This window comes from Halorubrum sp. GN11_10-6_MGM (assembly GCF_005435165.1).
In the GTDB taxonomy this organism is placed as follows: domain Archaea; phylum Halobacteriota; class Halobacteria; order Halobacteriales; family Haloferacaceae; genus Halorubrum.
On record NZ_SGUC01000002.1, the window covers coordinates 54,935 to 109,518 of the forward strand.

Consider the following 54,584-nt stretch of genomic DNA (forward strand, 5'->3'; position numbering starts at 1 on the left):
GGGCTCGAACGAGACCTGATCGACGCCGAGAGCGGCGAGGTGACCCGCTATCGCGGCAGCGACGAGGCCGGCGAGTCCGACCTGCTGGAGGACGCCGCCCGCGTCGTCGGGGCGTACGTCCGCGCGGCCGGCGTGCGCGGCGAGGGCGCCGAGGTCGCCCGCGCGGTCGCGGACCGCGCGATAGACCGCCTCCACGTCGACGGCTCGTTCGTCGACGGGCCGCGCTCGGGGCCCGGGCTGCTCGACCGGTCGTTCCGCCCGCTCGACGCCAACGTCGAGATGGCGTCCTCGCTGCTCGATCTGGCGGCGCTCACCGGGAACGACCGCTACCGCGAGGTCGCGCGCGAGACGGCCGAGGCGTTCGCCGGCGCCACCGAGCGGCTGAGCGTTCAGGTCGCCGCCTACGGGAGCCTCGCCGCCCGAATTCGGCGCGACACGACCGTCATCGCGGTCGGGACCGAGCCCGGGAGCGACCTCCACCGCGCGGCGTGGCGGGTCGCCGACCACGAGAAGGTGGTCGCCCCGAACGCCCACGAGACCGACGCGCCCGCGCCGCGGACGGTTCCGGCGGGGACGGCGGTCGTCCTCGCCGGCGACGAGAGCTCCGAGCCGGCGGAAACGCCGGACGAGTTGATGGACCGCGTCGGCGACGTCTTGGCGTAAGCCTCGCCGACAGGTCGGATGGAACACGCCGTGTTGCCCCGGCGTCGTCGAGCACGCCCGATCGAGCGGTCCGAATTGTAAACGGACGACGCGTTTATACGGGTGCCGCGGCATCCTCGGGTATGGCATCTCTCCGCGATCTGGGCCTCTCCGAGTACGAGGCCCGGGCGTACCGCGCGCTCCTCCGGACCGGCCCGACGACGGCGAAGGACCTCTCGCGGGCCAGCGAGGTCCCGATGGGGCGGATCTACGACGTGCTCAACAGCTTGGAGCAGCACAGCCTCGTCCGCAGTCAGGCCGCCAGCCGCCCGAAGAAGTACGTCGCGGTCGAGCCGGACGCCGCGCTCGACCGCCTGCTCGACGAGAAGAAACAGGAGCTGGAGACGCAGGCCGAGCAGTACGAGTCGGTCGTCGACGACCTCTCCGCCGAACTCGACGCCGGCGAGCCGGTCGACGGCCAGTTCTGGACCGCCGCCGTCGGCGCGGAGGAGGCGACGGACCTCCTCTTAGAGCGGATCGCCGCCGCGGAGCGACGGGTCGTCGTGGTCGCCGGCGCGCCCGCGACCGGCTTCGACCTCGGCACGATCGGCGAGCGCGTCACCGCCGAGCTGGAGTCCGCGCTCGACCGCGGCGTGGAGATACGGGTGCTGCTGTCGCCGGCGACGGTCGACGAGCTTCCCCGGAGCGTCGGCCGACGGTACACGTCGGAGCTGGCCGAGGTGGACGGCTTCGAGGTCCGGACGTCCCCGAACGTGGACGGGACGTTCAACGTGTTCGACGAGATCGAGGTGTGCATCGAGGTGCCGCACCCGCTGTCGGCGGACGAGCCGTTCGCGATGATCGACGTGAAGGACATCGACTTCGCGACGAGCGTGAAAGAGCAGTTCGAGCCGCGGTGGGCGGAGGCGGAGCCGCTGACGTTCGGGTGAGCGACTGCCGACGACTGCTTACAAATGACGATGCGGTGGCGCGTGCCTCCGGGTGGCCGCCGCAGGCGGCTACGAGGAGCACGCGCGAGGGACGCCGCGAGCGACCGCAGGAGCGAGCGGCGAGGCTGGGGAGGCGTGAGGTTGCGGTTGCGGTGCTGTGGGGGGGGATTCAAAGGGGCAGCCGCGAGGCGGACGCAGGCGAAGCAAGGACCACAGGGCGGGAGCGAGTGAAACGAGCGACCAACCGAGAACCGCAGCGAGCGTGCGCCCGCCTCGCGGCTGGGGCTTTGGCGGTGTTCGCCGCCAATCTGTTCGCAGCTATTTATAAACGATCGGCTGGGGCTTCGGGAGCGATCACGACCGCGCCGCTAACTATTTACAAATATCCGTCGGCGACACCCACATTTATTTAAAAATTCCCAGTAGCCGCAACGAGACGCTCCTATCGGTCGAGTTCGTCGCGGAGGTCGCCCAGCCGGACCTCGCGCTCGGCGTGGGCGTTGTGCTGGTGGATCGACTCGTCGTTCGACTGCTTCATGTGGATCACGGCGTCGTCCGAGAGGTGCGGGAACTCCTCGACGGTGCCCTCGGCGAGCGCGCGGACGCAGTCCTCGACGAACTTCGCGTCGGCGTGGGCCTCGTAGGTCATGTGGTCCTCGTCCGGCCGCTTCGCCATGTTGTAGATGCGCGCGCTCATCGAGTCGCGGGCGACGTCGATCACGTCCCGGAGGTCGATGTCGGGGTGGCCGTCGGTCGTGATCGTCAGGGTGGCGTGCCCGCGCTGGGAGTGGCCCGGCTGCGGCACAGCGTCGAGGAACTCCTCGGTCGTCTCCTCGTCGACGCCGAGCTCCGCGAGCTTGTCGCGGGCCCGCGACTCGCTCATCCCCTGCGAGCAGGGGCAGACGGTCATCCCGGTGACCTCGGCGCCGATCTCCTCGCGGGTGCCCTCCTCGGTGGCGGTCGCGCTGGCGACGATCGTCGCCGTGCTCTGGGTCTCGATGTCGGACGCCGGCGTGTTCTCGCGGGTGACCAGCTCCGCCGACATCGACACCTCGGCGGTGGTGGTGTAGTCGTGTTTCTCCAGCAGGCGCTCGGCGGCGTCGCCGCAGACGTCCTCGACGCGGTACGCCTCCTCGCGGGTGATATCTTCGAGGATCTCGTCGACGGTCGTAAGGTTCCGCGACATGTCGATCCCCTTCCGCCCGCTCGGGAGATCGACGAACACCTCGAACTCCGCCATGAGGACGATGGGGCGCTTGTCGCCGCGCGCCAGCTTTACGAGTTTCTCCACGCCGGTGACGCCGACCTGCGAGAGTCCGACCGTGACGTCGGGCGCCGACGCCTGTACGTCCGGTAGCTGATGACTCATTGGAAAGATGATGGGGACTCCCGGGATTAGCCCTTTCGGAAGGGGGAGGTGCGTCTGGTAGTCGCGCGCGTGCGACCCGGCCGCGCGAGGCGGACGAACTAGGCGCGAACCGGTGGTCTCTCCGTGTGTGACGAGCCCACGTCCTGCGGGTCGTAACGCACGATTTATAACGGCGGCAGCGGAAGGTATCCCAAGACCATGCCGAGTTCCAATGGGCCGCAGAAGGCGACTCGCGACAAGCTCTCGAACAAACCCCGCAACCGCGGCACCTCCCCGCCGCAGCGAGCGATCCAGGAGTTCGAGGAGGGGTCGCAGGTCCACCTCAAGATCGACCCGAGCGTTCCCAAGGGGCGCTTCCACCCGCGCTTCGACGGCCGGACCGGCACCGTCGTCGGCAAGCAGGGGTCGGCGTTCAAAGTCGAGATTCCGGACGGCGGCAAGACGAAGACGCTCATCGTCACCGCCGCCCACATGCGGGCCCAGCAGAACTGAGATGACGATCTTCAAAGAGAAGCTCGACGAGGAGTACGTCACCACCTCCGAGGCGAAGGAGATCCTCGTGGAGATCGAAGCGGAGCGCGCGGCCGACGAGGACCGCGATCTCCGCTACGAGCTCGCCCGCGCGATCGAGCACGTCAACCGGTTCGCGGAGCTGGACGCCGATGAGTCCCGAGAGCTCGTCGAAGAGCTCACCGAACTCGACCAGATCGACCTGCCGACCGCCGTGAAGATCACCGATCTGCTCCCCGAGGACCGCACCGAGCTCCGCTCGGTGTTCGCCCAGGAGCGCTACTCGCTCGACGGCGAGGAGCTCGACGAGATCCTCAATGTCGTCGCGAAGTACGCCTGATCGCGAAGCGCGAAGATCCGCACGACATCCCGCTCGATACCGCGTCTCGACCCCCCGCATTTCCTTCTCGACCCGTCCGCGGTTTCGTCGAAACGTCCTCCTCGCCAGCGGTTTTTTCACCGCTCGGAGCGATACACGATACATGAACCACGCCGACGGCGACGGGACGCCGAGCGACGACCGGAACCGCGGTGGCGCCGCCGCAAACGTCGGGGAGGAGGCGGACGGGGGAAGCGACGCCGCCGGACAGGGGGAGGAACCCGACACCGCTGGCGAGACGGAGGGCGACGACGCCGGCCCGACCGCGGTCCTGCTCGACGTGCTGCCGAACGGGCGGCCGGACGACGACCGCCCGCAGTCCCGGAAATCGCCGGTGGCGTACGGGCTCGGCGCCGGCTCGTTCGGGCTGTACGAGCTGACGCTCGCGGACGGCGCGGACGTCTCGGTGGGGGCTCGGATCGCGCTGGACGGGCCGCACGTCGGCCGCTACCGCGAGGTGTCGTTCGACGATCTCACGCGGAACGCGGCCGCGGAGGTGGAGTACGCGGTCGAGGCGATCGTCGAGGCCGACGAGGAGCGCTTCGTCGACTTCTACAACGAGGCGGGGCCGATCACGCTCCGGCTCCACCAGCTGAACCTGCTGCCCGGAATCGGCAAGAAGCTGCGGAACGACCTCCTCGACGAGCGGAAGCGCGGCCCGTTCGAGAGCTTCGCGGACGTCGAGGAGCGCATCTCCGGGCTCCACCGCCCGCGAGAGGTGATCTTGGAACGGATCGTCGAGGAGATCCGCGAGCCCGACCTGAAGTACCGGACGTTCGTCGGCCGCGAGGAGTGAGTTGGGCCGGTCGCGGCGGTCGGATCGGCTCCGGCCGCGGCGGTCGGATCGGCTTCGGTCGCGAACCGTCCCCGCCGCCCCGAAACGAGACTTTTACCCGAACACCGCGTGTACCCCGGCCATGACCGACTCATCGGCGGGTGAGGGCGCCGCGTACGGGAGCCGCGACCCCGACGCGCTCGCGAGGCGGGCCGGTTCGCGCGCCGACCCCGACCGCGACCAGCACTTCCTCGTCGACGACCGGGTCCTCGATCGGATCCCCGGATACCTCCCCGAGGACGCCGACCGCAGCCACCTCCTCGAGATCGGCGGTGGCGCGGGCGCGCTCACGGATCGGCTGCTGGCGACGCTCACGTCCGGGCGCGACGGCGACGCCGCGCCCGACAACCCGGACGCTGTACCCGGTCGCCTGACCGTGGTCGAGCGCGACGAGACCTTCGCCGAGTTCCTCCGCGAGGAGTTCGCGGCGGCGGTCGCGGACGGCCTGCTCGACGTGGTCGAGGGCGACGCGCTCGACGTCGATCTCCCCCCGTTCACCGCCTGCGTCGCCAACCTCCCGTACGGCGTCTCCTCGGAGATCGCGTTCCGGCTGCTCCCGGCGAAGAAGCCGCTCGTGTTGATGTTCCAGGCGGAGTTCGCCGACCGGATGGTCGCGTCCGCCGGGGAGTCCGAGTACGGGCGACTCTCCGTGTCGGCCCAACACTACGCCGACGTCGAGATCGTCGAGCGCGTCCCGAAGGAGGCGTTCGACCCCCAGCCAGCCGTCGAGAGCGCGGTCGTTCGCTGTACGCCGCGCGACCCCGACTACGCCGTCGGCGACGAGGCGTTCTTCCTCCGGTTCGTGAAGGCGCTTTTCACCCAGCGGCGCAAGACGGTGCGGAACGCGGTGCGGAACACGGCGCACATCTCCGGACTCGACGACCCCGAGGCGGTCGTCGACGCCGCTGACGAGGAGCTGCTCGCCAGCCGCCCCGGAACGCTGGAACCGGCGGCGTTCGCCGCGCTGGCGGAACTGGCCCGCGAGCGGGGCGCCCCGACGGAGGCGTGACGATGACCGGCTGGATCGGCCTCGCGACGGAGCTTCAGCGCGCGCTCGCGGGCAACCTCGGGCGGTTCGCGGCCTCCGTCGGCGTCCTCGTCGCCGTGCTGGGGGTGCGGCTCCTCACGCGGCGGCTGCGGCGCGGCGATCGGGACCTCTCCTCCACGCAGCGGCTCCTGCTGTCGGCAGGGGTCGGCGGCGCGACCGCGCTGGGCGCGATCGCGCTGATCGCGGTGTGGGACCAGAGCGGCGCCCTGTTCGAGACGGCTCGGTCGGCCCTGAGCGCGAACCAGCTGTCGAACGTCGTTCTCGCGGTGATCCTCCTCGCGATCGCGTACGCGCTGACGGACTTCCTCGGGGGCGTCGTCCGCGAGATCGGCGCCGAGAGCGCGTCTATCTCCCAACACCAGCAGGAGGTCATCCTCCGGATCACGCAGCTGACCGTCTACACGTCGGCGATACTCGCCGTCGTCGGGCTGTTCACCGACAACGTGGGCAGCCTCCTCGTCGGCGCGGGGTTCCTCGGGATCGTCGTCGGGATGGCGGCGCGGCAGACGCTCGGCGCGATCCTCGCGGGCTTCGTGCTGATGTTCTCCCGACCGTTCGAGGTCGGTGACTGGGTCGAGATCGGCGACCACGAGGGGACGGTGACGGAGATATCGATCATGAGCACGCGGCTGCGGTCGTTCGACGGCGAGGTAATCACGATGCCGAACGACGACGTGCGCGCCGGCTCGATCGTCGACCGCTCGCGCCGGAACCGGCTGCGGATCGAAGTCGAGGTCGGCGTCGACTACGACACCGACGTCGAGCGCGCGGCCGAGGTGGTCGAGGCGGCGGTCGCCGGCGTTGAGGACGTCGCCGAGATGCCCGAGCCGAACGCCGTGACGAAGCGGTTCGGCGACTCCGCGGTCGTGTTGGGGCTCCGCTACTGGATCCGGAACCCCAGTATGCGGAAGCGCTGGCGGACCCAGACAGCCGCGATGAACGCGATGAAGGGCGCGCTCGAAGACGAGGGGATCGTCATCCCGTTCCCGCAGCAGACGCTCTCCGCCCGGTCGGAGGGCGCCTCCGGACCGCAGCTGGACGCGGCGGTCGAGGACCGTGCGGCGACGCGCGGCGGGTCAGAAAACTCCGGCGAGGGCGACGCGGAGAGCGGCGACGCAGAGAGCGGCGACTCGGAGGGAAGCGAACAATGAGCGGGACTGGAGGCGAGGACGACCGGAACACGGGCAAGGACGACGGCGGTCTCGCGTCGCGTCGCGGTCTCGACGAGGTCACCGTCTACCAGCCGGCCGAGGACTCCGGCCTGCTCGCGGAGGCGGCGGTCGCCGAGGCGCAGGGTCGCGTGCTGGAAGTCGGCACGGGATCGGGGTGGGTCGCGGAACGGGTGGCGACCGAGCGCGACCTCGACGTGGTCGGTAGCGACCTCAACCCGCACGCCGCGCGGCAGGCCCGCGACCGCGGCGTCGAGGCCGTCGTCGCCGACCTCTGCTCGCCGTTCCGCGCGGACGCCTTCGACACGGTGTGTTTCAACCCGCCGTACCTGCCGACCGACCCAGAAAACGAGTGGGACGACTGGATGGAGCACGCGCTCTCGGGCGGCGAGTCGGGGCGCGAACTCATCGAGCCATTCCTCGCGGACGTGGGTCGCGTCCTCGCGCCCGACGGGGTCGTCCTCCTGCTCGTCTCCTCGCTCACCGGCTACGACGAGGTGCTCGCCCTCGTCGAAGACGCGCGGTTCGCCCACGAGGTCGTCGTCGAGGAGTCGTTCCCGTTCGAGACGCTCACCGTGCTGGCGCTGCGCCGGGAGTGAGTTGCCCGTAAAATAACTCAAAGGCATCAAACGTATTAGCAAATATTATACCACGGCATAGCCAAAGCTCGGTAATGACCGAACGAGTCGCGGCGACGCCGGGGCTGTATCCGCTCCCGGACCGGGCGAAAGGGACGCTCTCCGACCTGAAGGGCCACCAGAAGGGTGACCTCCTGAGCGGCGACGAGGGCGAGGCGATCGTGACGGCGTACGACGAGGTTCGCGCCGAGTACGTCGACGACCAGCTGGACGCCGGCCTCGGCCTGATCTCCGAGGGGCAGGGTCGCTGGGACGACATGATCGCGCACCCGCTGACCGTCAGCGACGCCGTCGAGACCGGCGGTATCGTCCGGTACTACGACAACAACAACTTCTACCGCGACCCGCGCGTCGTCGACGACCTCGACTTCTCGGGCGACGTGGCCGCCGAGTTAGAGACGGCGGGGGACCTGCTCGCCGACGCGGACGGCGCCGCAGACGCCTCCCTCGCGGCGACGCTCCCCGGTCCGTACTCGCTGGCCGACCTCGCCACCGACGAGCACTACGGCGACGAGGCCGAGTTCCAGGCCGCGATCGCGGAGTTCCTCGCGGGCGAGGTCGAGGCGTTCCCGGCCCACGAGACGCTGTTCCTCCTCGAACCGTCGCTCGTCACGAACCCGCCCGCGGAGGGCAACGAGGGGCGCGCGACCGAGGCGATCGCGACGGTCGCCGACGCCACCGACGCCGACGTGGTCGTCCAGACGTTCTACGGCGCGCTCGGCGAGAAGCTGTACGCGCACCTCGTCGACGAGGCTGGCGCCGACGCGCTCGGCCTCGACCTCGTCGCGGGCGACCGCGACGACACCGTCTACAACGTCCAGGAGTTCGGCTCCACCGACTCGCTGTCGCTCGGGCTCGTCGACGGGCAGAACACGCTCGTCGAGGAGCCGGAGACGGTCGCGGAGCGCGTCGAGTGGTTCGAGTCGCAGATCCCGCTGGAGGGGTTCGACCGGACCTACCTCACGCCGAACACCGAGCTGTTCTACCTGCCGACGAACAAGTACCGCGCGAAGCTGAACACGCTCGCCGCCGCCGCGGAGGTGCTCGACTAATGGTCCGAAACCCGTCCGCCAACCGCGACCAGTTCCGTCCGACCGACCACCCGAACGACGCGTTCCTGCTCACGACCGTCGTCGGCTCGTACCCGAAGCCGAAGTGGCTCAACCGCGCCGACGAGCTCGTCGACGACCCGGACTCGAAGTTCGACGCCGCCGACCTCGAAGAGGCTCACGACGACGCCTGCCGGCTCATCACGCACGAACACGAGCGCGCCGGGCTCGACACGGTCGTCGACGGCGAGATGCGCCGCAACGAGATGGTGGAGTTCTTCGCCGACCGCATCGACGGCTACGAGTTCAACGGCCCGGTGAAGGTGTGGGGTCACAACTACTTCGACAAGCCGTCGGTCGTCGAGGAGGTCGAGTACGACGAGCCGTGGCTCGTCGACGAGTTCGAGTTCACCTCGAACGTCGCGGAGCGCCCGGTGAAGGTCCCGATCACGGGGCCGTACACGCTCGGCTTCTGGGCGTTCAACGAGGCGTACCCCTCCACCGAGGAGCTCGTCTACGACCTCGCGGACCTCGTCAACGAGGAGGTCGAGAAGCTCGTGGAGGCGGGCGCGCGCTACATCCAGATCGACGAGCCCGCGCTGGCGACGACGCCGGAGGACCACGCCATCGTCGGCGAGGCGCTCGAACGCATCGTCTCGGGTATCGACGACGACGTCCGGATCGGCCTCCACGTCTGTTACGGGGACTACTCGCGGATCTACCCCGAGATCAACGACTACCCGATCGACGAGTTCGACGTGGAGCTGTGTAACGGCGAGTACGAGCAGATCCCGACGTTCACCGACCCCGAGTTCGAGCCGGACCTCGCGCTCGGCGTCGTCGACGCTCACACCGCCGAAATCGAGCCGGTCGAGGAGATCAAAGCGAACATCCGACAGGGCCTCCGCGTCGTGCCGCCGGAGAAGCTCACGATATCGCCCGACTGCGGGCTGAAGCTCCTCCCCCGCGACATCGCGTACGGCAAGACCGAGAACATGGTCACCGCGGTCCGCGAGGTCGAAGCCGAGATCGATTCCGGCGAGATCGACCTCGATAACCCGCTCGACGACTGAATCGGCGCTGTCGGCGTTTTCTTTCAACCGAGCTCTACTGAGACAACCGCTGGAACGCCCCTGCTTATAAGACGGTTATTTTGTGGCTACTGTTGGTAGTACGAACGGGCTCGATGCTGGTGTGGTGAACACTTCCAAATCCCCAGCCGCTCGGCTGTACGATGTTGTCACTGCTTATAAATCGCTGAGCGACGCGAACACCGCCGAATCCCCAGCCGCTCGGCTGTACGTGGTTTATAAATCACCGATCGACACGAACACCGCCGAAGCCCCAGCCGCGCGGACGCCGCACGCTCGTTGCGCTCCTCGTCACTCGCTGCGCTCGTTCCTGCGGTGCTTCCGTCGCCTGCGGCGTCCGCGCGGCTGCCCCTTCGAGTCCCGCCCCGCACCGCACAGCACCGCAGCCTCACACCTCCCCAGCCTCGTCGCTCCCTTCGGTCGCGACTCCCTCGCGCGGCGCTGACTCGCGGCCGCCGGGGCGGCCGCTCGCAGGCGCGCGCCACCGCACCGCAGATCGCTTGACTCTCTCCCTGTACTGAGCGATCGAGGTCCCGACCGCGATCGATCGGATCGCAACGGCGCCACCCCCCGACGGCATCACCTATACAAAGCCGCCGCACCCACCGCCGCCATGGACATCGGCCTCACCGTCGGCGACGACCTCGACCGCCTCGCGGCGTCGCCGGCGCGGTTCGCCTTCTGCGAGCTCGGCGTCGGCGAGCCGACGCTCGTCCCGGGCGATATCGACCCGGACCGACTCGCGGACGCGCTCGCCGGGCGCGACCTGCTCGTCCACCTGCCGTACAGCCAGCGACTGGCGACGTACGTCCCGGAGGTCAACGACGCCATCGTCGACTACCAGCGTCGGCTTTTAAACGCGGCCGGCGACCTCGGCGCGGAGAAGGCGGTCCTCCACGCCACCTCCGCCGACCGCGACGACGTCGAGTTCCGCGAGACGGCCGCGGACCAGCTCCGGCGGGTCGCCGACGCGGGCCGCGAGGCGGGCGTCGAGGTCGTCGTCGAGAACGTCGGCCACCAGCACGCGGGGCTCCAGCTCTCCGTCCTCGGCGACCTCGCACGGGAGACGGACACGCCAGTCTGTTTCGACCTCGGCCACGCCTACATGGAGGGCGGAAACAAGGCGATAAAGCGGTTCCTCAGGAGCCACGGCGACCGGATATCGCACCTCCACTGTCACGACGTCCGCCGCCGCGGCGACACGCACCTCCCGGTGGGGGCCGGCGAGGTCGACTACGACCTCGTCGCGTCCGAGCTCGCCGGGTTCGACGGGACCGTCGCGCTGGAGGTGTTCACCGACGACGAGGCGCTCCTCGTCGACTCCGCCGAGCGCGTCGCTGACCGGCTCGGCGTGTCTTTTTAAAAACGGCGGCTCAGTTCGCCCGATCGTCCGGTTCTTCGGCGTCCGCGTCCTCCGCGTCCGAGTCCGGGTCACCGCCGTCCGCGTCGTCGCCCTCGTCCGCATCCTTCCCGTCAGCGTCTCCGGCGGCGTCCGCGTCGACCTCGTCGCCGTCGATCTGGCGCTTTATCGACTCCAACTCGGACTCGACGTCGACCTCGGGCGGGTCGTCGGCGTCGCCGGACGCCTCGTCTTCCCCGGTGGCGGCGTCGCCGCTCTCGCCGGGTTCGGTCACGTCGATCTGAACCAGACCGTCGTCGTCGACTCGCTCGGCTCCGTCCTCGTCTCGCCGTCGGTCACCGTCGCCTCGGTCCCGATCGCGGTCTCGACCGAGCCGTCGGTCTCGGGCCGCGTCGGCTTCCCGGCGCCCCTCGTCGATCCGGGCCTCGATCTCCGCGGTGAGGTCGCGGGCGTCGGCGATGATCGACCGGGAGGCGGCGTCCTCGGGGAGGTCGGCCTCCGAGAGCGCGGTCCGCAGCTCCGAGAGCGACCGCGAGAGGCCGGCGGTCGCGCCGTCGCGGACGTCGGCGAGGCGGTCGCCGGCGCCCTCCGCGCCCTCGGCGACGCTCCGACCGGGGTCGGCGAGCCGGAGGGTCCCCTGAAGCAGTTCGAGGGACTTGATCGTCGTCTCTAGGAGGGCGATCACCGTCGGGATGGTGTACTGCTCGGTGAACCGCACCAGCTCCGAGAGCCGGGGCGGACGCGGGGGACCGCGGCGGTCGCGCTCGGTATCGCGGAGGTCGGCGCGGAGCTCGCTCAGCACGTCCTCGAGCTCGTCGAGCCGCTCCTCGAGGTCGTCGTCGCGTCGATCGCGGGAACTCATGTCGCCCGCTACGGCGCGCGCGGATAAAAAGCCCGGCAGCGCGGCCAGCCTCAGTCGAACTGGCAGCCGGTGCGTCTCAGTCGAACCGGCCGCGCTGGTACTGGACCGGCCACTCAACCTCTTCGCCGAGCTCGTGGGCGGCCTCAAGCGGCCAGTGGGGATGCCGGAGCAGTTCGCGGCCGAGCGCGACGAGGTCGGTCCGCTCGTTCCGCACGAGCGCGTCGGCGTGGGTCGGCTCCGTGATCCCGCCGACCGCGGCGACGGGCAGGTCGGTCCCCTTGCGGATCGCCTCGGCGTACGGGACCTGATAGCCCGACCCGGTGTTCGGGATCTGTTGGCCGGGGTGGATTCCGCCGCCGGAGACGTCGATCAGGTCGGCCCCGGCCTCCGCGAGCAGCGGCGCCAGCCGCACCGAGTCGTCCACGTCCCACGAGTCGCGGTCGGGGAGCCAGTCGGTCGCGGAGATCCGGACGAAGACGGGGTTGTCGTCGGGCCAGACCGCGCGGACGGCGGCGACTACCTCGCGGAGGAGCCGCGTTCGGTCCTCGAAGCTCCCGCCGTACGCGTCGTCGCGGTCGTTAGTGACCGGCGACAGGAACTGGTGGAGGAGGTAGCCGTGGGCCGCGTGAACCTCCGCCACCTCGAAGCCGACCTCGTTCGCGCGCTCGGCGGCGGCCGCGAACGCGTCGATCACCGCGCCGATCTCCTCCCCGTCCAACCGGTGGGTGTCGGCCAGCTCGGCGTCGTCGACCTCTGGGTGCGGGTACGGCTCGTCGCTCGCGGAGACGGTCTCCCACCCCTCCGGTTCGTCGGCCGGGATGGGTTCTCCCCCCTCCGCGGGCGGTCGGTGCGAGCCCTTCCGACCGGCGTGCGCCAGCTGGATCCCCGGCGTCGCGCCCTGCGAGCGGACGAACTCGACGATCGGTTCGATCGCCTCCGCGTGCTCGTCGGACCAGATCCCGAGGCAGTTCGGCGTGATGCGGCCGCGGGACTCGACGGCGGTCGCCTCGGTCATCACGACCCCCGCGCCCCCGGCGGCGCGGGCGCCGAGGTGGACCCGGTGCCAGTCGTTCGCCAAGCCGTCCTCGGCGGAGTACTGGCACATCGGCGACAGCATCACGCGGTTTCTGAACTCGGTGTCGCGGAGCGAAAGCGGTGTGAACAGCGTATCGGTCACGGATCGGTCAACGGCCGCCGCGAGGTAAGTCCCTCCGATCGCCCGTCCGGATCGCCGCCGATGGTTTAGGCCGACCGAAATCTATAACACCGCCGGCCCCTGACCGTCTGCCAATGACAACGGGAGACCGGATCGAGCGGGACGTCGACGCGGCGGCCGACGAGCGGCCGGCCGTCGCCGCGACCCGCTGTTCGCAGGAACGGACCGTCTTCGCCGAACAGGGCAACACCGACGCGTGGATCGCGACGGACCTCACGGTAGAACTGGAACGATAGCGGACCCCTCGGCGATTTTGGCGCGCATCGGCGGCCCCTCCGTCCGTGCCGCTAATCTCACTCCTCGGAACGCAGCGACCTCGCCGGCGAGCCGAGCGTTCGCGGCGTCGGTGCGTCCGCGCGCTCGGCGCCTCTCGCCCGCCCGCGACGCTCGTCGACGAGCGCGCGGACCCGGTTGAGGATCGCGTCGAACCGACCGCGGTCGGCCCCCTTCTCGAAGTAGGCGTCCGCGCCGGCGCCGAACGCCGCCGCCTCGCCCTCGTCGCTCGGACACGTCGTGTGGAAGACGACCGGTAGCTCCCCGTTCGCCTCGCGCAGTCGTTTTGTCAGTTCGACGCCGCGGCCGTCGGGGAGCAGCTGTTCGGTCACGACGCAGTCGATAGCGACCTCCTCGCCGTCGATTTCGGCGCCCGCGTCGAGCGCGTCGAGCGCGTCCGAAAGACGCTCCACGGAGCGAACTCGCACGCGGTCGGTGAGCCGCGCCGCGAACACCTCCAGCAGCTCGGCGGAACGCTCGTCGGCCTCGACTTGGAGGACGGTGATCTGCGCTCCGCGGTCTCTCTCGGCTCCGTCTGCGGTCGGCTCGTTTCGGTCGGCTGCGTTCGCGGCTGCGGACGCGTCGAACGGCGGTGTGGTGTGATCGGTCATGTGTTGTGTGGCGGGCGACGACTCGGCGGAAGGCAACTAATTACGACGGTAGTTATTTTTCTTCGTACGTAGTCCCCGCGGGGACGTAATAATAATACCGCGATCACCGTTGTCACGCCCCTTAGACCCGACTATTCGGTAGTATTACCGTGAAAAACACCGGACGGGAGTCGGGCCGGTGGGCGTTCGCGCGAACGCCCCCCCCCGAGCGGGAGGAGGAACCGCGGAAACGGCCGTTCAGGCGAACAGGTCGCGCGCCTCGCGGACCGCGTCGATCAGGGCGTCGACCTCTTCGACGGTGTTGTAGAAGTAGAAGGAGGCGCGCGCGGAGGCGGCGACGCCCATCTCGTCGTGGAGGGGTTGGGTACAGTGGTCGCCGGCGCGGATCGCGACGCCGTAGTCGTTGAGGATGCTGGAGAGGTCGTGGGCGTGGACGCCGTCGACGTTGAACGCGACGAGGCCGCCGCGGTCGTCGCCGGGCGGGCCGTAGATGTCGACGCCGCCGAGCGCGTCGAGCTCGTCGTAGGCGTACTCGGCCAGCAGGTCCTCGTGGGCCTCGATCCGGTCCATCCCGACCTCCTCGAGGTACTCGATCGCCGCCGCGAGACCGATCCCCTGCGCGATCGAGGGCGTCCCGGCCTCGAACTTCCACGGGAGCTCCTCCCACGTGGAGTCCTCGAAGGAGACGCGCCGGATCATGTCGCCGCCGTAGAGGTACGGCTGCATCCCCTCTAGGATCTCCTCGCGGCCGTACAGCGCGCCGATCCCGGTCGGGCCGCACATCTTGTGGCCGGAGAAGGCGAGGAAGTCGACGTCCAGCTCATCGACGTCGACCGGACGCGTCGGCACCGACTGCGCGGCGTCGGCGAAGACGTACGCGTCGCGGTCGTGGGCCATGTCGGCCAGCTCGCGGATCGGGTTCACCGTGCCGAGCGTGTTCGACACGTGGACGACCGACACCATCCCGGTGTCGTCGTCGATCAGCTCGGCGGCGTGGTCCATGTCGAGCCGCCCCTCGTCGGTGACGTCGATGAAGCGCACGTCGGCGCCCGTGCGCTTGCCAATCTGCTGCCAGGTGACGAGCGAGGCGTGGTGTTCCATCTCGGAGAGGACGACGTTGTCGCCCGGACCGAGGGCTTCGAGCCCCCACGCGTACGCCACGAGGTTCATCGCCTCGGTCGTGTTCTTCGTGAAGACGATCTCCTCGCGACCGTCGGCGCCGATGAAGTCGGCGACCGCGTCGTGTGCCTCCTCGTAGGCGACGGAGGCTTCTTGGCTCAGCTGGTGGATCCCGCGGTGGACGTTCGCGTTGTAGCTCCGGTAGTAGTCCGAGATGGCGTCGACGACGGGGTCGGGCGTGTGCGAGGTCGCCGCGTTGTCGAGGTAGACGAGCGGCGTGTCGTCGCCCTCGCCCTCTCTCGGCGTCTCCGGGTCCCCGCCCACCTTCCGATCGAGGATCGGGAAGTCGGCGCGGAGCGCCTCCACGTCGAACGGGTACTGTTCGTGGACTCCCATTACCCGTTATGGGGTCCCGAACACTAACACACCTTCGGTGGCGGTGTTCAGATAAGGATTGAAGCGTGAGGCGGTACGTTTTCAAAGTAATCTATGCCCGAAAACGACCGCCTCAACGGCTGTATAGACGAGATCAACTTAGAGTTTGTGGAGCGAGAGGCAACACCGAAGTTGTTGATGAAGCTCAGTATTCAGCTTCATTTGGCTGGATTATCGCTTTCGAATACTGTTTCATTTCTTGAGGTATTTGGTGTTGATCGGGTTCGATCTACCGTTCACAATTGGGTTCACAAGGCTGATCTACAGCCGGAATCCGGTCAGAATCCGAATCACGTTGCGATTGATGAGACCGTGATTCAACTTGACGACGAACAGTATTGGCTGTACGCTGCTGTCGATCCTGATTCAAACGATTTACTCCATACAAAGCTTGAACCGACAAGAACGAACGTGATCGCAGATCAGTTTGTCGCGGAGCTCCGCGACAAACACGATGTAGATGATGCGGTCTTTCTCGTTGATGGAGCGGTTCCACTTCAGCGAGCCTGTGACAAACATGACCTCGATTTCAGATACGAACAGCATGGAAATCGTAACAGCGTCGAACGTGTTTTTCGTGAGGTAAAACGCAGAACTATCAGTTTCTCAAACTGTTTCAGCAACGCCGAAGCAGAAACTGCTGACGAGTGGCTGAGATCGTTCGCCTTCGCATGGAATCAGCTTATCTGAACACTACCCCTTCGGTCCGGTACGTCTTGCGGGTATCGTTGACGCGCGAAACTGACCGATTCGCCGCCGCGAGCGGCGTTACTCTCCCCAGTCCGGGTTCGCCCGCGGCGGCGCGAAGATGTCGTAGCCGACGACCGGCTCGTCGGTGCGGTTCTCGGCCGCGTGCGGCTCGTCGCCGGGGATCAGATAGGTGTCGCCGGGGCCGACGACGCGCTCCTCGCCGTCGACAAGGAACGTCAGCGTCCCGGCCGTGATCACGCCGATCTGCTCGTGCGGGTGGTCGTGTTCCGGCACTCCCTCGCCCGGCTCGATCTCGAACCGCTGGATGCTCGTCTCCTCGCCGACGGCGCCCTGCGTGAGGAACGCGCCGTCGACGGCCTCGACCGCTTCCACGTCCGCGTCGGGTACGACGTCCATACCCGTTCGGGCGGTCCGGGGGCACCTAAATCCGCGGGAACGAGAGACCGCAATCTCTCACGGGAACGGGTGATACGGGCGGTCGAGCGCGGGCTCGAACCCCATCGACCGCGGCACCTCGCGGGCGCGCTCGCCGAAGAACGGATCGCCGGTGAACAGCGGCTGCGCCCCCGGGACCAGCACGCGGACGGCCTCGAAGCCGAGCGCGGCGAGATCGCGCGTCGTCACCCGCCCGACGTAGGGGTCGAGCCCGACGGCCTCGACGCGGTCGACGACGGCGTCGAGCTCCTCGCCCCCCGTCAGTTCCGGCTCGCCGAGCCCCTCGGTCGAGACGGTCGCGTCCGGGTCGAAGAATGCGGCCGTCTCGGCGGGCAGGTCGGCGTGGTGGCCGATCGCGGCGCCCTGCTCGTCGGCCGTCTCCCGCCCCATCGAGCGGAGTTCGGTCCAGTTCTGGAGCGCCTCCGCGAGCGCGCTCCGCGCCGCCGCCGCCGGGTCGAGGTCGGCGCCCGACCCCGCGGCGAACCGCGGCCAGTCCCCCTCCCGACTCACGCCGACCGCGACGACCGGGACGTCGACGTCGGTCGTGACCAGCAGCGCCGTGACCGACAGCGACTCCGCGCGCGCCCGCTTCTCCAGCTCGACGAATCCGGGGTCGTCGACGTCGAGTCCGAGCGGCTCCGTCGTCGAGTACCAGCTGGTCATCGTCGCGTCGCGCTCGATCGCCTCGTACAGCCCCGAGAGCGCGGCGTCGGGCCCCGAACTGCCGAGCCCGAGGCCGGTCGTGATCGGCGGCCGGTACCGTCGCTCCGGCGGCGGGAACCCCACGAACTCCGCCGGGAGGCTCGCCGGCTCGCCGGTCGCGAGCGCCTCGCCGCGCACCCACGGGAGCCGGTCGTCGCGGTCGTACGGCTCGGCCCCGTCGGGACGGACGAACGCGCCCGGCGTGACGGGGTTCGGGACGTTCGCGGCCGGTGCGCGCGTGAACTCGGCCTCGCGGTAGACGCCGGCCGCGTACCGCTCTAACCCCTCCCCGAGCGCCTTCATGAACGCGACGTCCCAGTCGGCGGCCGCGCCGCCGCCGAAGTCGGCCGCGTCCGCGTCGGAGAAGGGCGTCGTGTCCGCGACCCGCGCGACGTAGTACGGCAGCGGGAACGACTCCTGTTCGCCGACCTCGCTCAGGGCGCCGATCCGGGGGTCGACGGCCCGCTCCGCGCGGTCGATCGCGTCGTCGAGCCCCCGGTCCGCGTGGTCCCGCGGGAGCGCGTCGTCCGGGTCGGCGCCGCAGCCGCACCCCGGCGCGGGCAGCAGCGTCCGCTCGCCGCCCGGCACCTCGACGACCGCGTCCGCGACCGGGTCGCCCGCGAGGAGTCGGATCGTCCGTCGCCCCGCCACCGCGCCCGCGTAGCGCACGGCGGACCGGCGTCCGGTCGGCGCGTCGGCGGGCTCCGCCCCGCCGCTCTCGACGCGGGCGCGCAGGCAGTCGTAGCAGGCGTCGTCGAAGACGGTCACCGCGGCGTCGAGGTCCGCGAACGGGACGCCGCCGAGGCCGCCCACTTCGACGGCGACCCACCGGTCGAGCAGCTCGTTCGCGGTCGCGAACGCCGACGACCCCGCGGTGTCGACGACGACGGCGAGGTCGAACCCGTCGAGTAGGTCGGCCTCGACCGGCATCGCGTTCACGTCGACGTCGCCGAGCGCGGCCGCGGCGGCCTCGACCGCGGGGCCGTCGCCGACAAGTCCGATGTCCATACGCGGTCGACGCGAGGCGACGAAAAAAAGCCGAGGGTCCGCGGTGGTGTGAGTGCGGCGCGCTCAGGCGGGCGTCGCGGCCATCATCTCCGCTGCCTCGACGGCCAGCTCTCCGGCATCGACGCCCTCCAGGCGCTCGTCCCCGAGCTTCAGGCGGAGGCGGGGTCGCCCGACGTCGATCGGGACCTTCTCGGTGTCGATGACCCCGAGATCTTCGAGGCGCGTCTTCGTCCGGGAGAAGGTCGCCTTCGAGGCGATGCCGACGTCCTCGCCCCACTTCGAGATGTCGTAGAGGAGCACGTCGTTCTTCGCCGCGACGAGCAGCGAGACGGTCACCTCGTCGAGCTCTGCGCCGTCGTCGCCCTCGGTCGCGGCGAGGACGGCGTCGAAGTCGGCGCGGGCCTCCTCGCCGATCTCTGACTCCATCGTCTCGCGGACTCGACTGATCGCCGGCGTGCGGAGCGTGTACGGCTCCGCGTCGTCGAACGCGTCGCGGTGGGTCTCGTACACCTCGCCGACGAACTCGCCGTCGTCGGTCGAGAGCGCGGCGACGTCGTCGCCCGCCGTGACCAAGGCGACGACCCGAGAGGGGGAGACGAACAGCGCGTTGTCGACGTCGCCGTCCAGCACCCGGAGGTCCAAGGCGCCGTCGGCGACGAGGTCGGCCGCCCGAGACGCGACGACGAAGTCGTCCATCACGTCCTTGAGGGTGCGCTCGTCGGCGAGAACCGATAGCGTCGGGAGGTCGTCGCGCCCGACGGCGGTCTCGACCAGCGATACGATCGTCTCCGCGGAGGGGTCGACGACGAGCAGCTCGTCGTCGTCCTCCGCGAAGGCCGCTTCGAGCGCCGCCTCGACGTCGGCGGCCAGTAAATTCGACACCATTTATCTCTCCGTATAAAATCCGGTTGTCTATTTAATATTAACGGGGTTTACGGATCGGACAACTCGCGTAGCGGGCCTCAAGAGCCTGAATTCGGCGGATTCGTCGAATCGTCGATCGGTGTTGGGCCGACCGGCGCGTCCGAGCCGGAGTCGGGTACGGGTGCGCGCCGAAGTCGGGTACGGGTGCGCGCCGAAGTCAGGAACAGATGCGCGCCCGTACCGCCGTCGCACCGGCGGCGTTCCGACGCCGACGGAAGGATTAATGCGCGGTCGCGCCCGCGTTGGCACATGGACACCGAGCACGTCCGGGAGGTCGACCCGGCGGTCGCCGACGCGCTGGCGGGCGAACGCGACAGACAGGAGCAGACGCTCGCGATGATCGCGAGCGAGAACCACGTGAGCGAGGCCGTCTTGGAGGCGCAGGGCAGCGTCCTCACCAACAAGTACGCCGAGGGGTACCCCGGATCGCGCTACTACGCGGGCTGTGAGTACGCCGACGAGGTCGAGGAGCTGGCGATCGAGCGCGCGAAGGAGCTGTGGGGTGCCGACCACGTCAACGTCCAGCCGCACTCCGGGACGCAGGCGAACCAAGCGGTGTACTACTCCGTCCTCGAACCGGGCGACAGGATCCTCTCGCTCGAACTGAACCACGGCGGCCACCTCTCGCACGGCCACCCCGCGAACTTCACGGGGCAGCTGTACGACGTCGAGCAGTACGAGGTCGACCCCGAGACGGGGTACATCGACTACGAGGGGCTGCGCGACACGGCCGAGTCGTTCGACCCGGACATCATCGTCTCGGGCTACTCGGCGTACCCCCGCACCGTCGACTGGGAGGAGATCCAGGCCGCCGCCGACGCGGTCGACGCCTACCACCTCGCCGACATCGCGCACATCACCGGCCTCGTCGCCGCCGGCGTCCACCCCTCGCCGGTCGGCGTCGCCGACTTCGTCACGGGCTCGACCCACAAGACGATCCGCGCCGGTCGCGGCGGGATCGTGATGTGCGACGCGGAGTTCGCGGACGACGTCGACTCGGCCGTCTTCCCCGGCGGGCAGGGCGGCCCGCTGATGCACAACGTCGCCGGCAAGGCGGTCGGCTTCAAGGAGGCGCTGGACCCCTCCTTCGAGGAGTACGCGCAGCGGGTCGTCGACAACGCCGAGGTGCTCGCGGAGACGCTTCAGGGACACGGGCTCTCCCTGGTCTCCGGCGGGACCGACAACCACCTGCTGCTGGCTGACCTGCGCGACTCGCACCCGGACCTCTCCGGCGGGGACGCGGAGGACGCGCTCGCGGCCGCGAACATCGTCCTCAACGGGAACACCGTCCCCGGCGAGACGCGGTCGCCGTTCGACCCGTCGGGGATCCGGGCGGGCACCGCCGGGCTCACCACCCGCGGCTTCGACGAGGCGGCGATCGAGGAGGTCGGCGACCTGATCTACCGCGTCGTCGACAACGTCGACAGCGACGACGTCATCTACGAGGTCGGCGAGCGCGTCGTCGAGCTCTGCGAGGCGCACCCGCTGTACGAGTAGCTGCGTCGCACCGAGCCGAGAGAACGCGTCGACGGCCGCGCCGACGAATCCGTGCGTAAAAGTGGGGGCGGCCCGCACGGGTCGATATGGACGCTCCGCCGTTTCTCGCCGACCGCCTCGACCGCGGTGCCGTGCCGCTCGTCGTCGGGGACGTGATCGCGTTGATCCTCCTCTTGACCGTCGGGACGCTCAACCACCAGTCCGTCGAGTTCCTGACCGCGAACCCGCTCTACCTCCCCGGGGTATACGCGCCCTTCCTGATCGGCTGGGCCGTGGTGGCCCCGCTCGTGGGCGCGTACTCGGCCGGGGCGGTCGAGACCGCGAAGTCGTCGGTGCCGCTCGTCGTCCGGTCGTGGATCCCCGCGGCGGTCGTCGGGCTCGCGCTCCGCGCGTTCGTCTTCCGCGGCGGCGCCGAGCTCACGTTCGCGGCCGTCATGCTCGTGCTGGGATCGGTCGCGCTCGGCGGCTGGCGGGCGCTGTACTTCCGGCTGCGGTAGCGCTTCTCGGCCCGATTTCGGCGCCGGATCGCCGCTTTCACCGTTCTCGTCACACCCCGATCCGCGGGCCGGTGTTCGGATCGGCTCATAAGTTATGCGTTGTATCTGCGTGTTCATAGCAAAACTGTCGAAGAACCACGGAAAAGATTTAATATCGATTTTCGACTAGTGTTCACCGATAGCATGGCTGGATACTACGACTACGTCCTCGGGCTCATCCCGGCAGTACTGATCGGCGTGACCGCCTTCCTCACCCATGTCGGGCTGACGTTGACGGCGGCGCTGCCCGCGGGCGCGGCGGCCGCTGCCGCCATCGTGGCGCACGCGATGTTTGTCAGGGCCCCAGTCACCGCCGACGCGCCGGCGGACGCTTCGCGTCCCGGCCGCGGCGAGGGCGGACCGGGCGGGCGGTCGTCCGCGTGACGCGCCGCCGTTCGCCGCGTCCTGTACCGTTTAGTTCCCCCGCCCCGAGTGGGCGGGTATGACCGACACTCTGTTCCTGACGAGCGGCGACGTCGACGACCTCGCGGAGCCGGCCGACTACGTCGCCGCCGTGCGCGACGCGTACCGACAGGTGGGCGAGGGCGCGCCGGCGGAGCCGCGGACGAAGCTGTTCAACCGCGAGCCGCCGGGAATGCTCACCACCTACGCCGCGCTCCTCCCGGAGACGGGCGCGATGGGCGGGTACACCTACTCCGCGGGGTTCGGCGCGGGCGACGCGTGGTTCATGACGCCGCTGTTCGACGCCGCGTCGGGCGAGCCGCTCGCGCTGCTCGACGGCGCGTCGATGAACCCGTTCAAGACCGGCGCCGCGGGCGCGGTCGCGGTCGACGGGCTCGCCCGCGAGGACGCGACCGAGCTCGCCGTGATCGGCAGCGGCGCGCAGGCGCGCGGACAGCTCGCGACGACCGCGACCGTCCGCGAGTTCGAGGCGGTCCGCGTCTTCTCGCCGACCGCGGAGAACCGCGAGGCGTTCGCGACGGACTTCGACGAGCGACTCGACGCCGACGTGTCGGCGGTCGAGAGCGCGAGTGCGGCGCTTTCGGACGCCGACGTGGTGATCACCGCGACGACCGCGAGCGAGCCCGTGATCGACGACGCCGACGTGGAGCCGGGGACGCACGTCACCGCGATGGGACAGTACCACCCGAAGAAGAACGAGCTGCCCCCCGAGCTCGTCGCGCGGGCGACGTACGTCCCCGACCTCCGCGAGCGCGCGACGCAGGACGCCGGCTCGTACCTCGCCGCGGTCGACGCCGGCCTGATCGAGGCGGGCGAGGGGATCGCGGCCGACCTCGGCGAGGTCGTCGCGGGCGACCACCCCGGCCGGACGAGCGACGAGGAGGTGACCGTCTTCGACTCGGGCGGGACCGGCGTCGAGACGGTCGCCGCCGCACACATGCTGTACGAGCGCGCGAGCGAGAAGGGGCGCGGGCAGACGATCGACTTCGCGCCCGCGAGCGAGGCGTTGACCGGGGAGTGACGCGGGGGACGCGACCGGTCGTCGAGTAGCGGCCGGAGGTTGAAGTGCCGCGCCGGAGTCCGGTCGGTATGCGCATCGGCATCGTCTCCGACACGCACGACGACCTCGCCGCCGTCGAGGCGGCCGTCTCGCTGTTCGAGCGCGAGGGCGTCGACGCCGTCGTCCACTGCGGCGACTTCGTCGCGCCCTTCTCCGTGACCCCGTTCGACGCGGGCTTCGACTTCCACGCCGTCCGCGGGAACAACGACGGCGAGTGGGCGGTCGAGTCGACGGTCGACTCGTTCGGGACCTATCACGGCGAGGCCGCCGCGCTCTCGTTCGACGGTGTCGAGATCGCGGTCGCCCACGGGACGAGCGAACTCGTCGTCGACGCGCTCGTCGACTGCGGCGACTACGACTACGTGCTCCACGGCCACACCCACGCGCACGGCGTCGAGGCGCGCGACGGCACCGTCCGCGTGAATCCCGGGGGGCTCCCCATCCCCGTCGACGGCGCCGACGACGCGTTCCGGGTCGCGACCCTGGACACCGCGGAGTCCGGCGTCGAGGCCGTGACGCACCGCGTCCTCGACGCGGGAGACCGCGCGACGGCCGACGACTGACCGTGCCTCCGGCCGCGACCGAGGCGCTACTCGGCGACGGCCTCTGATTCGACGTCGACCCCGCGGAACTCGAACCGGGCGCCCCCGTCCTCGCCGTCGACCAAGTCGACGGTCCACCCGTGCGCCTCCGCGACCTCGGCGACGATCTTCAGCCCGAAGCCGGTGCCGTCGGGATCGGTCGTCACGCCCGCCTCGAACACCTCTTCGCGGTCTTCGGGATCGATCCCGGGGCCGTCGTCCTCGACGTAGAAGCCGTCGCGGTCTTCGAGCGCGCCGACCGTGACGGTGACGCCGGACCCCCCGTGCTCGACCGCGTTGCCGAAGAGGTTCTCCAGCGCCTGCCGAAGCCGGCTGCGGTCCGCGGCGACGACGGCGTCCGTCTCGACGGCGAGCGTCGCGGACTCGGTGTCGACGGTCTCCCAGCACTCCGCGGCGAGGTCGGCCAGCGGGACGGGTTCGGTCTCGTCGATCCCGGACCCCTGCCGCGCCAGCGCGAGCAGGTCCTCGATGAGCGCGTCCATCCGGTCGAGCGAGCGCTTCACCGCGCCCAGCTCCCCGAGGTCTATCGACTCCTCCGAGAGCCGGTCGGTGACGATTTTGAGGTTACCCGCGGCGACGTTGAGCGGGCTGCGCAGGTCATGAGAGACGAGGCTGGCGAACTCCTCCAGCCGGTCGCGCTCGCGGGCGACCTCGGCCTCGCGCCGGCGCAGCTGGTGTTCCCGCTCGATCCGGACGAGGACCATCGTCACCGTCGCCGCCCAGATGCGCGCCACCGCGAGGTCCGAGTCGTCGAAGGCGTCGGGAACGGTCGCGCCGACGTTCAATACACCGTACCGGCCGAGCGGGACGACGAGCTCGCTGCGGATCGTCGCGTCGTCGCTGTAGCGGTCGGGGTCGTCGCCGACGTCGGCCACGTACGTCGGCTCGCCGCTCTCGAACACGTCCCAGGTGATGCTCGGCTCGTCGGCCCCAAACGTCGGGTGATCGCCGACGACCTCGTCGGCGGTGTCGGTCCAGACGATCGGTTCGAGCACGTCGCTCCCCTCGTCGTACAGCCAGATCGCGGCGATCGGGTGCCCCAACACGTTGTCGACGTACGACACCGCCGCCTCGGCGGCCGCCTCCCGGTCGGTCGTTTTCAGCAGCTCTCGGGTCGCCGCGTGGAGCGATTCGAGCGTCTCCGTGCGCCGCTGGAGCGCCAGCCGCCGCGTCCGCTCGTTCGAGACGTCGATCGCCGTGACGACCGCGTACGGGTCGCCGTCGAGCTCGAACGGGCCGACGCTGACCCGAACCGGGACGAGGACGCCGTCGCCGCGGCGAACGGCCAGTTCGAACCCATCGGTCATCGACCGCGTCTCGCCGGCGCGCGTCGTCTCGATCAGCGCCGTCACGTCGTGGCGGGACCCCCGCGCTTCGCTCGATCCGCGGTCGTTGGAGGCGGCGCCTCCGTCGCCGTCGGGGTCGGCCTCGCCGGGCGTCGTCGACCCGCCGCCGCCCCACTCCAGCTCGGTCGGGTCCTCGAACACGTCGCCGATCGACCGGCCCTCGAGGTCGTCCGGGTCGAGCCCGAACACCGCCTCGACGCTCGGCGTGCCGGCGTGGACGACGCCGTCGCCGTCGACGACGATGGTCGGGTCGGGCGTCGCGTCGATCGCTCCCGGGAAGCGGTCCATGGTCATTCCTCCGCGGGTTCGTGGACGTGACCGCACTCCGGACACCGCACCTCCTCGCCGCGGAGGTCCGCCGAGGAGGCGCGCACGTCGCGCATCACCTCGCTGATCTTGTCTTCCGCCTCCAACTCGTCGGCGACCGCGAGGTCGACGCCCTCGACTTCGAGGAGGAACTTCGCGACCTCCGTCACCTCGTACATCATCTCGTCTAGGTCCTCGGCGGTGAAGAAGCCGGACATCGCGCCGTAGAGGAACGTCGCACCCGCCTTCGTCACCTTCTCCTCGAACGAGTAGCGCGCCTGATTCACCGCCTGCGGCGTGTACGTGTCCGTCATGAAGGGGACCAGTTCGGGGAGGTTCTCGCCGATCTTCGTCATCTCGACGCCGGTCTCGGTGCGGAAGTCGGCACAGAGCCGCGCGATCGCCCACTCCCGGGCCGTGATGTACGTCCGATCGCGGAGGAACTCGTTGACGCGCTCGTAGCGCGCCCCGTCCATCTTCTTGAACCGCTCGTACTTGCGGACGTCTCGGGGCACGTCGTCGGGGGCGTCTCGGTCGTCGTCGACCGGGTCCGATTCGTCGTCGGTCTCTCCGCCGGCGGGGTCCGATTCGTCGTCGGCCTCGGTCGTCTCTTGTCCGTCGGTCTCGGTCGAATCCGCCTCTGCGTCCGTGGTTCCCCCGTCCGTCTCGTCGGCCGGCCGAGGATCGGGATCCACATCGTCATCCGAGGGGGACCGGTCCGCGGCGTCGTCGCCGGTCTCGCTGGCCGAGTCGGCCGTCGGACCGGTGTGATCGCTCATACTCCTGAAACCTCGCGGGCGGACAAAAGCCTTGTCGGTGACCGTCCGTCGGATGTCTCCCGTCGGCGGTCGGTCGCTCGGAGATCCACTTTTGTACCGTCGCGTGGAGGGGTGGGGCATGAAGGTGCTCTGCGGGATCGGGGGCAGCGACGACTCGTTCCGCGCGCTCGACCGGACGGTGGAGCGCGCGGCGGTCGCGAACGACGACCTGACGATCGCGGTGGTGGACAACGAGGACTCCTCGGTGTCGCCCGACGAGGTCGTCGAGCGCGCCGAGGCGGCGGTCGCGGAGGCGGCGATCGACGCCGAGGTGCGGCGCGTCGAGGGTGACCCGGGGAGCCGGCTGATCGAGATCGCCGAGACGGAGGAGTTCGAGGAGATCGTCTTGGGCGGCGGCCACACGAGCCCGATGGGGAAGATCACGATCGGGTCGATCGCGGAGTTCGTCCTGTTGAACGCGAAGACGACGGTCACGCTGGTCAGATGAGCGACCGAGGCTACCCAGACGCCGTGGCCGACGAGTTCCCGCCGCCGCCGACGGCGTTCACCGACCGCGAGGACCGCGAGCTCGAGATCCGACCGTACGAGGGCGACGCGGCGTCCCGAGAGGCGCTCGTCGAGATGTACGACGCCTTCGACCCGGCCGACCGCGCGCAGGGGATCCCGCCGGGCGGCGAGGAGCGCATCCGCGAGTGGCTCGACGCCATCCTCGGCGGCGACTGCTACAACGTGATCGCGTGGTGCGGCGACGAGGTCGCCGGACACGCGACGCTCGTCCCCGACGGCGACGCATACGAGCTGGCGATCTTCGTCCATCAGGAGTATCAGCGCGCGGGGATCGGGACGCACCTCATCCGCGGGCTGCTCGGTCACGGGCAGGCGAACGGCGTCGAGAAGGTGTGGCTCACCGTCGAGCGGTGGAACCGCGCCGCGGTCTCGCTGTACAAGAAGATCGGCTTCGAGACCTCCGACGCCGAGAGCTTCGAACTGGAGATGGGGCTGCGGCTGCGCGCGGACGCCGGCCCGGACGGCGACGCGGAGACCGACGAGTAGCCGTTCTGCCGCGGGGCGCCGGCCACCGCCCTGCCGCGGAACGCCGACGAGTAGTGTTGGCCGGAATCTTCAAGCCTTTAGGCGCGGCCCGCGACCGCTCCGGTATGAGTCACCGAATTCTGCTGTTGGGAGCGCCCGGAGCCGGGAAGGGGACGCAGAGCAAGAAGCTGGCCGACGAGTACGGCGTCGAGCACGTCACGACCGGCGACGCGCTCCGCGCGAACAAGGAGATGGAGACGGAGTACGGGACGCCCAAGTCGTTCATGGACGCGGGCGAGCTGGTGCCGGACCCGGTCGTCAACGAGATCGTCGAGGCCGCGCTCGACGACGCCGACGGGTTCGTCCTCGACGGTTACCCGCGCAACCTCGACCAGGCGGAGTACCTCTCTTCGATCACGGATCTGGACGCCGTGATCCTCCTCGACGTCGACGAGGAGGTGCTCGTCGACCGCCTCACCGGCCGCCGGGTCTGCGACGACTGCGGCGCGAACTACCACGTCGACTTCCAGCCGCCGGAAGAGGCGGGCGTCTGCGACGAGTGCGGCGGCGAGCTGATCCAGCGCGAGGACGACACGGAGGAGACCGCCCGCGAGCGCCTCGAAGTGTTCTACGACAACACCGAGCCCGTGATCGACCACTTCCGCGACGAGGGCGTCCTCGTCGAGGTCGACGGCGAGGCGACCCCGGACGAGGTCTTCGGCCGGATCCGCGACGTCGTCGAGAACTGACGGGCCGGACGCGCGGCCGACGATCCTACAAGGTTCTTAACCGTCGACCGCTAATCGGCCGCTAATGAGCAAAGTCGAACGGCGAGTCCGCTCGCTGGTCCGCGAGGACGGCGAGATGCGGGACGCCATCGAAACCGTCCTCGACAACGCCAGCGGCGGCGAGGTCCGCTGGGTCGACGTCCGCGACGAGATCACTAGCGGGCAGTGGGGCCGGCTCATCGAGAAGGAGATCCTCGTCGACGGCGAGGAGGGGTTCGCGCTGGCCGACCGCGACGGGATCGAGGCTGGCATGGAGGAGGACTCGGGCGGGAACGACGTGGAGACGCCCGAGACGACTACGTGGTCGAAGTGGGACAAGCTCGCGGCACTGGCGACCGTCGGCGCGTTCGTCGGCTACGCGGTCGGCCCGGTGCGTAACGCGATTGCCGGGGGGATCGACGTGGTCCTCGGCCCGCTGCTGAACGTCGTCCCGTTCTACGTCGTCATCATGGTCATCGCGCTCGGGACGGGGCTGTACTCGACCCTGCTTCGCGCCGGCCTCATGGACATGGAGAAGATGAGCATGTACCAGGACCGGATGAAAGACATCCAAGAGCGCCGGAAGGAGGCCGAGAAGCGCGACGACGACGAGGCGCTCGACGAGATCCAAGAAGAGCAGATGGAGGCGATGGGCGACCAGCTCGGCATGTTCAAAGAGCAGTTCCGCCCGATGGTGTGGATCATGTTCCTCACCATCCCGGCGTTCCTCTGGATGTTCTGGGTGATCGGCTACCGCGGGTCCGAGGCCGCGTACCCGGCCGTCGCCGCTCAGGAGCTCGTCGTCCCGCTGGCCGGGAGCGTCACCTGGGACACGGGGATCGTCGGCCCGATCCAGATGTGGATCCTCTGGTACTTCCTCTGCTCGATGGCGTTCACGCAGCTGGTCCAGAAGAGCCTCAACATCGAGATGTCGCCCTCCTCCTCGTAGGCGGCGCCCGCAGTTTTCTCCCCGCTCACTCCCGTTCGGCGAGGAACGCCGCCACCTCTTCTTTCGACGGGATCGACCCCATCCCGCCGACCGACCCGACCGACAGCGCGGCGGTCGCGTTGCCGAACGCGAGCGCGTCGCGGAGGACGCTCGCGTCGTCGCCCGAATCGTCTCTCGACGCCGCGGCGAACCGCGAGATCGCCCCCGCCGTGAACGCGTCGCCCGCCCCGGTCGCGTCCACCGCGTCGACCGAGAACCCGCCGTGCCGGACCGTCGCGGCGCCCCACGGGGCGGCGTCGGTACTGACCGCGAGCGCGCCCTCGCTCCCCAGCGTGACGACCGCGGTGTGCGGCCCGAGCCCGAGCAGGTCGCGGGCCAGCTCGGCGCACTCGTTCGTCGACAGCCCCGCGGCCGCGACGTCCTCGTCGCTACAGAACGCGACGTCGCTCGCGGCGACCGCCTCCCGGACCGCGGTCGACACCGCCTCCGCGTCGCCGTCGGGGACGAGGTCGGACCGGTAGTTCACGTCGAACGCGACCGGACTGCCGGCGGCGGTCGCCGCCGAGAGCAGTTCGCGGGTCGCCGCGCGGCCCCGCGGGTGCGTCAGCGCCACGCCGCCGAGGTAGAGCCACGGCGGCGCGCTCGGTCTCCCGGCCGACTCCGCGGCGTCAGTCGACGTCAACGCCTCGGTCGGTACCCCCTCCGGATCGAACCCGAACGTCGCGTGGCGCGAGCCGTAGAAGCCGAACCGCGGTCCGTCGGTGCCGGGCGGTGAGACGACCGCGAGCGTCGTCTTCCCGTCGACGCGCTCGACGTGTGTCTCCGGGATTCCCTCGGCCGCGAGCGTCTCGGCGAGGAAGTCGCCGAACGCGTCGTCGCCGAGGCGCGTCCAGAACGCGGGCGGCGTGTCGAGGCGCGCGAGCCCGACCGCGACGTTGGCGGGCGCGCCGCCGGGGCGGTGGCTGTACCCGTCGACCTCGCGCAGCGTCTCTCCCGCGTCGGGCACGAAGTCGACGAGGGTCTCTCCGGCGACGAAGACGTCCGCCATCGGTTTACTCGGCCGTCTCGCCCGCGTCGTCGTCGCTCCCCTCGCCGGCAACCTCCTCGGCGGCATCGACTTCCTCGGCGACCGCCTCGAACGCCGCGAGGATGACGCGCTTACACGCCTGCCCCTCGGTGCTCCAGTGGTGAGCGTAGTCGAGCATGTCGTCGTAGATGTCGGGCTTACAGCCGGCCGCCTGCGGGTGGCCGCCGCCGTTCACGCGGCCGGCGACCTCGTGGGCGTGCCGGAAGTCCTCGGAGCCGCGGATCGACGCCGACCCGGCGGGCTTGACGATCACGGCGGCGTCGGCGCCCGCCTCGCGGAGCCGCTCCGCGACCTCGTTCTGCGAGCAGCGGCCGTAGGTGACCGCGACGCGCCAGTCGCCGACCTCGTGGGTGACCGCGCGGTCGACGGCGAGGTCGATGCGGGCCTCCTTCTCGACGCGGCGCTCCGCGACGAACGACCGGACCGCCTCGGGGAGGTCGACGCCGTAGGCGCCGACCACGGCCGCGTACTCCTCGGCGCCCGCCCAGTAGGAGTAGTCGGCGAGGTCGTCAGACCGGGGGTCCTCCTTGATCCAGAGGTCGTGGTCGCGGGTGACCTCGGCGAGCTCGGCCCAGCGGTCGTCGAACTCATGATCGAGCGAGCGGAGCGTCACGTCGGCGGTACACTCCTCGTCGGAGTCGCCGACGACGAGGTCGACGCCCGCCTCGCGGACCGCGGCCGCGGTGTCGTCGTCCCACTGGTGGTGGTCGAACCAGCGGATCGAGTCCGTCGAGTCCGCGAGCGCCGCCAGCGGCTCGGCGATCCACTCGTAGTCGTCGGGGCAGAGGTCACAGACGAACAGGTCGATGCCGTCGTCGGCGTAGGCGTCGACGCGTTCGAGCGCGGTGTCGATCGAGTACGGACCCGCCGAGAGCAGCCCGACCGGCGACTCGGCGTGGGCGTCGGCGAGGGGGTCGTCGTCGCCTTCGGTCTCCGTCTCGTCGCCCTCCGTCCCCGCCTCGTCGCCGTCGTCCTCTCCCGCGTCGCCCGGATCGGTGCCGTCGTCAGCCAGCCGCGCGGCGATGGCGTCCTCGAAGGGTTCGACGTCGAGCGCGGCGTCGTACGCCTCGCGGATCATCGCCGCGCAGGCGAGGCCGTCGGCGTCGCCGTCGGCGATCACGACCGCCTCGCTGCCCTCGATCGCCTCCCGGGCTCGCCGCTCCGCGCGCTCGTCGTCCAGCGAGTCGGGGTAGAAGAAGCCCTTTCCCGGCAGCTTGGTGTACCGCGACCGGGGCGCGTCCCCGGCGTCGATGAGGTCGTCGTCCATACCGTCGAGGCGGGCGGCAGCCGGAAAACTCCGCCGCTCTCGGACGGTCGCGAGGGCGTCGGGCGGTCGCGAGCGCGTCGGACGATCGCGGTGACGTCGGACGGTCGCGCCGCGGGGTCCCTCAGATCGTCGTCCGGCGCGGGTCCTCGTCGGTCAGCTGCCGCACGGTCAACACCGGGACCGGACAGGTCCGGACGACGCGCTCGGCGACAGACCCGATGAGGAATCGGTTCTCGCCGTGGCGCCCCCGAGTTCCCATCGCGACGAGGTCGGCGTCGACCGACCGAGCGTACGCGTCGATCTCCGAGGCCGGGCGCCCCTCGCGGACCTCGATCGTGACGTCGAGGTCGCCGTCGCGGTCGCGGGCGGCGTCCGAGACGCGGTCGAGCGCGTCGCGCCCCTCGTCGTCGAGCGCGTCTCGGAGGTCCTCGCGGACCGTGTCCGGCGACGACTCCACCTCGCCGGCGTCGACGACGTACACCGCGTGGACCTCGGCGTCGAACCGCGCCGCGATATCGACCGCGACCGAGACGGCCCGGCGGACGCTGTCGGTGCCGTCGGTCGCGACCACGATGGTGTCGAACATGACCACCCGTTCGCCGCAACGATACCTAAAACCCGGCGGTCGGGGGAGGGGTGCGGTCGTAACACGGCGTCGACCCGATTTATAATCAGCCGGATTGGAGGCGGCGCGTGCCCGTGAGCGGCCGCCCACCGGCGGCCGCGAACGGCACCGCGCGAGGGAGTCGGCGGTACGGAGCGAAGCGGAGGACCGCCGACGAGGCTGGGGAGGCGCGAGGCGCGGTCGCTGTGCGGGGTGGGACTCAAAGGGGCAGCCGGGAGGGCGAAGCCCGACGACGCAAGCACCGGAGCGAGCGTAGCGAGCGAGTTGCGCAGCGAGGCGCGCGAGTCCTCCCGGCTGGGGCTTTGGAGGTACCCGCCGGTGATCCCTTGTCGATTATTTATAAGTAAGCGGCTGGGGAGTTGGCGGTTCTCAACGCCGACCTGTCGACGTCTATTCATAACCGAGCGCCTGAGACGCCTGCGGTCTTCGCAGCGGATTCGATGCCGACTAGTTACAGAAATTCCGCGCGTTCGAACGCGCTACGCCAAGAACACGTGCCGCGGGCGGTCGGCGAGCACGTCGCGGCCCCACTGGACGGTCTCGGAGAACTCGTCGGAGCGGAAGAAGGCCATCGCGTCCTCCTTCGCGTTCCACTGGCTGGCGATGAACATGTCGTTCTCGTCTTCGACGTTCACCATCAGGTCGGTCTCGACGTGGCCGTCCATCTCCCCCAACAGCTCGCCCACGTCGTCGAACGTCTCGACGAACTCCGACTGGTAGTCGGGCTTGACGGTGTAGAACATGCCCATCGTGCCGAAGCCGGACTCCTCGCCGGCGCGGGCGACGATGTCGGGTAGCTCCGAGAGGAAGCCCGCGGCGGTCTCGGCCGCCGACGCGGTGTCCCAGACCGAGACGACCGCGGCGCGGTCGGTGTGGCGCCCCTCGTACACCGCGGTCTTCACGTGGGTGCCGTAGTGGTCGAAGTTGCCGCGCAGCCCCTCGACCTCGTCGAACAGTTCGTCGACGTCGGCCTCGCTGTACAGCACCGTGGCGTACACGTCCTCGCCGTGCGGCTTCCCGGCGTAGATGTCGAGGTCGGCCAGCTCGCCGCGGATGTCCTCGTCCGACGGGCCGTCGCCGCCGGCGTCGTCGCCGTGGGGGTGGTCGCCCTCGCCGCCGGCGTCGTCGCCGTGGGGGTGGTCGCCGTGCGCGGAGCCGCCGCCCGCGCCCGAGCGGTCGTGGCCCTCGCCGCGGCCGTGCGCGTCGTCGCCGTGGTGGCCGCCTTCGCTGTGTTGGCCGCCTTCGCCGTGGTGTCCCCTCTCGTCGTGCGGGTGCCCGGCGCTGTCCTGCTCGGGAACGCGACCGGTCGGCACCGACTCGCCGCCGAGGAACGCGTCGAGGTCGCGCGGCGGGAACCGGCGGCCGACGTAGAAGTCGCCGAACTCGCCGTACCGCGAGGAGGCGGGGTCGAACCGCATCTCGTAGACGATGTCCTTGATGTCGGTCGGGTCCGCGCCGAACAGCGTGACCCCCCACTCGTGGTCGTCGAAGCCGACGGAGGAGGCGATCACCTGCTTGATCTTCCCCGCGTACTCCTTGCCGACCTCGCCGTGGCCCGCCATCAGCTCGGCGCGCTCCTCGAAGTCGAGGTCGTACCAGTTGTGTTCTTCGCCGCGGCGCTTGCTCATCGGGTAGAAGCTGACGTACTCCTCGTCCGGAATCTCCGGTTTCAGCTTCCCCTCGATGTACCGACGCAGCCCCTCGTCGACTGCGTCGGCGCCCTCCTCGAAGTAGTCGTCGGAGACGTAGCCGGACACCTCGGTGACGGAGACGTAGGAGGTCTCCCGCTCGGTGAACTTCGCGAGCGCGGTGTCCTCGAACCGGCGCTCGATCGCGGATAGGTCGTCGAGCGACGGCCGGAAGTGTAAGAAGAGGAGGTCGGCCTTGTGTCCGAGCACCGAGAACAGCGCCGACTCGCCGTCGTCGGCGTCGGCGACGAGCTCGCGGTGTTTCAGGAACGCCTCCCCTTCCTCGATCGCTCGCTCCCGCTCGGACTCGGGCGCCTCGCGCCACGCGTCCCAGTCGATCGAGCGGAAGTCGTGTAGCGAGAACCACCCTTCGGCGGTCTGTGGAGCCTCGACCATACGCCGGGTTCGGGCCCCGCGACTTAGGGGTTTGCGGGTCGTCCCGAGACGTGGTAGTCCGTGGGACGGTCGGCGGTGGACTCGGTGACGGTTCCGAGAGATCCGAAGCCCTAGACGCGAGACTGGACGGCGCTGTACTAGCCAGTCGGCCCCGTTGAAATCCTCAGCAGAGGATGTATTCTGCCCCGGTTGCGGTCAATACAGTAGGTTCACAGACCAGTACTAGCGGTTTGAGCATTATCAAAACAGATAGGCTAGACCTATCGTTCATCACGCAGTAGCTTCAACTACCACCTATGTATCGACAAAACCCCGTCAAAATTGGTGTCGGTATCGGAGTATTCGGCGCGTTGTTCCTTCTGCTCACCACTATCTTGCTCTTTGTTGTTCCGCAAGAACTGATGTCGTCAACGGCAAGCAACGTCTACATAGATACGTGGTCGCAACCGATCATGACTGTTGGCGGATTCGTATTTTCTGTTGGGATTCCCCTTGCTTGTGCAGTGATCGCATATTATCTGACGAGGGGAGAGCACACACCGGGAAGCGTCGTTATAGGATTCCTCATCGGAGGAATCGTCTTTATCATCGGGAACGCAATTCTTGGAGTAACCGTAACTAACCTCTTTGTGTCTGGTGCTGGAGTAGAACGGTCGCTGCTCGGCCATATGCAGAATAGCCTGCCTCATGGAGGGCGACTATTCGTTGGAGGGCTCCTCGGGATTGCTGGAGCGCTCATCGTTGAGGAATACTTCTAGCTTTTCTCAACACTGGTATGATTAGTTCGCACGCTTTATCTACCGGCTGTTTCAGGCGATGATATGCCTGAAATAGTGAATTTCAACAGATCCAGTCATTTATGAAATTCCGATCGACACGACCACTTCCGAAGCCCCAGTCGCGAGGCGGGCGTACACTCGCTGCGGTCCTTGCGTCGTCTACGCCCGCCTCGCGACTGCCCCTTCGAGTCCCGCCCCACACCGCACAGCACCTCACGCCTCCCCAGCCTCGTCGGCCGCGTCCGTCGGGCTCCCTTCGGTCGCCCTCGCCGCGGCCGACTCCCTCGCGCGCGCTCCTCGGCCGCTTCGCGGCCTCGGAGGCACGCTCCGACCGTACTTGCCCGTCTCATCGACACGTCCGGCCCGTCTCTCGTCGCGGCTCGCGTCGGTCGTCGCCGTGACCGAAACCCTTTCGACGCGACCCCGAAAGATGGGGACAATGCGGAAAAGCGGCCCGCCGAAGGGACTGATCTCGTACCTCGTGTTGGAGCTGCTCGACGAGCGGCCCCGGTACGGCTACGAGCTGCTCGGCGAGATAACCGAAATCAGCGGCGGCCACTGGGAGCCCTCCTACGGCTCCGTCTACCCGATCCTCTACAAGTTCGAGGAGGAGGGGGTCGCCGAGCGCGTCGAACGCGCCGACGAGCCCGACCGGAAGTACTTCGCGCTCACCGACGCGGGCCGCGAGGAGCTGGCGGAGAAGCGCCGTGCGATCGGTGGCGAGGCGAGCGAGTTCGGCGACGTCGTCCTCGGCTTCTACCACCTGTACGCCGCGCTCGCCACCGACGACCGGTTCGAGGTCGACGACGCCGACGCCGACTGGGCGTACTCGGAGCGGTACAGCGCGTGGATCGTCGAACAGATGATCCGGCACCACGAGCGCGACTTCGGCGAGTTCGAACGGATCGACGCCTCGCCGGAGGAGTTCTACGCTGCCGAGGCGGACGGCACGGACGCCGCCGACGCGGAGGAGTCCGAGGGAACCTCCTCCGGCGCGGCGGACGACTGACCCTCGACGCGTCCCTCGACGGACCGAGTCGTCACCGGTCGAACAGCCGCCACAGGAGCCCGCCGGGCAGCCCGGCGCGGACGAGCCGGTCGTACACCCGGTCGGGGAGGACCCGCGCGAGCCGCGGGAGCCACCGCGCCCGCCGGCTCACCCGGTAGCGCGCCCGCGGGCGGTCCGCGGTCGTCGCGGTCACCACGCGCTCGACGACGGTCTCGACGTCGGTGGCGGCCGGGGAGTACCCCTCGAACGCGCGGTACGCGTCGGCGTACGGTCCCTCGCCGTCGGCGGCCTCGACCGCGGCGGCCGCCCGCTCGTTGAACCCGGTCCGGACGGGGCCGGGCTCGACGAGCGCGACGTCGACGCCAAGCGGGCCGACCTCGCGGCGCAGGGCGTCGGCGTAGCCGCCGAGCCCGGCCTTTGCGGCGCTGTACGCGCCGTGGTACGGCAGCGCCACGGAGCCGACCATCGACCCCACGATCACGACCCGTCCGCTGCGCTCGCGCAGCGTCGGGAGCGCCGCGGAGACGGTCACGTGGACCGCGGTCAGGTTCGTCTCCACCTGCCGCCGGAACGCCTCGGCCGAGGTGTCCTCGACCGACGCGATCTCGTAACCGCCGACGCAGGAGACGACGGCGTCGAGGGGTCGGTCCGCGAGCAGCTCTCGGACGGCCGACTCGTCGCGGAGGTCGACGACGGCGGTCTCGACCGCGTCGGGCAGGTCAGCGAGCCCGTCCGCGTCGCGGTCGACGCCGAGTACGCGGTGGTCGGCGGCCGCGAGCGAGCGGGCGACGCCGCCGCCGATCCCGCCCGCCGCCCCGGTCACGAGCACGTCCATGGCGGCGGTTCGCGGCGCGGCGAGTAGACCGTGGCGGTTCGGAGCGTCGCCCCCGACGGCGGCAGTTCGGAGCGCCGCCCCCGACTGCGACCGTTCGGAGCGCCGCCCCCGACCGCGGCGGCTTCGGCCGTCGACCGCGCGCCTGACGCCGCAGTCTCCGTCGCGACGCCCGAAGGCATATATCCGCCACGGGCGATGGTCGGGTAATGTCTACCGAGGAGCCGTCCGTCCCGATCGTCTGCGACGAGTGCGAGACGGAGACCCGCGTGCCGCTCGACGACCTCGCGGACGCGCTCGACAGGCACAACGACCAGAAACACGACGGCGACGCCGTCGCGGAGGTCGACCCGGCGATCAAAGAGCGCCTCGCCGACCTCGTCGCCGAGGACCTAGGACTGTTCGACGAGCAGGCTGTCGAGGAGGCGTGAGCAAGGCGGACGCGGCCGACCGCCGCGGGCGCCACCCGAGCCGGACACGAGTGTCGGCAACAGTTGCGTTGTTCGGTGACGCATCCAAACCGGCATGAGACGCTAAACGGCAGAAAAATGCGCTTCTAAGGCTTCTTCGAGGGGTATCTGTTTGTCACCGGAACGCGCTTCCGTTGCTGGTGGCGCGAGGGTGTTGCCTCCGGAGCCGCTTCCGTACGTATGTACGAACAAACGCGGACAGCCTCGCGGCGGTCGTTTCTCGCGGCCGCGGGCGGAACCGCGACGGTCGGCCTCGCCGGCTGTATGGGCGGCGGAAGCGGCGGACTCGACGAGCTGACGGTCGCGCACATGCCGATCTACCCGGACCTCCAGTGGTACGTGATGGAGGGCGAGGGGTACTTCTCGGAGATTGACGCCGAGATCACGGGTCAGGAGTTCGGCAACGGCCCGGACATCGTTCAGGCGCTCGGCGGGAGCGACATCGACATCGCGATGTTCGGGATCGTTCCCGCGATGATCGCGATCGACCGGGGGATCGCCGCCCGGGTCACCGCGGCGAACATCCAGGAACCAATGGGGATCATGGCCGAGTCGTCGTTCCACGAGACCTTCGAGCGGGAGGGAGCGGACGCGTTCGCGACGTGGCAGGAGGAGCAGGGCGAGCCGTTCACATTCGGCACGTTCCCGCAGGGGAGCGTTCCCGACGTCCTCTTGCGCTACTGGCTCCGCGACGTCGGCGTCGACCCCGCGGCGAACGACAGCGTCGAGATCATCGAGATCAGCGGCGCGAGTTCGGTCTGGCAGGCGATAGCCAACGACGAGATCGACGGCACCTCGATCATGGAGCCGGTGCCGACCATCGCGCAGGCGGAGGGTTCGTCGGTGACGATGCTCCGCACCGCCGCGGAGATCCTTCCCGGCCAGCCCGCCGCGGTCACGCTGATGAGCGACGCGGTTCGGGACTCGCCGCTCGCGGCGCAGTTCCTCGAACAGCACGTCCGCGCCACCGAGTTCATCGACGAGAACCCGGACGCGACCGCGGGCCACGTCGAGGAGGGGATCGGGATGCCGGCCGACCGCGCCCGCGACGCGCTCGACTCGCCGCTGTCGAACTTCATCACCGACCCGAACGCGATCACGGACGCGACGCAGGTGTTCGCCGAGTTCGCGGCCGGGAACGGCCAGACCGACGAGCAGCTGTCGAACGACGCGATCTTCGACCTGTCGGTGTACGACTCGCTCTGATGGCGACTGAAACCGCATCGCGCGTCGACGAGGGCGGCGTGTCCGCGGGCCTCGGGCTCGGCGACGGACGCCGACTGCTCCGAGGGGCCGTCGGCGTCGCCGGGTTCCTCCTCGTCTGGCACGCCGTCTCGCTCACGCAGGAGCCGTTCGTGCTCCCCTCCCCGATCGCGGTCGCCGGGGCGTTCGGGAGCGAGTTCGCCTCGGGCGACATGACGACGGCGCTCTTCCAGAGCTTCTGGCACTGGCTCCCCGGCACCGTCGCCGGGACCGGTCTCGGGGTGGCCGCGGGCGTCGCGTTCGGGTGGAGCCGCCTGCTCGACGACCTGACGGCGCCGCTCGTCCGGACGCTGCGACCGGTCCCGCCGCTCGCGCTCATCGGGTTCGCGATCGCGTGGTTCGGGATCAACGACTGGGGCGCCGCCTTCATCATCGCGGTCGGCGCGTTCTGGATCAACTTCTACGCGGCGTACGGCGCGGTCGAGGGCGTGAGCGAGGACCTCCTCGACGTGGGCCGGACCCTCGGCGTCCGCGGCGACCTCGACGCGGTCCGGTCGATCGTCCTGCCGGCGTCGCTGCCGGGGATCATGACCGGGATCCGGACTGGACTGGGACGGTGCTGGATGCTCGTCGTCGCCTCGGAGATCTTCGGCGTTCCCGGGGTCGGCCGCGAGATCATCCGCGCCAGCAACAACCTCCGCGTCGACCGGGCGATCGCGTACATCCTCGTGTTGAGCCTGATGTACCTGCTCGTCGACGTGGCGTTCCGCGCGGTCGAACGGAGGGCGTTGTCGTGGCGGGCGTGAACGGCGACCCGGCCGACGCCGCCGAGCGCAACGGACGGGACCCGCCCGCCCGACCCGACGAGGCGCCCGAGGCGGCGAGCGTCGCGCTCGACGGCGTCGGCAAGACGTACCCCGGCGACGGCGACGGCGGCTCCGTCCGCGCGCTCGACGACGTCTCCTTCTCGGTCGCGGACGGCGAGTTCGTCTGTCTGGTCGGCCCGTCGGGCTGCGGGAAGACCACGCTGTTCCGGATCGTGGCCGGGCTCACCGAAGCGACCGACGGCCGCGTCCTGCTCGACGGCACCGAGGTCACGGGTCCGACGACCGACATGGGCGTGGTGTTTCAGGAGTACCACCTGTTCCCGTGGCTCACCGTCGCGGAGAACGTCGGGTTCGGCCTCGAACGGAGCGACCGCTCGCCCGCCGAGCGCGAGGCGCGCGTCGACGAGATGCTCGATCTCGTCGGGCTGACGGAGTTCCGCGACGCCTACCCCAAGTCGCTGTCGGGCGGTATGAAACAGCGCGTCGCCATCGCGCGGTCGCTCGCGGTCGACCCGGACCTCCTCCTGATGGACGAGCCGTTCGGCGCGGTCGACGCACAGACCCGCGAGATGCTCCAGCGGGAGCTGCTCGACGTGTGGGAGTCGACCGGCAAGACGGTCCTCTTCGTCACGCACGACGTCGCGGAGGCGGTGACGCTCGCGGACCGGATCGTCGTGATGGCCGCGGAGCCGGGCCGCGTCCGGGAGGTCGTCGACGTCGACGTCGAGCGCCCCCGCGAGCGCGGCGACGCGGCGTTCGCGGAGCACGTCGGTCGCGTGCGGGAGCTGATCGGCGCCGGTCGGTGAACCTCGTCGGCGCTTCCGGGCCGGGCTACTCCTCGCTCTCTTCGACGCTCGCCGACAGTTCGTCGACGTGGGTGCGCAGCGTCGCCAGCGTCGCGTCCGCGTCGGCGTACCCCTCGTCGTAGTCGTCGAGCGCGGCCGCCGCTCGGTCGAGGAACCGTTCCACCGCCTCGCCGGTCGTCTCGTCGGTCATACCGACCGCTCCGCTCGCGAGCGGTTTATGCCTCTCGGCGTCGCGGCGAAGCGACGCGGCCGCGGCCCGCCTACCGCCGCCGGAGCGCGTGCGTCGTGTAGCCCACCGCGACGACGAGGACGGCCGACAGCAGCGTGCCGAAGACCGCGGGCGACGCGGTGACGTACTCGCCGAACGGGTCGGTCAGCGCGAACACGCCGACGATGAGCGCGGCGGAGATGGCGATTCCGACCGCACCGAACGCCTTGAACGCCGCGTCGAGGTCGAAACGCGGTGATCCCTGTCGATGGCTCATACCCCGATCTACGGCGGCCACGTATAAACGCACCTAGCGTGATTCCCACGGCGGAGGAACGCCCGTGCCGCGTGTGTGATTATCTTTCATTCACCTCTATTGCGACTGATAATTTGCTCGCGGAGTTTTTACACCCCCTTCGTCGATGACGCGTGATGACCGACACGAGAGGCATCACGCACTCGCGTCGGCGGTTCGCGGCCGCCCTCGGAACGGGCGTCGCGGGCGCCGTCGCCGGGTGTCTCGGAACCGATTCGAGCGGGACGGCGTCGATAGACGATGGGAGCGGCGGGACGACCGACGGCGGCGACGATGCCGCCGTCTCGGCCGACGCGAGCGCGACGGTCGGCATGGTGTACGCGCTCGGCGGCCTCGACGACCGCTCGTTCAACGACGCCGCCAACCGGGGGATCCAGCGGGCGCGCCTCGACCGCGACGTGGCGTTCACGAACGAGGAGCCGAGCTCGATCGCGGACTTTCAGACCACGCAGGCGGCGCTGTCGGCCTCCGAGCGGCCGGACTACGACCTGATCTGCTGTATCGGTTTCCTCCAGGCGGACGCGCTCTCGACGGTCGCGGGCGAGTACCCGGACCAGCAGTACGCGCTCGTCGACTCCGTCGTCGACCGCGACAACGTCGCGAGCTACGTGTTCCGCGAGCACGAGGGGTCGTTCCAAGCCGGACACCTCGCCGGGCTGGTGACGGCGCGCGACCTCTCCGTGGGCGCGGGGTCGACCCGCCCCGACGAGCGGACCGTCGGCTTCGTCGGCGGCGTCGACTCGTCGCTCGTCCGCAAGTTCGAGGCGGGCTACCGCGCGGGCGTCGGGCACGCCGCCACCGAGGCGTCGGTGCTGTCGACGTACGTCGGCGCCTTCGACGACCCCGAGGCGGGGTACGCGGCCGCGGCGGAGATGTACGAGGCGGGCGCCGACGTGGTGTACCACGCGGCCGGCGGGAGCGGCCTCGGCGTGTTTCAGGCCGCTCAGGAGTACGGCCGGTACGCGATCGGCGTCGACTCCGACCAGTCGCGGAGCAACCCGCGGTACGCGGACGCGATCCTGGCGTCGATGGTGAAACGGGTCGGGACGGCGGTGTACGACGCCGCCGAGCGCACGATCGAGGACGCGCTTCGGACCGGGTCGACGACGGCGCTCGGGCTCGCCGAGGACGGCGTCGCGCTCGTGTACGGCACCACGCTCGGGCCGGTGATCCCCGACGACGTGCGGGCCGCGATCGCCGCGTCCGGCGAGCGGATCGTCGACGGCGACCTCTCCGTCCCCTCGAAACCGGAGGCGGTCGGTCAATGAGCGCCGGTCTCCTCGAACGGCTGGCCCGGGCCGTCGGTCGGGTCCTCCCGGACGCCGTCCGCCGGCGGTACGCCGCCAAGTTCGCGCTCGCGTTCCTCGTCGTCGCCGCGGCCGTCGCGGCCGGCGGGGCGTTCACCTACCTCCAGACCGAGCAGACGGTGGAGGCCGACGCGACGACCCAGCTGGCCGAGACCAGCGGGCTTCAGGCCGACGCGATCGGCTCGTGGACCGAGCGGATGACGACGCAGACCCGGTCGATGTCCGCGGCCGACGAGCTCCGGTCGGACCGGCGCGCGCCGGCGTACGTCCTGTTGGAAGACCAGCTGCTCTCCGAGGACATCGTCAGCATCCACCTCGTCGACGCGGCCCAAGACCGGGTCGTCGCGAGCACGGAGCGACCCCTGGAGGGGCGCGCGCCGAGCGACCTGAACGCGCCGTGGAGCGACGCCGACGTGCCCGAGGGCGTCGGCGAGGACGACCGCGTCTGGCGCTCCGCCCGGTCGTACCGCTCGCCCGTGCTCAACGACCGCCCCGTGATGGCGTTCGCCAGCTCCGTGCCGCGGGCCGACGGCCGGTATCTCGTCGTGGTGACGCGGATCCAGCCGCAGCTCGAACGGATCCAGAACACCGACACCGGCGAGGAGACGACGATCCTCAACGCCGCCGGCGAGACCGTGCTCGACGTCGACGGCGCGGTCGACGACGACCGCCACGCCGAGGGGGTCGCTGCGGTCCGCGACGGCAACGCCACGACCACGACGCGGATCGGCGACGGCGCGGTCCACGCGTACGCCGCCGTGCCCGGCACCGACTGGGTGGCGGTGACGAGCGTCGCGCAGTCGACGGCGTTCGCCGTGCGCGACGACGTGGGAGACTCGGTGCTGCTGTTGCTCCTCCTCACGCTCGCGTCGCTCGCGGTCGTCGGGTTCGTGCTCGGCGGGCGCACGGTCGTCCCCCTCGCGCGGCTGCGCGACCGCGCCGAGCGGATCGAGTCCGGCGACCTCGACGTCGACCTGTCGACCGGTCGCGTCGACGAGATCGGCCGGCTGTTCACCAGTTTCGCCGAGATGCGCGACGCGCTCCGCGAGCGGATCGCCGAGGCGGAGACCGCCGCCGACGAGGCGGAGGCGGCCCGCGAGGAGGCCGAGGCCGTCACCAGCGACATGGCGTCGCGCGCGGCCGACTACAGCGAGGTGATGGGCGCGGTCGCAGACGGCGACCTCACGCGTCGGATGGACCCCGACGCGGACCGCGAGGCGATGCGCGAGATCGCCGAGGAGTTCAACGACATGGTGGCGCAGCTAGAGCGGACGACCGCGCGGGTCGCCGCCTTCGCCGGCGAGGTCGACGCCGCGAGCGCGGAGCTCGCGGACGGCGCCGACGAGGTGGAGACCGCGAGCGGGACCGTCAGCGAGCAGATCCAGGAGATCGCGGACGGCGCGGTCAGACAGGACGAGCGCCTCGACGCGGTCAGCGACGAGATGAGCGACCTCTCGGCGAGCATCGAGGAGGTCGCGTCCTCGGCGGCGTCCGTCGCCGAGACCGCCGAGGCGGCCTCCGAGCGCGGCGCCGAGGGGCGGGAGGCGGCCGCCGAGGCGCTCGACGAGATGGACGCGATCGAGGCCCGCTCCGCGGCCGCGGTCGACCAGATGGAGGCGCTCGACGAGCGCATGGACGAGATCGACGAGGTCGTCGAGTTCATCACGGACGTGGCCGAGCAGACGAACATCCTCGCGCTGAACGCCTCGATCGAGGCCGCCCGCGCCGGGGAGGCCGGCGAGGGCTTCGCGGTCGTCGCGAACGAGGTGAAGGACCTCGCGGAGGAGACCCAGTCGGCCGCGGCCGAGATCGAGACGCAGATCGAGGCGGTCCGCGAGGAGGCCGACGAGACGGTCGCGGACATCCGCGAGACGAACGCTCGGATCGACGAGGGGTCGGACACCGTCCGCGAGGCGTCCTCGTCGCTCGACGCGGTCGTCGACGCGGTCGAGGAGACGAACCACGGCGTCCAGGAGATCAGCGAGGCCGCCGAGGACCAGGCCCGGTCGACCCAGCGCGCCGTCGAGGGGGTCGAGGACGTCGCCGAGGTGAGCGGCGAGGTCGCGACCGGCTCCGAGCAGGTGTCCGCGGCCGCCGAGGAGCAGACCGCGACCGTCACGACGATCGCGGAGAACGCGACCCGGCTCCGCGACCAGGCCGAGTCGCTCTCGGAGTCGGTCTCGGCGTTCGAGGTCGACGTGGACCCCGAGGAGATAGCGGGCGCGGCGGACGGCGACGCGGCGGGGGCCGGTGGCGCCGGAGCGGACGCCGCGAGCGACGCGACCTCGGAGGCGGACGACGACCCGACGCGGGGAACCGGCCTCGCCACCGACGGCGACGGTCGGGACCCGCCGGCGGACGGTGACGACTCACAGTCTACCGACAGCGACGAGTCAGGTTCGGTCGGCGAGAACGGGTCCTAACCGGCTCACTCGCCCTCTCCGCCGGCATCCGGGCACCCCTCAACGATGGCGACTCCCGAGGAGGCGCCGATGCGGACCGCTCCGGCGTCGAGCATCGCCTCGGCCTCCTCGTAGGAGCCGACGCCGCCGGACGCCTTCACCGGGAGGTACTCGCTCATCAGCTCGACGTCCGGGACGGTCGCCCCGCCGTCGGCGAAGCCGGTCGAGGTCTTCACCATGTCGGCGTCGGCGGCGACGGCGGCCTCGCAGGCGCGACGCTTCTCGGCGTCGTCGAGGAGGGCGGTCTCGATGATCACCTTCACCGGCACCGGGACGGCGGCGACGACGTCGGACAGCTCGTCCGCGACCGCGCCGTCGTCGCCCGCCTTCAGCCGGCCGACGTTGATCACGACGTCGACCTCGTCGGCGCCGTCCTCCCACGCCGCGACCGCCTCGTCGCGTTTCACCTCGGGGGCGTGCTGCCCGTGCGGGAACCCGACGACGGTGGCGATCGCCTCGGGATCGGCCTCGTACTCGGCCGCCTCGGCGACGTAACACGGGGGGATACACGCGTTCATCCCATGGGCGGCGGCCTCGTCGAGAACGGTCCGCGTGTCGGCCCATGTCGTCTCGGGGCCGAGGACGGTGTGGTCGATGCTGGCGGCGAACTCCTCGCGGTTCATGTCCCTCGGTGGCGGCCGAGGGTGAAAGTCGTGCTGGGTCGAACCGCGCCCGGATGACGACGCGCGAGGGCGTTCGCTCGGACGAGAACTCACCCACCCGGCCGCGGAATCCGACGGCGGGGTCGAAACCACCGGCCTCCGGCTCGGGCCGGGAGTTCGACCGACACAGGGATTAATTCGATCCGCCGACAATCGGGTTCATCGATGGCGAACCTCGCGCTCCTCACGGCCGGTGTGGCGTTCGTAGCTTGGGGAGCGCTCAACGTCGCCGTCCCGGGGAACGGAACGGTCCGTAACTTCGTCGGGGCGAGCGAGTGGCAGCGAGACCCGGACCGAGCCGCGCGAAAACAACGCCGGTACACCAAATACGTCGGATACGGGTTCGTTCTGTTCGGGGCGTGCCTCGTGTACGTCGGCGTCTGACCGAATCGGCGCCGTCCGGCAACGAGATCGGACGTATCGATTCAACGTTGGAGAAATATTCAACGTCTGTCCGATCGCCCTGAACTTATTTTACCAGCGTGCCACCGGAACGCATGGATCGCGACACCGCCACGCCCGCCGTCTCGGACCTCCCCGGCGAGCGCGCCCGCGAGTGGGTCGAGTACCACCACGAGTCGGCCGCGCCGAGCACGTACGTCTACGAGTTCGTCTGGGACCGCACCGCCCCCGCCGAGGGCCCGTTCTGTACCGACGTCGACGGCAACGTCCTCATGGACTTCACCAGCCACGTCGCCGCCGCGCCGCTCGGCTACAACAACCCCCTCGTCATGGACCGGCTCGCGGAGTTCGACCTCGTCGACCCGCTGAAGATCGCCGGGCAGGACTTCTACGCCGCGGGCGGGCCGACGCCGGACGACGGGATCCCGGGCTCGTCCGGGCTGATGGACCGCCTCACGGATCTCACGAGCCACTACGACATGGACACCGTCTTCCTCTCGAACTCCGGGGCCGAGGCGGTCGAGAACGCCATCAAGATCGCCTACGACGAGTCGGACGGCGCGAAGTACGCGATCACGTTCGACGGGGCGTTCCACGGCCGCACGCTCGGCGCGCTCTCGCTCAACCGCTCGAAATCGGTGTACCGCCGCGACTTCCCGGAGATCAGCGGCGTGACGGAGGTTCCGTTCTGCGATGATCGCACCTGCTCGCCGGAGAGCTGCTCCTGTGGCTTCTTCGCCGACGGCGTCTCGCGGCTCCGGAAGAAGCTCGACCCGGAGCGCGGGAACGTCCACCCGGACGACGTGGCCTATCTCATCATGGAACCGATCCAGGGCGAGGGCGGCTACCGGTTCCCCTCCGAGGCGTTCACCGACGAGATCGCGGCGCTCGCCGAGGAGCACGAGATCACCCTGATCGCCGACGAGATCCAGACCGGCGTCGGTCGCACCGGCGAGATGTGGGGCTCGGACCACTACGCGTACGAGCCGGACGTGATCGCGAGCGCGAAGGGGCTCCGCGTGGGCGCGACGGTCTCGCGGAGCGACGTGTTCCCCGAGGAGACCGGTCGCCTCTCCTCGACGTGGGGCGCCGGCGACCTGATCGCCTCGGCGCAGGGCGCGCTCACGCTCGACGCCATCGAGGAGGCCGACCTCATGGCCAACGCCGTCGCCCGCGGTCGGCAGTTCACGGAGACGCTGCGCGACGCCGACCTCGCTCCCGTCGAAGACGTGCGCGGGAAGGGGCTGCTGCTCGCGGTCGAGTTCGACACCAAAGAGCGCCGTGACGCCGTCGTGAAGAACGCGTTCTCCCGGGGCCTCCTGACGCTCGCGTGCGGCCACACGGTGCTCCGCATCCTCCCGCCGCTCGACGTCACCGAACGCGAGATCGACCTCGGCGCCGATCTCCTGACCGCGGCCGTCGCCGACGCGGCCTGAGCCGTCGGCCGCGGCCCGGGACCACGCCCGAGCCAGCGGCCCTCACCGGTCCGCGTACCACTCCGCGAACTTCTCCAACGCCCGCCCGCGGTGCGACACCGCGTTCTTCCGCTCGGTGTCCATCTCGGCGAACGTCTCGCCGTCGTGTTCGAAGATCGGGTCGTAGCCGAACCCGCCGTCGCCCCGCGGCGCGACGATCCGCCCCGGGACGTACCCCTCGAACAGTTTCACCGGGAGCGGGTCGGACTCGTCGGGATCGCCTCCCTCGCCGTCCCCGTCCGGCCCCGCCGCCGCGGCCGCGTCGCGGTCGCCGCGGTCGACGGGGTCCGGGCTCGCGGCGAACCCATCGCCGTCGCAGTAGCCGAGGACGCAGCGGAACGCGGCGCGGCGGTCGTCGAGTTCGGCGGCGATCTCGTGGACGCGCTCGACCCCGAGCGTCTCCTCGACGTACGACGAGTACGGTCCCGGGAACCCGTCGAGTCCCTCCACGAACAGGCCCGCGTCGTCGACGAGGACGGGCGCGTCCGCGTGGCGGTACGCCTCGCGCGCCCCCCGCGCCGCGATCGGGCCGAGCTCGTCGGCCTGAATCTCCGTGTAGTCGAAGTCGAGCCGCTCCACCGAGCCGTCCGGGAGGTACCGCTCCGCCTCGCGCACCTTCCCCGGGTTCGTCGTCACGTACCTGAGCACGGATCGCCGTGGGTGCGCGCGCGACGAATAGCCGTCGGTCGCAGGCGGGCGTCGGCGGACCGCTCTCCGGGCGGCGGCTCCTCGGCAGTATCCTTTTGTCAACGCGACGGGATCCGTGACGTATGTCCCTCCCCACCTTCGAGAAGAAGCGGCTCATCGGGCTCATCGCGATCCTGTCGTTCGGGCTCACGTCGCTGTCCGCCGTCCTCCTCCCGGGTCCGCTGGTGACGCTCGGGCCGGCCCTGTTCATCACCGGGTTCTTCATCCTCATCCCGCTGGTGTTGGTGCTCGGCGAGGACTTCCCCCTCGTCGCCGCCAACGGAACGGACGCCGCGTCGGCGTCCGCCACCGCCGAGCGCCCGGTGGCGGCGCTGCGCGACCGGTACGCGAACGGCGAGATCGACGAGGCGGAGTTCGAGCGGAAGCTCGACCGCCTGCTGGCGACCGAGGACCTCGACGAGCGCTTCGACCGAGTCGAGTCCGCCCGCGGTGAGGGGAGCCGAGAGCGCGACATCGAATTGGAGTGAGTCGCCCCGCAGCGCTCGGGCTCGGTTCGCAGCGCTCAGGGGTCGACGCGGACGAGCCACGCCTCGGGGTCGTCGATCTCCCCGGCGGTCGGGAGGTTCTCGGCGCGCTCCCAGACGGCGCCCGCGGCCTCGATCCCCCGCGCGTCGGCGACGTGCCGGAAGAAGGCGGCGCCGCGCTCGTACTGCCGGCGCTTGAGCCCCAGTCCGAGGAGGCGTTGCGCGAGCCGGCGCACCGGGCCTCCCCCGCCCCGGCGCTCGTCGAGCTTCGCCCGGAGGTCCGCGTACTCGCCGTCGAACGCGCGGTCCATCAGCACCTCGGCGTACCCCTCGACCGCGGTCATCGCGGTCTGAAGCTCGGCGAACGCGTCGGGGTCCAGTCCGCGGGCCGCGCCGCCCGAGCCGCCCCCACCGACCATCCCCTCGATCCCGCGCTCGACGCGCGATTCGAGGTACTCCGGGAGCCACGGCGCCGCGCCGAACTCGGCGGCGTGGGTCACCTCGTGGAACGCGATCCACCGGCGGAACCGGGGGTAGTCGACGTCGAGCGCGTTCGCGACCGCGACGATGTTCGGGTGGACGAAGTAGAGCCCGTGGTCGGCGTCGGGCTCGTCGGCGAGCAGGAGCGGGTCGTACTGGCCGAGGACGTTGCGCGCGAGGAAGCCCAGCGCGAACGCCATCGACCCCGTGTTGGCGACCCGAGAGAGGTCCCGCGCGATCGCCGCCCCCGGCGCGGGGCCGGTCGGCCCGGGGGTCGAGCCGTCGACGACCGCGAGCGAGTCGGACCCTTCCGCGCCCTCTGCGGCCGCCTCGATCGGGTCCATCACGCGCCGGAAGGTCCCGACGCTCGCGTCGATCCAGTGGTGGCGGTTCTGGACCTCGACGGTGTCCGGCACGTCGAACTCGATCCCCGCGACCGCGGCCAGCCGCGAGCGGGCGTCGCGGACGTCGGCGGCGTAGCCCGCGCGCTCCGCGTCGGTGAGCGCGATCGATCCGGGGTCCGTCGCGGCCTTTGCGGCCGCGGCGGCCCGGTCCCAGTCGACGACGCCGGGGCCGTCGGCCTCGGCGACGGCCCGGACGCTTCGGAGGATGTCCATGCGGATCGGACGGGCGGGCGACCCAAAGCGCTTGCGTCGACCGGTCCGAACGCCGTCGGAGTCACCGAGATCCCGGCGGCAACCCCTCAAACCGACGTTTTCTTGCCTGCCGCCGCACACCCTCGCGCATGGACGACACGCGCCGCGCGTTCCTCGACGACCTCCTCGCGACGCCGAGCCCCTCGGGCTTCGAGACGGCGTCACAGCGGGTCTGGACCGGCTACGCCCGCGAGTTCGCCGACCGGGTCGAGACCGACGCCTACGGCAACGCCGTCGCGGTTCACGAGGGAGACTCGGACGCGCCGACGATCGCGGTCACCGGGCACGCCGACGAGATCGGCTTCATCGTCCGCGACGTGCTCGACGACGGCTTCCTCCAGATCGGGCGGATCGGCGGGTCCGACCGAACCGTCTCCAAGGGCCAGCACGTCACGGTCCACGCCGACGAGCCCGTTCAGGGCGTCATCGGGCAGACCGCGATCCACCTCCGCGACGGCGGCGACGACGAGTACGAGGACGTGACCGGCCAGTTCGTCGACATCGGCGCCGAGGACGCCGACGAGGCGCGCGAACACGTCGAGGTCGGCGACCCCGTCACGTTCTCGACTGGCCGCCGCGACCTCGTCGGCGACCGGATCGCCGCCCGCGGCGTCGACAACCGCGCCGGCGCGTGGGCGGCCGCGGAGGGACTCCGTCGCGCCGCCGAGAGCGACGTCGACGCCACGGTGTACGCGGTCTCGACCGTTCAGGAGGAGGTCGGGCTTCAGGGCGCCCGGATGGTCGGCGTCGACCTCGACGATGTCGACGCGTTCGTCGCGGTCGACGTCACGCACGCCACCGACAACCCGGACGTCGACCGCGAGCGCCGCGGCCCGATTGAGCTCGGAGCCGGCCCGGTGATCGGCCGCGGCAGCGCGAACCACCCCGTTCTCGTCGACCTCGCGCGCGACGCGGCCGACGAGGCCGGTCTCGACGTCCAGCTTCAGGCGGCCGGCAGCCGAACCGGAACCGACGCGGACGCGTTCTACACGGTCCGCGGCGGCGTACCCGCGCTCAACGTCTCGATCCCGAACCGGTACATGCACACGCCGGTCGAGGTGATCGACACGACCGACCTCGACGCCGTCGCCGACCTCCTCGCGGCGATCGGCGCCGCGGCGGGCGATTTCGCGGCCGGACCGGAGCCGTTCGCCGTCGACGTCTAAGTGCGGCTCGCCACGACAAACCGGGGCACGGCGGCGTCGAAACGGAACTGTTTTACTATCGTCTTTCCTACCGTAGATTGCGACGAACGGACGTGCTCTGGTGGTGTAGTCCGGCCAATCATCTTGCCCTCTCACGGCAAGGACCTGGGTTCAAATCCCAGCCGGAGCATTTCTCTTCCAACACCTTCTCGCAACTCCCGTAGCGACTCGCTGGTCGGTGAGTCGCGGCTATCCCGCCGCCGTCCGATTACCCGCGGCGGACGCGCCCTCCGGCGCGTAGCGGAGTCGCTCGGCCGGTCGTCCGGAACCGATCCTCCGGAGTCGCATCGCGAGCGCGCAACCGCCTAGAACCGTGTGGACGGCCCGCACGACCTCGCTCCACGACGATCCTTCCGTGACATTTCACCGGACTTATCTATCCGTCTCACAATCAATTGATATTCGGATGAGGTGCGATCGCCATCTCGACTGACTCGATTCACGTCCTCCGCGTCGACGGCGACCCGGACGCAGCGGAACGCAGCGCCGATCGCCTCGAACGCGAGCGCGACCGCCTGACTGTGACCACCGCCACGACCGCGAGCGAGGGAGCCTCCCGGCTCGCCGACGGCGACGTCGACTGCGTCGTGTCCGGGTACGAACTGCCGGCGTCGACGGGCGTCGAACTCCTCGAATCCGTCCGCGCAGACGACCCCGACGTTCCGTTCATCCTCCACGCGCGACGGGGGAGCGAGGCGGTCGCGAGCGACGCCGTCTCGGCGGGCGTCACGGACTACCTCCGCGCGGCTCCCGACGGGCGGCGGCACTCCGCTCTGGCGGACCGGATCGTCGACGCGGTCCAGTCCCGGCGCGCCGACGCCCGCGACCGCGACGAGCGGTCGCGCGAGCTCGAACGGGCGAAGCGACTCCTCGCGCAGACGGAGCGGATCGCCGACGTCGGGGGGTGGGAGCTCGACGCCGACACCGAGGCGCTGTACTGGACCGACCACCTCTTCGAGATATTCGAGGTCGACGACGACCGCCCGCCGACGTTGGCGGAGGCGCTGGACGCGTACCTCGACCCCGACAGGGAAGACGTGGCCGCCGCGATCGAGACCGCCCGGGACGCGGCCGAGCCGTTCGGACTCGACGCCCGGTTCGAGCGGACCGGCGGCGAGGTTAGATGGCTCCAGATCCGGGGCGAGCCCGTCGTCGAGGACGACGTCGTCGCCGCGGTCCGCGGCGCGGTTCAGGACGTCACCGACCGCAAGGAGCGCGAGGCGGAGCTCGAACGGGCCGAGGCGCGCTTCCGGGCGCTGGCCGAACAGTTCCCGAACGGCGGCGTCCACTACTTTGACCGGGACCTCCGGTACCGGTACGTCGCCGGCGGGGGGTTCGACGCGATCGAGACCTCGCCGGAGGATCTCGAGGGCCGGACCGTCGACGAGGTCGAGCCGTACCCGGCGGAGACCGCAGCCGACCTCGAGTCGGTCATGACCGACACGATCGAGGGCGCGCGGCGGTGCGAGACGCTCCGGTTCGAAGGCGAGGCGTTCGAGGTCCGGTCGGCGCCGTTCCGGGGGCCGGACGGCGACGTGCTGGGCGGGTTCTTCATCGCCCACAACGTCACCGAGCGCCGCCGCCGTGAGACCGACTTAGAGCGCAAGAATGAGCGGTTGGAGCGTTTCGCCCGCGTCGTCTCTCACGACCTCCGCAACCCGTTGAGCGTGGCGCAGGGACAGCTGCGGCTGGCGATGGAGAGCGGGCGGACCGACAGGCTGGAGAAGGTCGCGGACGCCCTCGACCGGAGCCAGTCGCTCATCGACGACGTGCTGGCGCTCGCGCGGAGCGGCGCGGCGGCCACCGACGAGGAGCCGGTCGCGGTCGACGCGGTCGCGCAGCGGTGTTACGAGACCGTCGACACGCCGTCCGCCGCGCTCGACGTCGAGACGGAACAGACGGTCCGCGCGGACCGGAACCGGCTGCGGCGGTTACTGGAGAACCTCTACCGGAACGCGGTCGAACACAACGACGGGGAGGTGACGCTCACCGTCGGCGCCCTGCCAGACGGCTTCTACGTCGAGGACACCGGATCGGGGGTCCCCGAAGACGAGCGGGAGTCGGTGTTCGAGGTCGGGCACTCCTCTTCGGCGGGCGGAACCGGGTTCGGGCTGAAGATCGTCGACCGGATCGCGGACGGGCACGACTGGGACGTGTCGCTGACCGAGGGGTCCGAGGGCGGGGCTCGGTTCGAGTTCACCGACGTCGACGTGGTCTCGACGGAGTGAGGAGTTCGCGCGCCGGAGCGCCGGCGGGACGACCGCGCTACCGCTCGCTCCGCACCGCGACCGTCTCCTGCTCGAACCCCTCTTCGTCCCCGCGCCAGCGCCACGACCCGACGAACGGACAGCCGTCCAGCGCGCAGACGACGTACGAGTATCCGGGCCACGTCGCCCGCGCGGCGTCCGTCTCGCTCGGTCGCGTCGGCCCCGCGGGGTGCGAGTGGTAGAACCCGACCACGTCGCGGCCGTCGGCCTCGATCGCCTCGAACAGTTCGAGCTGCTCCTCCGGGTCGATCCGGTACCGGACCTCCGGCGCGTCGGCGACGTTCTCCGCCTCGTGGGCGCGCGCGACCACGCTCGGCTCGTCGCCGTCGCCGCGGCTCCCGGCCAGCACGCCGCAGACCTCCTCGGCGCCGCCCGCGCCGGCGCGGCGGACCACGTCGTCGTAGGCCTCCCGAGCGAACTCGATCATACGTCGACAACGGACGGGCGCCGCATAAGTCCGTCTCGGCGAGGGTCTCGTCACCGGTCCGCCCGGCCACTCGTCGGGAATCGCTTCGCGTCAGCGGTAGCGGCAGGTGGTCAACAACCCCACCCTACTTCGCTCACCCTGATGGGTTCGCTCGTTGAGGGAGGGGCTTGTCCGTGAGCTCAGCCTCGAACCCGTCTGGGTGGGCGGTGAATCCGCCACTTGGCGTCACTGTTCCAGACTTGAGGGCGAGTTGACTGTCGCCCGTCCGCCGAGACGACTGTTGGCCTCGACGGACGTACCGCATCCCGATGTTCTTCGCCGCATTGTAATCCGCGTTCGCTTCCGATTCACACTTCACGCACCGGAAGTCCGTGCGAGTTCGGCGATTCTCGTCTGCCGTGAATCCACACTCGGCGCACCGTTGCGACGTGTACGCCGAACCCACTTGCTTCACGGAGATGCCGACTGCTTCGGCTTTGTACGCCACTTGCTCGTACAGCGTTCGGAACGCCCACTTGTGCCCCCACGACGCACCCGTTCGGTCGCGGATGTCAGTCAAGTCCTCGAACGCGATCACGTCGCACTCGTATCGAAGTGCTTCATCCACAATTGCGTTCGACGCTTGGTGAACCACGTCACGAACGTATCGTCGTTCGCGTCCACTTGATTGTTCGAGCGTTCTGTGGGCGCTTCGCGTGCCTGTCTGTTGGAGTCCCGCACGGACTTTCTCGAACTCGCGGAGGTTGTGTGAGAGTTCGCGCCCACTGATGAATCGTGCTGTGCTGGTGACGGCGAGGTTTTCAATACCGAGATCAACCCCGAGAACCGTTCCGTCCTCGGCGGTATCTTGCTCAGTGTCGGTCTTGGGTCGGCGGAAGCCGATGTGTAAAAAGTAGTCGCCGTCACGAGCGGTGAGTGTGCTTTCCGTGACGCTCCACTCATCGGCGTCGAGGTACTGCCGTTGGTAGCCATCCTCGGCTTCAGGGAGCGCAAGTTCACATCGGACGCGGCTCTCCGTCGTGGAGAGTGATACTGTATCGTCATCGAACAGCGTCATTGTTCGAGTGTCGTACGTTACCGTGGGTGCGGTGAACGTGGGTTTACTGGCCTGCTTGCCGTTCGAGTGGCGTTCGAGACAGCCGGTGATGGCTTGTGCGGCTTGGTGGGTGGCGAGAATCGCGTGCTGACTACCGAGGTCGGTTTGTTCGCGCACGTCGTCGTAAGCGAGGGGTTGTACGTCGCTCTTGGCGTTACACTTCCCCCACGCCATGTCCGTGGCAAGTTGGCACCCACGCTTCCACTCGGAGATGGTCTCCTCAAGCAACTCGCGTTGCTCATCGTCTACCGAGAGGCGAGTGATTGCCGTCCGACGCACGTAGTCGTCTGCCACGTATTCAATGTGTATTGGTGGCTATTTATAATCTGGTGGTTGCGACAGATACGAACGCGCTACTCCTCTCCCTACTCGCTCCCTTCGGTCGCTCCTTGAGGAAGGGGACTCCGCGCTACCGCTTCAGTTGAGACGGCGGAACGTACTTTACCTAAAATCGTGATACCTGTTCGCATGAGCGACGCGACCTTCCCCGCGCCGACCGCCGACGAGGCGCTCCACACGACCGTCGACCTCCCCTTCGAGGACGCGGTGCCGTTCGTCCAGCTCGAACACGAGCTCGCCGACTTCGAAACGGTGCGCGTCACGCGGCTCGACGAGATGATCGAGGGGATGCTCGGCCACGACGACGTCGGCCGGACGGCGCTCATCGTCGTCTGTCACCCGGAGATCGCGTACGACGCCCTGCGGATCGACCCGACGCTCGCCGGCATGCTCCCGTGTACCACCGTCGTGTACGAGCGCGACGGCGACCAGCGGGTCCACGTCCACCACGTGTCGGCGACGAAGGCGATCCGCGACCTCGGCTGTGC

General features: G+C 70.0%; 58 protein-coding genes and 1 tRNA gene (2 of these 59 running past the window's edge). 37 read left to right on the top strand and 22 right to left on the bottom strand.

The window, feature by feature from the left end; translation table 11 throughout:
• On the top strand, window positions 1–663 hold the end of the coding sequence (locus EXE46_RS01465) for a DUF255 domain-containing protein (RefSeq protein WP_137686728.1). Its footprint begins 996 nt before the window's first position; 663 of the gene's 1,659 nt are visible here — the last part of the coding sequence; the start codon falls outside the window, past its left edge; the stop codon is at window positions 661–663.
• Between the two features lie 122 nt (window positions 664–785).
• On the top strand, window positions 786–1,592 hold the full coding sequence (locus EXE46_RS01470; protein ID WP_137686729.1) for a TrmB family transcriptional regulator: 807 nt from the start codon (window positions 786–788) through the stop codon (window positions 1,590–1,592).
• A gap of 442 nt (window positions 1,593–2,034) precedes the next feature.
• Here EXE46_RS01470 and mptA read toward each other — a convergent pair whose 3' ends face one another.
• Window positions 2,035–2,961, bottom strand: a complete 927-nt coding sequence (gene mptA, locus EXE46_RS01475; RefSeq protein WP_137686730.1) for a GTP cyclohydrolase MptA — start codon at window positions 2,959–2,961, stop codon at window positions 2,035–2,037.
• Between the two features lie 198 nt (window positions 2,962–3,159).
• On the opposite strand from mptA, the gene EXE46_RS01480 reads away from it, so the two are divergent.
• The 9 genes from EXE46_RS01480 (at window position 3,160) to EXE46_RS01520 (ending at window position 11,043) form a co-directional block, all read left to right on the top strand.
• Window positions 3,160–3,453: a 50S ribosomal protein L21e gene (locus EXE46_RS01480; RefSeq protein WP_096394750.1), complete on the top strand. Its 294-nt coding sequence runs from the start codon at window positions 3,160–3,162 to the stop codon at window positions 3,451–3,453.
• A gap of 1 nt (window position 3,454) precedes the next feature.
• On the top strand, window positions 3,455–3,811 hold the full coding sequence (locus EXE46_RS01485; RefSeq protein ID WP_137686731.1) for an RNA polymerase Rpb4 family protein: 357 nt from the start codon (window positions 3,455–3,457) through the stop codon (window positions 3,809–3,811).
• A gap of 142 nt (window positions 3,812–3,953) precedes the next feature.
• Complete coding sequence (locus tag EXE46_RS01490) at window positions 3,954–4,646, top strand: DUF655 domain-containing protein (protein ID WP_137686732.1); 693 nt, start codon at window positions 3,954–3,956, stop codon at window positions 4,644–4,646.
• Window positions 4,647–4,767: 121 nt separating this feature from the next.
• Window positions 4,768–5,694, top strand: coding sequence for a 16S ribosomal RNA methyltransferase A (locus EXE46_RS01495; protein WP_137686733.1), 927 nt, complete (start codon window positions 4,768–4,770; stop codon window positions 5,692–5,694).
• Entirely contained in the window at window positions 5,691–6,884 is a 1,194-nt protein-coding gene (locus tag EXE46_RS01500; RefSeq protein ID WP_394348175.1) for a mechanosensitive ion channel family protein, read from the top strand. Before EXE46_RS01495 ends, EXE46_RS01500 begins: the two co-directional genes overlap by 4 nt.
• Window positions 6,881–7,501: a HemK2/MTQ2 family protein methyltransferase gene (locus tag EXE46_RS01505; protein ID WP_137686735.1), complete on the top strand. Its 621-nt coding sequence runs from the start codon at window positions 6,881–6,883 to the stop codon at window positions 7,499–7,501. Before EXE46_RS01500 ends, EXE46_RS01505 begins: the two co-directional genes overlap by 4 nt.
• Before the next feature lie 74 nt (window positions 7,502–7,575).
• The gene (locus EXE46_RS01510) at window positions 7,576–8,592 is read left to right on the top strand and encodes a 5-methyltetrahydropteroyltriglutamate--homocysteine methyltransferase (protein ID WP_137686736.1); all 1,017 of its coding nucleotides are present in this window, start codon (window positions 7,576–7,578) and stop codon (window positions 8,590–8,592) included.
• A complete protein-coding gene (locus EXE46_RS01515) occupies window positions 8,592–9,662 on the top strand; it encodes a methionine synthase (RefSeq protein WP_137686737.1) in 1,071 nt (356 codons plus the stop codon). Before EXE46_RS01510 ends, EXE46_RS01515 begins: the two co-directional genes overlap by 1 nt.
• Before the next feature lie 631 nt (window positions 9,663–10,293).
• On the top strand, window positions 10,294–11,043 hold the full coding sequence (locus EXE46_RS01520; protein WP_137686738.1) for a sugar phosphate isomerase/epimerase: 750 nt from the start codon (window positions 10,294–10,296) through the stop codon (window positions 11,041–11,043).
• Between the two features lie 10 nt (window positions 11,044–11,053).
• Here EXE46_RS01520 and EXE46_RS01525 read toward each other — a convergent pair whose 3' ends face one another.
• Entirely contained in the window at window positions 11,054–11,902 is an 849-nt protein-coding gene (locus tag EXE46_RS01525; RefSeq protein ID WP_137686739.1) for a hypothetical protein, read from the bottom strand.
• 76 nt (window positions 11,903–11,978) lie between these two features.
• Window positions 11,979–13,079 (bottom strand): NADH:flavin oxidoreductase/NADH oxidase, encoded by a 1,101-nt coding sequence (locus EXE46_RS01530; protein WP_137686740.1) that lies wholly within the window; start codon window positions 13,077–13,079, stop codon window positions 11,979–11,981.
• A gap of 113 nt (window positions 13,080–13,192) precedes the next feature.
• On the opposite strand from EXE46_RS01530, the gene EXE46_RS16980 reads away from it, so the two are divergent.
• Window positions 13,193–13,354 carry a hypothetical protein gene (locus tag EXE46_RS16980; RefSeq protein WP_199234088.1) on the top strand — a complete coding sequence of 54 codons (162 nt, stop codon included), beginning with the start codon at window positions 13,193–13,195 and terminating at the stop codon, window positions 13,352–13,354.
• Between the two features lie 57 nt (window positions 13,355–13,411).
• Here the strand turns inward: EXE46_RS16980 and EXE46_RS01535 are convergent, their stop codons facing one another.
• Both EXE46_RS01535 and EXE46_RS01540 read right to left on the bottom strand, forming a co-directional pair.
• A complete protein-coding gene (locus tag EXE46_RS01535; RefSeq protein WP_137686741.1) occupies window positions 13,412–14,002 on the bottom strand; it encodes a response regulator in 591 nt (196 codons plus the stop codon).
• A gap of 237 nt (window positions 14,003–14,239) precedes the next feature.
• Window positions 14,240–15,517: an aminotransferase class V-fold PLP-dependent enzyme gene (locus EXE46_RS01540; protein ID WP_137686742.1), complete on the bottom strand. Its 1,278-nt coding sequence runs from the start codon at window positions 15,515–15,517 to the stop codon at window positions 14,240–14,242.
• Between the two features lie 93 nt (window positions 15,518–15,610).
• Here EXE46_RS01540 and EXE46_RS01545 point away from each other — a divergent pair, with 93 nt between their 5' ends.
• Complete coding sequence (locus EXE46_RS01545) at window positions 15,611–16,246, top strand: IS6 family transposase (RefSeq protein ID WP_137686743.1); 636 nt, start codon at window positions 15,611–15,613, stop codon at window positions 16,244–16,246.
• A 78-nt stretch (window positions 16,247–16,324) separates the two neighbouring features.
• Here the strand turns inward: EXE46_RS01545 and EXE46_RS01550 are convergent, their stop codons facing one another.
• From EXE46_RS01550 to tbsP, 3 genes are all read right to left on the bottom strand, one after another.
• Window positions 16,325–16,663, bottom strand: a complete 339-nt coding sequence (locus tag EXE46_RS01550) for a cupin domain-containing protein (RefSeq protein WP_137686744.1) — start codon at window positions 16,661–16,663, stop codon at window positions 16,325–16,327.
• A 57-nt stretch (window positions 16,664–16,720) separates the two neighbouring features.
• Entirely contained in the window at window positions 16,721–18,412 is a 1,692-nt protein-coding gene (locus tag EXE46_RS01555; protein WP_137686745.1) for a YcaO-like family protein, read from the bottom strand.
• 63 nt (window positions 18,413–18,475) lie between these two features.
• Window positions 18,476–19,297: a transcriptional regulator TbsP gene (gene tbsP, locus EXE46_RS01560; RefSeq protein WP_137686746.1), complete on the bottom strand. Its 822-nt coding sequence runs from the start codon at window positions 19,295–19,297 to the stop codon at window positions 18,476–18,478.
• A gap of 288 nt (window positions 19,298–19,585) precedes the next feature.
• Here tbsP and glyA point away from each other — a divergent pair, with 288 nt between their 5' ends.
• From glyA to EXE46_RS01585, 5 genes are all read left to right on the top strand, one after another.
• Window positions 19,586–20,833 carry a serine hydroxymethyltransferase gene (gene glyA, locus EXE46_RS01565; RefSeq protein ID WP_137686747.1) on the top strand — a complete coding sequence of 416 codons (1,248 nt, stop codon included), beginning with the start codon at window positions 19,586–19,588 and terminating at the stop codon, window positions 20,831–20,833.
• Window positions 20,834–20,919: 86 nt separating this feature from the next.
• Complete coding sequence (locus EXE46_RS01570) at window positions 20,920–21,330, top strand: DUF3054 domain-containing protein (RefSeq protein ID WP_137686748.1); 411 nt, start codon at window positions 20,920–20,922, stop codon at window positions 21,328–21,330.
• A 183-nt stretch (window positions 21,331–21,513) separates the two neighbouring features.
• Window positions 21,514–21,753, top strand: coding sequence for a hypothetical protein (locus EXE46_RS01575; RefSeq protein ID WP_137686749.1), 240 nt, complete (start codon window positions 21,514–21,516; stop codon window positions 21,751–21,753).
• A 58-nt stretch (window positions 21,754–21,811) separates the two neighbouring features.
• Window positions 21,812–22,813 (top strand): ornithine cyclodeaminase family protein, encoded by a 1,002-nt coding sequence (locus EXE46_RS01580; protein ID WP_137686750.1) that lies wholly within the window; start codon window positions 21,812–21,814, stop codon window positions 22,811–22,813.
• Window positions 22,814–22,881: 68 nt separating this feature from the next.
• Window positions 22,882–23,415 carry a metallophosphoesterase gene (locus EXE46_RS01585; protein ID WP_137686751.1) on the top strand — a complete coding sequence of 178 codons (534 nt, stop codon included), beginning with the start codon at window positions 22,882–22,884 and terminating at the stop codon, window positions 23,413–23,415.
• 26 nt (window positions 23,416–23,441) lie between these two features.
• Here EXE46_RS01585 and EXE46_RS01590 read toward each other — a convergent pair whose 3' ends face one another.
• Both EXE46_RS01590 and EXE46_RS01595 read right to left on the bottom strand, forming a co-directional pair.
• A complete protein-coding gene (locus EXE46_RS01590; RefSeq protein ID WP_137686752.1) occupies window positions 23,442–25,094 on the bottom strand; it encodes an ATP-binding protein in 1,653 nt (550 codons plus the stop codon).
• Window positions 25,091–25,885 carry a DUF5806 family protein gene (locus tag EXE46_RS01595; protein ID WP_137686753.1) on the bottom strand — a complete coding sequence of 265 codons (795 nt, stop codon included), beginning with the start codon at window positions 25,883–25,885 and terminating at the stop codon, window positions 25,091–25,093. The genes EXE46_RS01590 and EXE46_RS01595 overlap by 4 nt, the downstream gene beginning before the upstream one ends.
• Before the next feature lie 118 nt (window positions 25,886–26,003).
• Between EXE46_RS01595 and EXE46_RS01600 the strand changes: the two genes are divergently transcribed.
• The 4 genes from EXE46_RS01600 (at window position 26,004) to EXE46_RS01615 (ending at window position 28,633) form a co-directional block, all read left to right on the top strand.
• Complete coding sequence (locus EXE46_RS01600; protein WP_137686754.1) at window positions 26,004–26,372, top strand: universal stress protein; 369 nt, start codon at window positions 26,004–26,006, stop codon at window positions 26,370–26,372.
• Window positions 26,369–26,938 (top strand): GNAT family N-acetyltransferase, encoded by a 570-nt coding sequence (locus tag EXE46_RS01605; RefSeq protein WP_137686755.1) that lies wholly within the window; start codon window positions 26,369–26,371, stop codon window positions 26,936–26,938. The genes EXE46_RS01600 and EXE46_RS01605 overlap by 4 nt, the downstream gene beginning before the upstream one ends.
• Window positions 26,939–27,042: 104 nt before the next feature.
• Window positions 27,043–27,666: an adenylate kinase gene (locus EXE46_RS01610; RefSeq protein WP_137686756.1), complete on the top strand. Its 624-nt coding sequence runs from the start codon at window positions 27,043–27,045 to the stop codon at window positions 27,664–27,666.
• A gap of 64 nt (window positions 27,667–27,730) precedes the next feature.
• Window positions 27,731–28,633 carry a DUF106 domain-containing protein gene (locus tag EXE46_RS01615; protein ID WP_137686757.1) on the top strand — a complete coding sequence of 301 codons (903 nt, stop codon included), beginning with the start codon at window positions 27,731–27,733 and terminating at the stop codon, window positions 28,631–28,633.
• 25 nt (window positions 28,634–28,658) lie between these two features.
• On the opposite strand, the gene EXE46_RS01620 is transcribed toward EXE46_RS01615, so the two are convergent.
• From EXE46_RS01620 to EXE46_RS01635, 4 genes are all read right to left on the bottom strand, one after another.
• A complete protein-coding gene (locus EXE46_RS01620) occupies window positions 28,659–29,681 on the bottom strand; it encodes a carbohydrate kinase family protein (protein WP_137686758.1) in 1,023 nt (340 codons plus the stop codon).
• Between the two features lie 4 nt (window positions 29,682–29,685).
• A complete protein-coding gene (locus tag EXE46_RS01625; protein ID WP_137686759.1) occupies window positions 29,686–30,987 on the bottom strand; it encodes a DHH family phosphoesterase in 1,302 nt (433 codons plus the stop codon).
• A 121-nt stretch (window positions 30,988–31,108) separates the two neighbouring features.
• Entirely contained in the window at window positions 31,109–31,573 is a 465-nt protein-coding gene (locus EXE46_RS01630) for a universal stress protein (RefSeq protein WP_137686760.1), read from the bottom strand.
• Between the two features lie 518 nt (window positions 31,574–32,091).
• On the bottom strand, window positions 32,092–33,696 hold the full coding sequence (locus EXE46_RS01635) for a heme-binding protein (RefSeq protein WP_137686761.1): 1,605 nt from the start codon (window positions 33,694–33,696) through the stop codon (window positions 32,092–32,094).
• A gap of 296 nt (window positions 33,697–33,992) precedes the next feature.
• Between EXE46_RS01635 and EXE46_RS01640 the strand changes: the two genes are divergently transcribed.
• Together EXE46_RS01640 and EXE46_RS01645 are read left to right on the top strand one after the other, a co-directional pair.
• On the top strand, window positions 33,993–34,454 hold the full coding sequence (locus EXE46_RS01640) for a hypothetical protein (RefSeq protein WP_137686762.1): 462 nt from the start codon (window positions 33,993–33,995) through the stop codon (window positions 34,452–34,454).
• A 460-nt stretch (window positions 34,455–34,914) separates the two neighbouring features.
• The gene (locus EXE46_RS01645; RefSeq protein WP_137686763.1) at window positions 34,915–35,484 is read left to right on the top strand and encodes a PadR family transcriptional regulator; all 570 of its coding nucleotides are present in this window, start codon (window positions 34,915–34,917) and stop codon (window positions 35,482–35,484) included.
• A 31-nt stretch (window positions 35,485–35,515) separates the two neighbouring features.
• On the opposite strand, the gene EXE46_RS01650 is transcribed toward EXE46_RS01645, so the two are convergent.
• Complete coding sequence (locus EXE46_RS01650) at window positions 35,516–36,319, bottom strand: SDR family oxidoreductase (protein ID WP_199234089.1); 804 nt, start codon at window positions 36,317–36,319, stop codon at window positions 35,516–35,518.
• 206 nt (window positions 36,320–36,525) lie between these two features.
• Between EXE46_RS01650 and EXE46_RS01655 the strand changes: the two genes are divergently transcribed.
• The 4 genes from EXE46_RS01655 to EXE46_RS01670 all read left to right on the top strand — a co-directional run bounded on the left by EXE46_RS01655 (window position 36,526) and on the right by EXE46_RS01670 (window position 39,622).
• Window positions 36,526–36,747, top strand: coding sequence for a hypothetical protein (locus EXE46_RS01655; RefSeq protein ID WP_137686764.1), 222 nt, complete (start codon window positions 36,526–36,528; stop codon window positions 36,745–36,747).
• A gap of 219 nt (window positions 36,748–36,966) precedes the next feature.
• Complete coding sequence (locus EXE46_RS01660; RefSeq protein ID WP_137686765.1) at window positions 36,967–37,992, top strand: ABC transporter substrate-binding protein; 1,026 nt, start codon at window positions 36,967–36,969, stop codon at window positions 37,990–37,992.
• The gene (locus EXE46_RS01665; RefSeq protein WP_137686766.1) at window positions 37,992–38,795 is read left to right on the top strand and encodes an ABC transporter permease; all 804 of its coding nucleotides are present in this window, start codon (window positions 37,992–37,994) and stop codon (window positions 38,793–38,795) included. Before EXE46_RS01660 ends, EXE46_RS01665 begins: the two co-directional genes overlap by 1 nt.
• Entirely contained in the window at window positions 38,783–39,622 is an 840-nt protein-coding gene (locus EXE46_RS01670) for an ABC transporter ATP-binding protein (protein ID WP_137686767.1), read from the top strand. Before EXE46_RS01665 ends, EXE46_RS01670 begins: the two co-directional genes overlap by 13 nt.
• Window positions 39,623–39,647: 25 nt before the next feature.
• Here EXE46_RS01670 and EXE46_RS16985 read toward each other — a convergent pair whose 3' ends face one another.
• Both EXE46_RS16985 and EXE46_RS01675 read right to left on the bottom strand, forming a co-directional pair.
• Entirely contained in the window at window positions 39,648–39,812 is a 165-nt protein-coding gene (locus EXE46_RS16985) for a hypothetical protein (RefSeq protein ID WP_199234090.1), read from the bottom strand.
• Between the two features lie 70 nt (window positions 39,813–39,882).
• A complete protein-coding gene (locus tag EXE46_RS01675) occupies window positions 39,883–40,107 on the bottom strand; it encodes a hypothetical protein (protein ID WP_137686768.1) in 225 nt (74 codons plus the stop codon).
• 155 nt (window positions 40,108–40,262) lie between these two features.
• Between EXE46_RS01675 and EXE46_RS01680 the strand changes: the two genes are divergently transcribed.
• Window positions 40,263–41,414, top strand: a complete 1,152-nt coding sequence (locus EXE46_RS01680; RefSeq protein ID WP_137686769.1) for a BMP family protein — start codon at window positions 40,263–40,265, stop codon at window positions 41,412–41,414.
• Entirely contained in the window at window positions 41,411–43,876 is a 2,466-nt protein-coding gene (locus tag EXE46_RS01685) for a methyl-accepting chemotaxis protein (RefSeq protein WP_137686770.1), read from the top strand. The genes EXE46_RS01680 and EXE46_RS01685 overlap by 4 nt, the downstream gene beginning before the upstream one ends.
• Window positions 43,877–43,881: 5 nt before the next feature.
• Here EXE46_RS01685 and deoC read toward each other — a convergent pair whose 3' ends face one another.
• Complete coding sequence (gene deoC, locus EXE46_RS01690) at window positions 43,882–44,538, bottom strand: deoxyribose-phosphate aldolase (protein ID WP_137686771.1); 657 nt, start codon at window positions 44,536–44,538, stop codon at window positions 43,882–43,884.
• Between the two features lie 204 nt (window positions 44,539–44,742).
• Here deoC and EXE46_RS01695 point away from each other — a divergent pair, with 204 nt between their 5' ends.
• Window positions 44,743–44,961, top strand: a complete 219-nt coding sequence (locus tag EXE46_RS01695; RefSeq protein ID WP_137686772.1) for a hypothetical protein — start codon at window positions 44,743–44,745, stop codon at window positions 44,959–44,961.
• A 113-nt stretch (window positions 44,962–45,074) separates the two neighbouring features.
• Window positions 45,075–46,415, top strand: coding sequence for an aminotransferase class III-fold pyridoxal phosphate-dependent enzyme (locus tag EXE46_RS01700; protein WP_137686773.1), 1,341 nt, complete (start codon window positions 45,075–45,077; stop codon window positions 46,413–46,415).
• Window positions 46,416–46,457: 42 nt separating this feature from the next.
• Here EXE46_RS01700 and EXE46_RS01705 read toward each other — a convergent pair whose 3' ends face one another.
• Complete coding sequence (locus EXE46_RS01705) at window positions 46,458–47,102, bottom strand: non-canonical purine NTP pyrophosphatase (protein WP_137686774.1); 645 nt, start codon at window positions 47,100–47,102, stop codon at window positions 46,458–46,460.
• 122 nt (window positions 47,103–47,224) lie between these two features.
• Between EXE46_RS01705 and EXE46_RS01710 the strand changes: the two genes are divergently transcribed.
• A complete protein-coding gene (locus tag EXE46_RS01710) occupies window positions 47,225–47,629 on the top strand; it encodes an SHOCT domain-containing protein (RefSeq protein ID WP_137686775.1) in 405 nt (134 codons plus the stop codon).
• Window positions 47,630–47,664: 35 nt separating this feature from the next.
• Here the strand turns inward: EXE46_RS01710 and EXE46_RS01715 are convergent, their stop codons facing one another.
• Window positions 47,665–48,723: a zinc-dependent metalloprotease gene (locus EXE46_RS01715; protein ID WP_137686776.1), complete on the bottom strand. Its 1,059-nt coding sequence runs from the start codon at window positions 48,721–48,723 to the stop codon at window positions 47,665–47,667.
• A gap of 128 nt (window positions 48,724–48,851) precedes the next feature.
• On the opposite strand from EXE46_RS01715, the gene EXE46_RS01720 reads away from it, so the two are divergent.
• The 3 genes from EXE46_RS01720 (at window position 48,852) to EXE46_RS01730 (ending at window position 52,195) form a co-directional block, all read left to right on the top strand.
• Window positions 48,852–49,928 carry a M20/M25/M40 family metallo-hydrolase gene (locus EXE46_RS01720; RefSeq protein ID WP_137686777.1) on the top strand — a complete coding sequence of 359 codons (1,077 nt, stop codon included), beginning with the start codon at window positions 48,852–48,854 and terminating at the stop codon, window positions 49,926–49,928.
• 94 nt (window positions 49,929–50,022) lie between these two features.
• Window positions 50,023–50,097: transfer RNA gene (locus EXE46_RS01725), tRNA-Glu, on the top strand.
• Between the two features lie 307 nt (window positions 50,098–50,404).
• Window positions 50,405–52,195, top strand: a complete 1,791-nt coding sequence (locus EXE46_RS01730) for an ATP-binding protein (RefSeq protein ID WP_241981484.1) — start codon at window positions 50,405–50,407, stop codon at window positions 52,193–52,195.
• A gap of 37 nt (window positions 52,196–52,232) precedes the next feature.
• Here EXE46_RS01730 and EXE46_RS01735 read toward each other — a convergent pair whose 3' ends face one another.
• Together EXE46_RS01735 and EXE46_RS01740 are read right to left on the bottom strand one after the other, a co-directional pair.
• The gene (locus EXE46_RS01735) at window positions 52,233–52,661 is read right to left on the bottom strand and encodes a desampylase (RefSeq protein ID WP_137686779.1); all 429 of its coding nucleotides are present in this window, start codon (window positions 52,659–52,661) and stop codon (window positions 52,233–52,235) included.
• A gap of 133 nt (window positions 52,662–52,794) precedes the next feature.
• Window positions 52,795–54,051, bottom strand: a complete 1,257-nt coding sequence (locus EXE46_RS01740) for an RNA-guided endonuclease TnpB family protein (RefSeq protein ID WP_137686780.1) — start codon at window positions 54,049–54,051, stop codon at window positions 52,795–52,797.
• A 174-nt stretch (window positions 54,052–54,225) separates the two neighbouring features.
• Between EXE46_RS01740 and EXE46_RS01745 the strand changes: the two genes are divergently transcribed.
• On the top strand, window positions 54,226–54,584 hold the 5' portion of the coding sequence (locus EXE46_RS01745) for a DUF302 domain-containing protein (protein ID WP_137686781.1). It continues 106 nt past the right edge of the window; 359 of the gene's 465 nt are visible here — the first part of the coding sequence; its start codon is at window positions 54,226–54,228; its stop codon lies beyond the right edge, outside the window.

Coding starts and splice junctions, on each gene's coding strand:
- EXE46_RS01470 (WP_137686729.1), top strand. CDS start 786: ATGGCATCTCTCCGCGATCTGGGCCTCTCCGAGTACGAGGCCCGGGCG.
- mptA (WP_137686730.1), bottom strand. CDS start 2,961: ATGAGTCATCAGCTACCGGACGTACAGGCGTCGGCGCCCGACGTCACG.
- EXE46_RS01480 (WP_096394750.1), top strand. CDS start 3,160: ATGCCGAGTTCCAATGGGCCGCAGAAGGCGACTCGCGACAAGCTCTCG.
- EXE46_RS01485 (WP_137686731.1), top strand. CDS start 3,455: ATGACGATCTTCAAAGAGAAGCTCGACGAGGAGTACGTCACCACCTCC.
- EXE46_RS01490 (WP_137686732.1), top strand. CDS start 3,954: ATGAACCACGCCGACGGCGACGGGACGCCGAGCGACGACCGGAACCGC.
- EXE46_RS01495 (WP_137686733.1), top strand. CDS start 4,768: ATGACCGACTCATCGGCGGGTGAGGGCGCCGCGTACGGGAGCCGCGAC.
- EXE46_RS01505 (WP_137686735.1), top strand. CDS start 6,881: ATGAGCGGGACTGGAGGCGAGGACGACCGGAACACGGGCAAGGACGAC.
- EXE46_RS01510 (WP_137686736.1), top strand. CDS start 7,576: ATGACCGAACGAGTCGCGGCGACGCCGGGGCTGTATCCGCTCCCGGAC.
- EXE46_RS01515 (WP_137686737.1), top strand. CDS start 8,592: ATGGTCCGAAACCCGTCCGCCAACCGCGACCAGTTCCGTCCGACCGAC.
- EXE46_RS01520 (WP_137686738.1), top strand. CDS start 10,294: ATGGACATCGGCCTCACCGTCGGCGACGACCTCGACCGCCTCGCGGCG.
- EXE46_RS01525 (WP_137686739.1), bottom strand. CDS start 11,902: ATGAGTTCCCGCGATCGACGCGACGACGACCTCGAGGAGCGGCTCGAC.
- EXE46_RS16980 (WP_199234088.1), top strand. CDS start 13,193: ATGACAACGGGAGACCGGATCGAGCGGGACGTCGACGCGGCGGCCGAC.
- EXE46_RS01535 (WP_137686741.1), bottom strand. CDS start 14,002: ATGACCGATCACACCACACCGCCGTTCGACGCGTCCGCAGCCGCGAAC.
- EXE46_RS01540 (WP_137686742.1), bottom strand. CDS start 15,517: ATGGGAGTCCACGAACAGTACCCGTTCGACGTGGAGGCGCTCCGCGCC.
- EXE46_RS01545 (WP_137686743.1), top strand. CDS start 15,611: ATGCCCGAAAACGACCGCCTCAACGGCTGTATAGACGAGATCAACTTA.
- EXE46_RS01550 (WP_137686744.1), bottom strand. CDS start 16,663: ATGGACGTCGTACCCGACGCGGACGTGGAAGCGGTCGAGGCCGTCGAC.
- EXE46_RS01555 (WP_137686745.1), bottom strand. CDS start 18,412: ATGGACATCGGACTTGTCGGCGACGGCCCCGCGGTCGAGGCCGCCGCG.
- tbsP (WP_137686746.1), bottom strand. CDS start 19,297: ATGGTGTCGAATTTACTGGCCGCCGACGTCGAGGCGGCGCTCGAAGCG.
- glyA (WP_137686747.1), top strand. CDS start 19,586: ATGGACACCGAGCACGTCCGGGAGGTCGACCCGGCGGTCGCCGACGCG.
- EXE46_RS01570 (WP_137686748.1), top strand. CDS start 20,920: ATGGACGCTCCGCCGTTTCTCGCCGACCGCCTCGACCGCGGTGCCGTG.
- EXE46_RS01575 (WP_137686749.1), top strand. CDS start 21,514: ATGGCTGGATACTACGACTACGTCCTCGGGCTCATCCCGGCAGTACTG.
- EXE46_RS01580 (WP_137686750.1), top strand. CDS start 21,812: ATGACCGACACTCTGTTCCTGACGAGCGGCGACGTCGACGACCTCGCG.
- EXE46_RS01585 (WP_137686751.1), top strand. CDS start 22,882: ATGCGCATCGGCATCGTCTCCGACACGCACGACGACCTCGCCGCCGTC.
- EXE46_RS01590 (WP_137686752.1), bottom strand. CDS start 25,094: ATGACCATGGACCGCTTCCCGGGAGCGATCGACGCGACGCCCGACCCG.
- EXE46_RS01595 (WP_137686753.1), bottom strand. CDS start 25,885: ATGAGCGATCACACCGGTCCGACGGCCGACTCGGCCAGCGAGACCGGC.
- EXE46_RS01600 (WP_137686754.1), top strand. CDS start 26,004: ATGAAGGTGCTCTGCGGGATCGGGGGCAGCGACGACTCGTTCCGCGCG.
- EXE46_RS01605 (WP_137686755.1), top strand. CDS start 26,369: ATGAGCGACCGAGGCTACCCAGACGCCGTGGCCGACGAGTTCCCGCCG.
- EXE46_RS01610 (WP_137686756.1), top strand. CDS start 27,043: ATGAGTCACCGAATTCTGCTGTTGGGAGCGCCCGGAGCCGGGAAGGGG.
- EXE46_RS01615 (WP_137686757.1), top strand. CDS start 27,731: ATGAGCAAAGTCGAACGGCGAGTCCGCTCGCTGGTCCGCGAGGACGGC.
- EXE46_RS01620 (WP_137686758.1), bottom strand. CDS start 29,681: ATGGCGGACGTCTTCGTCGCCGGAGAGACCCTCGTCGACTTCGTGCCC.
- EXE46_RS01625 (WP_137686759.1), bottom strand. CDS start 30,987: ATGGACGACGACCTCATCGACGCCGGGGACGCGCCCCGGTCGCGGTAC.
- EXE46_RS01630 (WP_137686760.1), bottom strand. CDS start 31,573: ATGTTCGACACCATCGTGGTCGCGACCGACGGCACCGACAGCGTCCGC.
- EXE46_RS01635 (WP_137686761.1), bottom strand. CDS start 33,696: ATGGTCGAGGCTCCACAGACCGCCGAAGGGTGGTTCTCGCTACACGAC.
- EXE46_RS01640 (WP_137686762.1), top strand. CDS start 33,993: ATGTATCGACAAAACCCCGTCAAAATTGGTGTCGGTATCGGAGTATTC.
- EXE46_RS01645 (WP_137686763.1), top strand. CDS start 34,915: ATGCGGAAAAGCGGCCCGCCGAAGGGACTGATCTCGTACCTCGTGTTG.
- EXE46_RS01650 (WP_199234089.1), bottom strand. CDS start 36,319: ATGGACGTGCTCGTGACCGGGGCGGCGGGCGGGATCGGCGGCGGCGTC.
- EXE46_RS01655 (WP_137686764.1), top strand. CDS start 36,526: ATGTCTACCGAGGAGCCGTCCGTCCCGATCGTCTGCGACGAGTGCGAG.
- EXE46_RS01660 (WP_137686765.1), top strand. CDS start 36,967: ATGTACGAACAAACGCGGACAGCCTCGCGGCGGTCGTTTCTCGCGGCC.
- EXE46_RS01665 (WP_137686766.1), top strand. CDS start 37,992: ATGGCGACTGAAACCGCATCGCGCGTCGACGAGGGCGGCGTGTCCGCG.
- EXE46_RS16985 (WP_199234090.1), bottom strand. CDS start 39,812: ATGACCGACGAGACGACCGGCGAGGCGGTGGAACGGTTCCTCGACCGA.
- EXE46_RS01675 (WP_137686768.1), bottom strand. CDS start 40,107: ATGAGCCATCGACAGGGATCACCGCGTTTCGACCTCGACGCGGCGTTC.
- EXE46_RS01680 (WP_137686769.1), top strand. CDS start 40,263: ATGACCGACACGAGAGGCATCACGCACTCGCGTCGGCGGTTCGCGGCC.
- EXE46_RS01685 (WP_137686770.1), top strand. CDS start 41,411: ATGAGCGCCGGTCTCCTCGAACGGCTGGCCCGGGCCGTCGGTCGGGTC.
- deoC (WP_137686771.1), bottom strand. CDS start 44,538: ATGAACCGCGAGGAGTTCGCCGCCAGCATCGACCACACCGTCCTCGGC.
- EXE46_RS01695 (WP_137686772.1), top strand. CDS start 44,743: ATGGCGAACCTCGCGCTCCTCACGGCCGGTGTGGCGTTCGTAGCTTGG.
- EXE46_RS01700 (WP_137686773.1), top strand. CDS start 45,075: ATGGATCGCGACACCGCCACGCCCGCCGTCTCGGACCTCCCCGGCGAG.
- EXE46_RS01710 (WP_137686775.1), top strand. CDS start 47,225: ATGTCCCTCCCCACCTTCGAGAAGAAGCGGCTCATCGGGCTCATCGCG.
- EXE46_RS01715 (WP_137686776.1), bottom strand. CDS start 48,723: ATGGACATCCTCCGAAGCGTCCGGGCCGTCGCCGAGGCCGACGGCCCC.
- EXE46_RS01720 (WP_137686777.1), top strand. CDS start 48,852: ATGGACGACACGCGCCGCGCGTTCCTCGACGACCTCCTCGCGACGCCG.
- EXE46_RS01735 (WP_137686779.1), bottom strand. CDS start 52,661: ATGATCGAGTTCGCTCGGGAGGCCTACGACGACGTGGTCCGCCGCGCC.